Genomic DNA, 40,437 nt, shown 5'->3' with positions numbered 1-40,437 from the left:
TGCCGAGAGCCGCAACCAGTCGATGAGCCGGTGCGACCACACCCAGGCCAGCGGCGCCTGCCCTACGGCAATCTTGGCCACACCTTCGAGGCCGGGGCGGATGCGGCTGGCGTCGGTCTGGATGTCGGTTTCCACATCAAAGACATTGCGGCTTTCCACCGCCCGCGCCACCGGCGTGATGCGGGTAACCCGGATAGGCAGTGCGTCCCATGGCAGGGCCGAAAGCGCCAGCGTGCCCTGCTGGCCGGTCTGCACGCTGGCAATGTCGCGCTCATCGACCTGTACCACCACGCGGTAACGCTCCAATGGTGCCATCACGATCAGCGGCTTGCCGCGCTCCACCGGGGCACCGAGCAACTGGCTCAGGTCGCCGTCCACCACAATGCCGTCGAACGGTGCCAGGATGCGCGAGCGCGACAACTCGGCTTCGACCAACTCGAGATGGGCCCGAGCCTCGTCCGCACGCGCCAGGGCAATCACCATGGCGGCGCGGTCGGCACGGGCCAGGGCGCTGGCGTAGGCGTTTTCCTGCAGGCTCAGGTCGCTGGCCCATTTGCGCCGCTGCAGCGACAGGTCCTGGTCGGCCATCTCGATCAACAACTGCCCGGCCTTGACGTGGTCACCGGGTCGGACATGGCTGGCCTTGAGGAAACCATCGGCCGGAGCCACCAGCGAGCGCTGCTGCTCGCCCTGGACCTGGGCGTGGCCCCCCACGCGGTACTCCACGGGCAGGGCCAGCGCCACAACCACGGCCACCACCGCGGCCGCCACGGCGATGCGCGCGCGCGCACCTTCGCTGGAACGCAGCTTGCGGCCAGTGCGCCGCAGCGCTTCGGCCAGGCGCCGGCGTAGCGGAGCTTCCCGCTGCTGCATCAGATACAACACCGGACCCGCCAGGCTGACCAGGTTCTCCAGCTCGCTGACAAGCAAGGGCATGGCGGGCGGGCGTGTCGCCCATTCACAGGTCACCGCGCCTACCGTTTCACCCATGTAGACAATGGGCACGCTGGCGACGGCTCCGACAAGACCTGTGGCCAGGCGGCTGTGCGCCAAGCGCACGGCGGGCGCGCCCTCGGCTGGAAACTGCACGCTGGTGCCCTGGGCCACGGCTTCGTCCATGGCCGCAGCGAGCCCGGCGAAAGCCTTGCCGCCCAGGCCTTCGTCGCCGCCATGCGAGACCGCGACCAGGGTGATGAAGTGGTTGACTACAAAACCGACACTGACGCGCACACAACCCCGGGCGCTGGCGATTTCGCTAGCAAAGGCCATGGCGGCCTCACGCATACGTGCATGGGAGAGCACCGTCGCCTGAAGCGACAGCGCGAGCATCGGGTGGTCTTCCGGCCTTATGCTCATGTCGCCGTCAGCTTGACCGTCGTTTTTGCATAACAAAGAAGTGTTTGCTGCCCATGCAATGACTTCCGGTTAAGGAGAAAGTTGTGGTTCGACGAACTACATCTTCAGACCACGCTGCTGCCCATTTATACGGTATTTGACAATTGGCAACAATGCTGCGCGGCCGCTGTGGTATCCAAAGCATTTCTGTTTGAATCACCAAGCAAGGGGCTTTTCAAGCTACGCAACAATAGCTGCGTAGGACGGCCTTCAGACGCGCAAAACATGGCCGAAACGCGCGCCACGCGTTGGCCCGCGATGCCATGCAGACACCGTTGCGCACCAGCAACATTGCGGCGCCATGGCGCATACGGCCAGTAGCCAGGTGTGTGTTGTCCGCGTCGGTGTGCTCGCGGATGAATGGCTTCAGCGGCAGGCCAGCCGGCACGCGGGCCGCGTTCGGCGACTTGTGCGCGCCCGGCGCGCAAGCCTGCGGATCAAGCCAAGGCGAGGATTGGCAACGCCGCAGGCCGGCCATGCCAGGGATGCGGACGCCAAGTGAGAATTGTTCAGCCTTGCCCTATGCGGAACCCCGGCATCGCCATGGCGATGCCGGGCAGGCTTATGAGAGCTTGAGCCTGAGCTGGCGCCAACCCGCATGCACGGCCTCGTGTGCCAGGCTGGCACCGCTGAAGTTCAGCGTGCGCTGGTCCGCGGCCGGCAGGCGCAAGACCAGAGAGTCTTGCGTGGGCGCACGCGCCCCTTCGCGGAACACGCTGATGTGCAAACTCTGCGGCGTGCACTGCACCGCCAGGCGCCATTGGCCATGCTGCCCTTCTCGGCAAGCTTGGGTATGGCCGTCGTCTTCAAAACAGCTCGCCTCGAACTTGCCCTCGCCGAGGAACGGAAACACCTGAAAGCCGCGCAAGTCTTCCACCTTGCCGAAGTGGATGTCGCCGTAGTTCATGGCAATGGCACTGCCTTCGCGCGCCAGCAAGGGCGGCGGCCCATCCAGCTTGGCGGCCAGCGTCACATGCTGGCCGGCCTTGTGGTGTTGCGCTGAAGCCCACTCGTACCAGCCACCCGTGCCGGGCAGCCACACCTGACGCTCGGTCTGACCGGGCTCGACCACCGCGGCCGACAGCAGGTTGGCGCCGATCAGCATGTCGTCGTTTTCCTCCAGGCAACGCAAGTCATCCGGGAAGTCGTGGTAGGTCGGCCGGATGATGGGCTCCAACGCGCTGTGGTAGCGCCACACCAGGTCGTACAGATAGGGCATGAGGCGGTAACGCAGCACGATCAGGTCGCGGATCTGCGGCGTGACTTCGGGGTACATCCACGGCTCGTTCACCGTCTGGTCGTCGTTCCACGAATGGATGCTGAAGCGTGGCAGGAAGATGCCGTGCTGCACCCAGCGCACCAGCAACTCGGGGCCAGGCGCAGGGCCAGAGAAACCACCGATGTCGTGGCCGGTATTCGACACACCCGACATCGCCAGGCCCAGGCCCATACGAATGTTGTACTTGAGCGTTTCCCAGGCGGTGTAGTTGTCGCCCGACCAGGTTTGCACATAACGCTGCATGCCGGCCGCGCCCGAGCGCGACACGAGATACGGGCGCTCTGCCGGAGCAAACTCGGTCTGCGCCGCATGCGAGGCCTGGATCATCAGCAGCGTTTGCAGCGGGCGCGCCTCGCGTGCTGCGCGTGGTGTGCCAAAGCCGTGGGCCAAGGCCTTGTCGCTCCACACTTCAAACTCGTTGTTGTCGTTCCAGGTGCAGGGGATGCCGTACTGCAGAAGCTGCTCGGTCACCTGTTTCTTCCACCACGCAATGGTGGCGGGGTTGGTGAAGTCGAGATAGCCGCCGGTACCGTCCCAGAACTGCACGGCCGTGGGCTGGCCATCGGGGTCTTGCACCAGCAGGCCGGCCTGGCGCGCTTCTGCAAAGCGCGGGTGGTCGCGCAAGAGCGCGGGCTTGATGTTGGGCACCAGGCGCACACCACGGTCCAGGTAGCTCTGCACAAAGGCAGCTGGGTCGGGAAACTTCTCGCGGTTCCAGTTGAAGACGTAGCGGCCCGGGCCTATGGAGGTGTAGCCGGACGACAAGTGGAACGAGTCGCACGGAATATCGTGCTCTTCACAGCGCTCCAGGAACTCGCCCATGCGCTCTTGCGCGTTGGGCGCATCGGTATAGCTCATGGTCGAGCCCGAGTAACCCAGGGCGTAACGCGGCGGGAAGATAGGCACACCCGTCAGCCAGGTGTAGCGGCGTGTGATGGCAGCGGGGTCGGCACCGGCGATGTAGTACAGGTCGAGGTCACCATGGTCGGCCACAAAGTAGCGGTAGTGGCCGTGGTAGTTGTCCATCTCGCGGCCCATGTCGAAGCTGCAATCAGACAAGGTGTCGTAGAACAGACCGAAGCACAGGCCGGCATCTTTCTCCCCCCCCTTGCGGGTGATGTAGAAAGGAATGTGTTTGTACAGCGGGTCGGTGCTGCGCGCGCTGTAACCCATGGGGTCGAGGTTGCACATGCGGTAGCGTTGGCCCGCGCGGTTGGCGTCGCCCGCGCGCTCGCCCAGGCCGAAGTAGGCCTCGCCGCGTTCACGCTGCAGGTAGTGGTAGACCTTTTCGTCCCACCAGCCGAAGTTGTAGCTCTGCGTCGGGCGGTCGGCCGCCGTGGCTTGCCATTGGCCCTTGTATTGGCTTTCCCAGCGGCAGAAGAAGCCTTGCAACGCAATGGTCAGGCGCACGGCGCCAGTGGTGATCTGCAATTGCTGTGCGTCATGTGTCAGCTTAAACGCGGGCAGCGAAAAGCCGCTCACGTCAAAACGGTCGCGGCCTTGCACGGGCAGGTTTTCCAGCCCCGGCGCCACCGTCCAGCTGCGCGGCATCTGCAGCTGGCCTTGGGGCAAAACGAGCACACGAACGATGTCTTCTTCGAGCACCCAGATGTGGGCGACGGCACCACTGGTGCTGCTCAAAACGACGTGGTTGCCGGTCTGCGATTGCAGGGCAAAGGTGGGGGCTTGGTCGAGGCGCATGGCTACTACTTGTCGATGTTGTTTTTAGAGGCTTAGGCTTAGATGCGCAGGCCGTTCTGGTCGAAGTAATGCAGGTGTTCGGCAGGTGCGGTGACCTGCACGGTGTCGCCACGCTGAATGGTGGTCTGGCCCGGCAAGATGACTTCAAACGGCGCATCGGCCACCACGTTGCCGTGCAGGATGCTGGTGCTGCCGAGTTGCTCGACCTGCGATACCTTCATCTGCAGCGGGCCGTCATTCGCCAACTGGGCGTGCTCGGGGCGAATGCCCACGGTGGCGGTGCCGGCCTTGGCGCCGGGCATGGTGGCCACGGGTACGAAGTTCATGCGCGGGCTGCCAATGAAGCCGGCAACAAACTGGTTGCACGGCCGGTTGTACAGCTCCAGCGGCGAGCCCACCTGCTCAATGCGGCCGGCACGCAGCACCACAATCTTGTCGGCCATGGTCATGGCTTCCACCTGGTCGTGGGTCACATAAATCATGGTGGCACCCAGGCGCGCATGTAAGTCGCGGATCTCGGCACGCATGGACACGCGCAGCTCGGCGTCCAGGTTGGACAAGGGCTCGTCGAACAGGAACAGCTTGGGTTCGCGCACGATGGAGCGGCCAATGGCCACACGCTGGCGCTGGCCGCCCGACAGTTGCGTAGGCTTGCGTTGCAGCAGCGGTGCCAGTTGCAGCATGGTAGCCGCGGCGTTGACCTTGCTCTCGATCACCGACTTGGCAACACCCAGGTTCTCCAGGCCAAAAGCCATGTTGTCGTACACACTCATGTGCGGGTACAGCGCATACGACTGGAACACCATGGAGCAGCCACGGTGTGCGGCGGTCACGTCGTTGACACGTTGGCCATCGATGCGGATGTCGCCGCTGCTGGCGGGCTCCAGGCCCGAGATGATGCGCAGCAGCGTGGATTTGCCGCAGCCCGAAGGGCCGACGAAGACGACGAATTCACCGTCGGCCACTTGCAGGTCGACGCCATGGATGATGGTGCTTTTGTCGAAGGTTTTGACGACGTTGGCGAGTTCAAGAGTAGCCACGAGAGAGTCCTATTCGGTTACTTCACACCGGCACTGGCGATGCCAGTGGTGATGTATTTCTGGAGGAAGGCAAACACCAGCGTGATCGGGATCAGCGTGATCACCGTCATGGCCAGCAGGTAGTGCCACTGCGTATTGAGTTCGCCCTGGAAGGCGTTAAGCGCGAGTTGCAGCGTGAAGTGTTCCGACTTGGACAACACAATCAACGGCCACAGGAAGTCGTTCCAGCGCCACATGAACGAGAAGATGGCCAACACCGCCATCGCTGGCGCGGCCAGCGGCAGGATGATCTTCCAGTAGATGCGCCATTCGCTGGCGTTGTCCATGCGCGCGGCTTCCAGCAATTCGTCGGGAATGGTCAACATGTATTGGCGCAGCAGGAACACGCCGGTGGGTGTGGCCACCGCCGGTAGGATCACGCCCCACAGGTTGTTCAGCAGGTTCAGCTCGGAAATCACCAGGAAGGCCGGCACCAGGATGATGGTCGGCGGAATCATCAGCGTGGCGATGATCAACACAAACACCGTCTTCTGCCCGGTGAACTGGTACTTGGACAAGGCAAACGCCGCCATCGAGTTGAACAACAACGTGAGGATGGTGGCCACAACGGTGATGAACACACTGTTCCACAGGTAGCTGCCGAAGGCGAACTTGCCGAAGATCTCGGTGTAGTTGCCGCTGGCGAACTTCAGCTCGTTGACCGGCTGGCGGTCGTTGATGTTGACGCGGATCTCGGTCTGCGGCGCGGCCGGGTCGACCATGGTTGCCATCAGGCCGATGCGGCGCACCTGTGCCAGTTCACGTGTCTGGCCTTGTTCGTCCTTGGCCAGGAACAAGGGCAGCGGCTTGTCAAAGCCGGCCACCACCACTTCCTTCTGGCTGTAGGGCAAGAAGGTGGGCGGGAACTGGCTCAAGGCGCTTTCGGTCTTGAACGACGACATCACCAGCCACAGCACCGGGCCGAACATGACGATCAAGCCGGCCAGCAGGTAGGCGTAGGACAGCCAGTCGGTCCAATGCAGGCGTGTGCTGCCATGCTGGCGGCCACGGGTACGGGTCAGAAAATTTGCCATGGATGCTGTCCTTACTTCTTCACTTTGCCGGCTTCGCCAGCCTTGGACAGCCGCAGCTGCGCCAGTGTCAACGCCATCAGCCCCACCGCCAGAATGAGCGACGCCGCAGCGGCCAGGCCATACAGGTGGATCTGCTCGGCAAAGCCGGTCTGGTAGATGTATTGCACGATGAAGGTGGTGGCCGAGCCCGGTCCGCCGCCGGTGAGCACAAACACTTCGTCAAAGCTTTGCACCGCACGAATCATCACCAGCACCAGCACCACGATCAGGTTGGGCATGAGCAGTGGCAAGGTGATGCGCGTGAGCACGCGCCACGGAGGCGCGGCGTCCATCTCGGCGGCCTCGTAGACATCGCGCGGAATGGCTTGCAGGCCGGCCAGCAAGATCAGCGTGTAGAAACCCATGTGGGCCCAGATCGACACCACCACCACCCAGAAGAAGGCCCAGTGGCGGTCGAGCAGCCAGTCCATGGGCTGCGAGCCCATGGCCACCAGCCCGGCGTTGAACACGCCCTGGCTTTGCAGCAGCCACTTCCAGATCAGCGCCACCACCACCGGCGACAACAGCACCGGGTAGAAAAACACACCACGCCAGAAGCCCCGGCCAATGATCTTGCGGTTGAGCACCAGGGCGGTGATCAGCGAGAACAACAACATCAGCGCCACCTGGATCAGGCTGAACTTGACGGTGTTGAAGATCGAACGCCAGAAGATGTCGGTGCGGCAGGTCTGCAGGTCGGTGTAGTCACGGCATTCGAGCAGGATGGAGAAGTTCTCCAGCCCCGTGAACGGCCGCTGCGTCGGCAGCAGGTTCACCCCGCCCGTGACGGCATACACCAAGTTGATGAGGATGGGCAGGAACGTGAAGATGCTGATGATCAGCAAGTTCGGCCCGACAAACAACCACCCAATCCGCTTGGACCCCAGCAGCTTCTGCCCAAGCCGAAACACAGGCTCAAAGAGGTTGAACAAGAAGCCCAGAAGGCTAGCAAACACCGACATACAAACTCCTACCTCTTTCGAACCGACTCAGACGCGCACAGGCAAACCGGTATCCGCATCACCATGGGATGCCGCGGATCTGGCTCTGCCAGTCCGCAGGCATCGCCCCCTGCAAGGGGGTTGGCGCAGCGACACACAGTGCGCGAAGACTGGGGGTGTGCTTACTTCTCGGCTTGCTTCACGGCCTCGGCCATGTCGGTGCCAATCTTGTTGACGGCCTCGTCCACACTGATCTCACCCACGATGGCCTGGGTCACACGTGTCACCGTTGGCAGCATCAAAGCGCGGTTGTACTTGTAGCCTTGCAGCGCGTAGGCCGCAGGCGCCAGCGTAGCAGTGCCGCTGGTGAACACACCCAGCGCAGCCTGGGCAGCAGGGCCAGCCGTGGGGTAGGTCACGCCCTTTTTGGCCACACCGGCGTGTGCCGGAATGTTGTTGGTGCGCGAGGCGAACTCAGCCACGTTGGCTTCTTGTGCCATGAAGTCGAGGAACTGGCCCACCTCCTTGGGCGACTTGGTGGTCTTCAACGCCACCCAGGCCGCGCCGCCGGGCATGCCGGAGCAAGCCGCCGGGCCGCATGGGTTGGGCACGGCCACCCAGTCGAACGCGTTGCCGATTTCCTTTTGCATGCGGTTGATCTGCCACGAGCCCGACAAGATCATCACCACGCGGCCGTTCTTGAATTCGCCCACGGTGTCGGCGTAGCTGGAGCCGCCCGAGCCGCCCCACACGTCCTTCAGCATGGTGCCGTCTTTGTGCCAGCCGACAAACTTGCTCACCGCGGCCTTGTAGCCATCGTCCACCACCAGGTTGCCCTTGGCGTCAAAAATCTTCGCACCGTAACTCACGGCAGGGCCGCCAAAACGGTGGCCCGAACGGTCCCAGGCCATGGCCGATGGGGTTTGTGTGGCCTTGGCCACTTTGCGTGCGGCGTCTGCCCACTCGTCCCACGTCGCCTTGGGGCCTGGCAGCGGGATCTTGGCTTGTTCAAACAGCGTCTTGTTGACGAACGGACCGGTCATGGTGAGTTGCGACATCACGCCGTAAATGCCCTTGTCGCCGGCCTTGTTGCGCATCCATGGCAGGGTGCTGCCGAAGTTGTCTTCCCAGTATTTTTTGTCTTTGACGTAGCCGCTGATGTCGATGTAGTTCTTCGACAGACCACCGATTTCGGCCACACGTGCAATGTCCGGGCCCTGGCCCGCAGCCAGTTGAATCGGCAACTGCTCCACCACCGTTTTGTAGGGCACGGTGTCGAGGATGACCTTGTTGCCAGGGTGCTGCGCCTCGTAGCGCTTGATCAGGTCAGCGGTCACGTCGCACTCGTTGCCGTCCTGGTAACACATCACGCGGATGTCGGCCATGGCGGCCGTGGCCAGGCACAGCAAACCAGCGCCAACAGCGCTGTTCACGAGGGTGGATTGGATCTTCATTTGTCTTCCTTCTTTCTTAGGGATGCGTGGTCGGCAGACCATGCGTACAGGCGGGTGATCAGGACGGAGAAGCAGCCCGCGGGCCAATACCACCGCAGGGGTGGGGCCTGGACGTGCGCGGAATCAGTTTGATCTCAAAACATCGCTGCGGCAACATAAAAGCTGCGCGTGCCATGCCGAGAAGGCCTTGTGCCTGTGATGTGTATGGACCATGTGCTCCTCCGTTTGCCAGCTTCGCGGATCGTCATGCCTGGCAGACGGTTCGAAGCCAATCCGGTTTGATGTTGAAGAACGTGTCGACGCTCTCGCTGTCTCCTGCGCGGCGCGCGGCAAAGCCGCACACCACTCGGGAACGACGCGTGTTTTCACCGCGTTATCGTTACCGTGCAAATATTATGGCAAACGTTTGCCAAAACTGTCAAAGATTTTCTAAACTGTACTTTTGTAAGGCCAATCGCGTCGCTTGCCGCGCCCGGGCTAGACCCATGCACTGCGACAATCCAGCGTACAAACAATCAAAAAAATGGACCAGACACCGCCCGCGGTACTGGCCTGCAACCGCACCCGGGGAGACAAGCGCAACATGACGGACGCACATCGCAAGGGCAACGGCATAGGACCGGTCTCACTCGCCACGGTGGCCGCTGAGGCGGGCGTCTCCATCGCCACGGTCTCGCGCATCGTCAACGGTGAAACCAAGCGCGCCTCGCCCGAAACGCTGGAGCGTGTGCGCGCCGCCATCACCAAGGTTGGCTACCACCCCAACCAACTCGGCCGCGCCCTGCGCAACCGCGAAAGCCGCCTGGTCGCCATGCTGGCCGCCAACCTCGACAACCCGGTGATGGCCACCATTGCAGCGTCCACCGAGGCCGCATTGCGCGAAGCCGGCTACGTGATGATCCTGTGCGACACCCACGACCGCCCCGACCTGCAGGACGACTACCTCAACGCCATGCGTTCACAGGTGGTGCAAGGCTATGTGGTGGTCGCCGGGCAAGCCAGCCCCGGCTTACGCGACTTTGTGGCGCGCGGCGCACCGATTGTGTTTGTCAGCCGCCGCAGCCCGTTTGGCGACTGCGCCTTTGTCGGGCCGAACAACCTCGCCGCCGGAGCGGACGCGGCCGACTACCTGCTCGCCCGCGGCATAGAACAACCCGCCGTGGTGTTCCCTTCACGCGAATCGTCGACCACGCGTGAACGCGTCAAGGGCTTTTGTGACCGCATGCTGGCGCGCGGCATTCCCGCCGAGCGCATCATCAAAGCCGCTGGCCCCGGCATCTCGCACCTGGAAATCGGCTACGCGGCGGCGGCGCATTTTGCGGGCACACAGAACTGGCCACGCGGCGCCATGTGTATCAGCGACCAGGTGGCCTACGGCGTGCACCGCCTGGCGCGCGAGTGTGGCGTGGCCGTGCCGCAAGACTGCGAACTGGTGGGCATTGACGGCAACCCCATCAATGCCTGGCTGGCGCCCTGGCTCACGTCGGTGCAAATTCCACACCGCGATTTCGGGCCAAAAATCGTCGACTTGCTGCAACGCCTCTGGGGCGGCGAGGCGCCGCGTGAGCACCTGATGCCACACCGCATGGCAACAGCGGCCGAGAGCTGAGCCGGCGCTAATTTCTGGCCAGGGTCTGCACCATCTGTTCGTAGATGGCGTCCACCGCGGGTGAACGCAACGAAGCCTTGCTGCGCATCACCGTCACCTCCATGGCGCCTAGTGTTGGCAAGTCGTATTCGGTCGGCAGGTTCTGCAAAATCTGCAAGCCCGCCGGCACACTGCAGCGTGTCAGCACCGCAATCGCCAAGCCACTTTCCACGGCCGCCAACTGCCCCGCCAGACTGGAGCTGTGATAGACGATGCGGTAGGCGCGCCCCTTGGCGCTCAGCGCCGACAGCGTGGCGCTGCGCGCCATGCTGCCGGCCTCGTACACGGCAATTGGCAAGGGGTCGCGCCGCCAGGCTTCGTACTGTGCGGCCGCCACCCACACCAGCGGCTCCTGAAACAACAAACGCCCGCGTTGCGCCTTGTCGCGCGAGACCAGCGCCACATCCAGCTCACCCTTGAGCACACGCGGAATCAACGCGGTCGACTGCTCACACGTGAGGTCAATCTCCACACCCATGTGGCGGCTGGCAAAGCTGCGCAGCACCGGCGTGAGGTAGGTGGCGGCGTAGTCGTCGGGCACCCCCAGGCGCACCCGCCCTTCCAGGCGCGGGCCAAACAGCGCCGTCTGCGTTTCGGCCTGCAGCGCCAGCATGCGCCGCGCATAGGCCAACAGCTCGGCACCAGCCGGTGTCAGCTCCATCTGCCGCGGGCCGCGCAGCAACACGGTGCGGCCCAGCGCCGCTTCCAGCTTTTTGATCTGCATACTCACCGCCGACTGCGAGCGGTGCACCAGCGGCGCCGCGCCCGACAGCGAGCCCGCGTCCACGGTCGCCACAAAGGCGCGCAACCAATCGATTTGAAAGTCGGGGTAGTTCACAGCTGGAGGGCTCTTTGAATTCGTTAATCGAATAATAGTGCTTTGAATTATCCGTTTTACACAAATCGGCGCAGCGTGGAGCATCGCAGCATGCACATCGAAACCAAGCTCCCGCTGCTAGCACACAACGCTGCAATCAATACCCGTGAACGCCAAGGCCAATGGCTGCTGATCGCCGGCGGCATCCTGCTCGGCACGCTGGGTGTGTTTGTCGAAGAGGCCGGACAACACCCCTTGGTCACGGTGTGGTTTCGCTGCTTGTTTGGCGGCTTGGCGCTGCTGGCCTGGGGCGCCGCCACCGGGCGCTTAAAAGAGCTGCGCCTGCAAGGCCGGGTGTTGTGTATCGCCATGACCAGCGGTGCGCTGATGATTTTTAACTGGGCGCTGTTTTTCGCCGCCATCACACGCACGTCCATAGGCGTGGCCACCGTGGTGTTCCACATCCAGCCCATTTGGGTGATGCTGCTGGGCGCGTGGTTGCTGCGTGAAAAGGTGGCGCCACACCAATGGGTCGCCACGCTGGTGGCGCTGTGTGGGCTGACCTTGACCACCGGCTTGCTGAGCAACACCGACTGGCTGCACAGTGCCGGCAATGGCTACCTCATAGGCTTGGTGATGTGCCTTGGCGGCTCGCTCAGCTACGCGGCCGTGACCTTGATCGCCAAGTCGGCCAAGTCCTCAAACGGCACCAGTTCGTTCGCCCTGGCGTGGTGGCAGTGCCTGGTGGGTGTGGTGGTGCTGGCCTGGGTGCCGTTTGTTTTTGGCTGGCCGCAGCAGCCACAGGCCTGGGCCTGGCTCGCGGGCCTGGGTGTGATCCACACCGGCCTGGCCTATGCCATCCTGTTTGCCGGCATGGCACGGCTGGCCATAGGCAAGATTGCGGTGCTGCAGTTTGTCTACCCGCTCACGGCCGTGGTGGTGGATGGCCTGGTGTATGGCCGCACACTCTCGGCCCTGCAAATCGCGGGCGTGTTGTTGATGGCCGCCGCGTTGTGGGCCATCGCCCGGCCGCAAAATCAAGCGGCAAGATAAAAATACTACTAATTAGATAGCTATCCACGCTTGCCAAACATACATCAAAGCCATTTTTCATATCAGAAACTGCGGTTTATACGCAGACCGCGGCATGCACCAAAGCGGCACAATAATGGTTCGCCCTTATTTGCCGCCATCCCCTTCCCGCCCGGCCAGCCAGCGCCGCCCTGCGGTTGGACTTGTCGGCCACGCCATGTCCGATTCAGCCTCGTTGCCCACAGCCCCTTCCCCACAGACCAGTGCCGACCAGCAGCGACGTCAAGCCAACCGGCGCAGCATCCTGGCCATCCTGACGGCCATGGCCGCGTTTGTGACCAACGATGCCATGGTGAAGTACACCAGCCAGTCGTTACCCGCGGCGCAGTTGATCTTCATGCGCGGCACCACGGCTTGTTTGATCGTGTTGTGCGCGGCCTACGCCATGGGCGAACTGGGCCGCATCCGCGAGATCGCCCACCGCTGGGTGGTGATTCGCACGACCTCCGAGACCACGGGCACCATGCTGTACCTGACCTCGCTGTTCCACCTGCCGATAGGCAACGCCACCGCCATCAACATGGCCGCACCCTTGTTCATCACCATTTTTGCGGCGTGGTTCATGCGTGAGAAAGTCAACGCGCTGCGCTGGTTCGCCATTGGTGCGGGCTTTACCGGCGTGTTGCTGGTGATACAGCCGCGCGCCAACGGCTTCAACAGTTTTGCGATTCTGTGCCTGGTGGCCACCGTATTCCATGCCGCCCGCGACTTGCTGACGCGGCGCATCCCGTCCACGGTGCCGGGCATCCTGATCACGCTGGCCAGCGCACTCGGCGTCACCTTGGTCTCGGGGCTGTTGTCTATCGTTCAGGGCTGGGCGCCCTTTACCTGGCAACAGCTGGGCACGCTGGGCCTGGCCTCGCTGTTCCTGGTGATTGGCAACTTTCTGATCATCTACGGCATGCGCCATGGCGAGGTGTCGCTGGTGGCGCCGTTTCGCTACAGCTCGCTGCTGTTTGCCGTGCTGCTGGGTTTTGGCGTATGGGGCGATGTGCCCAATTTGCTGGCCTGGGTCGGCATTGCGCTGCTCGTAGGATCCGGCCTGACCATGCTGCGCAGCGAACGCACACGCGGCGCCACAGACTGAGGGTTGACGCGCGGACCAGCCGCGCCAGGCCTGCGGCACACTGGCCACCATGCACAACGCCGCCAATCCCGCCTATACCGCCAACTCCGCCGCATCGGCCCTGCGCTACATCGATGCCAACAGCGTAGCACGCCATCTGCCCTGGCCGGCCCTGCTGCAGGCTTTGCAACAGGCATTTGCCGCAACCGACCTGACCACCCCGGTGCGCAGCCACCACCACATGCACGGCCTGGGGCCAACACAGACCCCTGTGCTGCTGAGCATGCCGGCATGGAGCCCCGCACTGGGCGTGGGCGTGAAGCTGGTCAGCGTCTATCCGGACAACCATACGCGGCAGTTGCCGTCGATCCACGGCCTGTACGTGCTGATGGATGCGCTCAGCGGCCGGCCGCAGGCGGTGCTCGATGCCGGCGAACTCACCGCCCGCCGCACGGCGGCCGCATCGGCCCTGGCCAGCCGTTATCTCTCGCGGACGGACAGCCGCACCCTGTTGATGGTGGGCAGCGGCCGCCTCGCGCAAGTCCTGCCTTTGGCGCATGCCCAGGTGCGCCCCATAGAGCGGGTACTGGTATGGGGCCGCGCACCGGAAAAGGCCCAAGCCAGCGCACAGGCGCTGTGTGCGCAAGGCCTGCATGCCGAGGCGGTGCCTGATCTGCGCCAAGCCTGCGCGCAGGCCGACATCGTCAGTTGCGCCACCCTTTCACCCACGGCCTTGCTGTACGGCGATTGGCTGAGGCCCGGCACCCATGTGGACCTGGTCGGTGCCTTCACCCCCCAGATGCGCGAAGCCGATGACACGCTGATGGCCCGTGCCAGCGCCGTGTGGTGCGATACCTTGGCTGGCGCCCTGTCCGAGGCGGGCGACATCGTGCAGGCACTGGACTCGGGCGCGCTGCGGCGCGAGCAGATCGTCGGTGAGCTGGCCGAGCTATGCCGCGCCAACCAGGCAGCAGCACGCGCCCCCGGCGCCATCACGGTTTTCAAGTCAGTAGGCGCGGCACTCGAAGATCTGGCCGCCGCACGCCTGTGCCTCGATGGCCTGAGCAAACAAGCTGATGTGACATAAAGATTCTTGATGCAGGCCTACGCGGCCGCCAGCGCTACGGCGCGCCGTATCATTGGCGGCTAAGCCTTTTTCAACCCCTTCCCTTTGTTCAGGAGTCTTCATGTCCATTCAACGCATACAGCCCGGCCCGCGCATGTCCCAAGCCGTGATCCACGGTGACACGGTGTACCTGGCCGGTCAATGCGCCGAACCCGGCACCACCGCCGATACCTTTGGCCAAACCCAACAGGTGCTGGCCAAGATCGACGCATTGCTGGCCGCCGCCGGCACCGACAAGTCCAAGCTGCTGAGCGCCACCATCTGGCTGACCGACATGGCCAGCTTTGCCGACATGAACCGCGCCTGGGAAGCCTGGGTTGTGCCCGGCGCCACGCCCGCACGCGCCACGGTGATGAGCCCCAAGCTGGCCCTGGCCGAATTCACGGTCGAAATCGGCATCATCGCCGCCAAGTAAGGCTTCAGGCCGGGGCGACCGAGAGCCTGTTCACCCTCTATTGAGAGACCCCAATAGATTCTGAACTGGCTCTTACATCGCCCTGAAGAGGTGCGCGTACAGGCGGCTCACCGCCAGCCGCTCGGTACGCCCATGCAACAAAGCCTGCAGCTTGCCCGACTCGTCGCGCAGCACACTCGCCACCGCCTGCGCGCGGACCACCGTACCGCGGTGTATCTGCCAGAAGCTTTGTGTGTCGAGCTGGGGCAGCAAGTCCTTTAACGGTGTACGGATGGTGTACTCGCGCATTTCGGTCACCACACGCACATACTTGTCCGCGGCCTCGAAATAAACCACCTCGGCCACCGGAACCATGTGCACCTGGTTGCCCAGGCTGGCGGCAATGAACTGCAATCTGGGCAGCGCGCCGCGAGTATGTGCACCCACCACATGCGCCAGCAGGTCGTGTAAACCACCCAACTGCGCCCAGCGCATTTCGTCCGTGGCCATACCCTGTGCGCCACTTTGGCCCAACCCCAGGGACTGCAGCCTGGCCACCGTCTTGCGCAGGCGCTCGGGCTGCACCGGCTTGAGCAGATAGTCCACGGCCTGGGTCTCGAAGGCCTGCACCGCATATTGGTCGTAGGCCGTGACAAACACCAACGCGGGAAACGGCTTGCTCGCCGGCCATACATCCACCAAGGCCGCAGCCGCTTCCAAGCCGTCCATGCCGGGCATGCGAATGTCCAGGAACAACACATCGGGCGTACTCTGCAGCGCGCAGGCCAGCGCACTGGCGCCGTCACCCACGGTTGCCAGCACCTGCAAATCCGGCCAGGCCTCGGTCAGCAAGGCATGCAGGGCCTGGGCCAGCAGGGGTTCGTCGTCCGCGATAAGGGCCGTGATGGGCATGGTTCAGGTCTGTGCAACGATAGACGTCGGATACGGAATGGTCATGTTCACGCTGACACCGCCGCTGACCGGTGTCACGATCTGCAGCATGGCCTGCTCACCAAAAGCGGCCGCCAGTTGGGCGCGCACCTGCGCCAGGCCAAAGCCACTCCCCCCACCCTCGGCGCCAGGCTGCCCGGCCGGCCAACCCACGCCCGTGTCGGCCACGGTCAACACCACCTGGCCGGCCGCGCGCTGCGCACGCACCGTGATGTGCCCGCCCTCCAGCTTGCGTTCCAGTCCGTGGCGAATGCTGTTTTCCACCAGGGGCTGCAACAGCAGGCTGGGCACAGGCACGTGGGCCAACGCATCGGGCAATTCCAAGGTGATGCCCAGGCGCGGCCCCATACGCACAGCCATCAGTGCCAGATAGTCTTGCAGGCGCGCAAACTCTGCGCTCAAGGGGTGCATGGTCTGGCGCGACGCGCTGAGGGTGGCGCGCAAAAAGTCCACCAGACGGTCGAGCATGGCCGTGGCGCGCGCCGGATCAAGCGTGATCAACACACGCAGGTTGGCCAGGGTGTTGAACAACATGTGTGGTTCCAACTGCGCCTGCAACAACTGCAGTTGCGCCTGGGCCAGATGCAACTGCGCCGCCGTGTGGCGCTCGCGCGTTTGCTGCAGCAGCGTGCGGCTGACAAAAAAGTAGGTGCAGCCGGCGGCGGCCAACAAGCTCAGCAGCAGGTAATGCCAATGGCGCTCCAGCCCGCTCCAGCCCGCATTCCACGGCAGGCCCAGGCACCATGCGGCCAGCAGGCCGCCCACCACATAGCCACACAACGCGCCCAGCGGCACGACCAGCAGCAGGCGCGGCCATTGGGTTTCAAGTGCACGCACCCACAGACGGCACAGCGGTTCGGTCAGTGCCCAGATGCTGAGGCCTATACATTGCGCAAACACCCAGTTCACACCAAACCCCTGCGCCCCGACGAGGGTGATGCCCACGGCCACCAAGGTGTTCAGGCCCAGCATGGCGGCCAACTTGGGCCCATGTCGGCGCAGCGTCGCGGCAAGAGTGTGGAGGTTGAAGGTGTGCATAGGCTGAACAGACATGGATTTTGCAACGTGTTGGCCGCCCATGGATCACCACCAGCCCAGTGCGTCGTGCCAAAGCCATTGGCCCAACAGCCGACTGGGCCACAGCGTGAACATGCCAGTGACCACACACGCACTGAAATACAAACGTTGCATGGTCTGGCGGTGCTGCTGCACCTGGCCGCGCACCAGCGCACGCAGCGCCAGGAACAAAGCCCCCAGCGTCAGCGGGATGAGCAGGTGGATCGGCGTGAAACCCGCCACATTCGGCAAACGATGGTCGCGGATGAGCAGGGCCGACAAAGCCGTGAGCAACATAAACGCCACCCAGGCATAACCAAACGCGCGGTGCAGCCGTGTGCGCTGTGTACGCCCTTTGCGCGCCCACAAGGCGACGGGACCGGTGACCAGCGCCAGCAGCGCAGCCGTCATGTGGACGGCGATCAGGGGTGTAAGTTGCATGATAGAAGTGCTCCGTGTGGGCATCGCTGAAAGGCGACGAAGGCCGTGACTGGCTGGCACTTTGCCCAGCCGCGCGCCGCAGCACCAGCGGATTGCGACGAAACAAAACTTGAGTGGGATGAAACGCAGCTCAGGCGGTGTCAAACCACACCGCTCGCTGCGTGTGTTGCCTGGGCGCGGTGCTTCAAGCCGATGCGATGCACGCTTGGCGGGCACAACAACACCACATGAAACTCATCTATCAAAAATGGCTTTCAGGCACATTAAAAAAGCGCATTTAGCTCCATTTTGAGGAGCAAAGGCATTGCCACATCGGCAGCGACCCATGGGTCGGCGGCGCGGCCGGCCACGGGTTTCCACTCAGCCACAAGAAAGGCATTCACAGCACAATTCCTTCGCCATAGCAACTGACATGTTAGTCATAAATCACATGCATTCCCTGTAGTTCTGCCGGACGCCGGTCCGGTCATTTTGGAAAAGGTGGAGACAATGAAAAACGAAAACAGAAGACGTTTCCTCACCACTGGTTCGGCCATCGCGGCCGGCCTGGCCAGCCCCACGCTGCTGCGCGCGCAGCCGTTGGCTGTGCGCTGGGGTGAGTCGCTCGCGGCATCACACCCGCAGGTGCAAATGGCCGAACGCGTGGCCAAAGAGGTGAAAGAAAAATCGGGCGGCCGCATCGACGTGCAACTGTTCCCGAACAGCCAGCTCGGCTCGGGCAAGGACATGATAGAGGCCGTGTCGGCGGGTGCGCTGCAGCTCACCACCGACGGCGCGGGCGCACTCGGCGCGTTCTTGCCGCAGCTGTCGGTGGTCGAGGCGCCCTACCTCTGGCGCGACGCCGCCCACATGGCCAAGGCCCCGAGCACACCGCTGTTTGCCAAGCTCAACACCGACCTGGTGGCCAAGCGTGGCATGCGCATGCTCAACATGACCTACTACGGCAAACGCCACCTCACCACCGGCACCAAGGCCGTGCGCACGCCGGCCGACATGGCGGGATTCAAGCTGCGTGTGCCGCCGGTCGACACCTTCCGCGCCATGGCCGAGGCCTGGGGTGCACGTGCCACCCCGATTGCGTTTGGCGAGCTGTACCTGGCGTTGAGCCAAGGGGCGATTGATGGTCAGGAGAACCCTCTGCCCACCATACAGAGCGGCAAGTTTTTTGAAGTGCAGAAGTACCTGGTGCTGACCGAACACATCATCACGCCGCGCATGGTGATCGTGAACGAAGCCTTCTGGAAAGGCCTGCCCGCCGCCGACCGCGACCTCATGCAAGCCGCCTTTGCCAGCGGCGCCGCCTGGCAGGACAAAGAGCTGCTGAGCCAGGAGGCCGGCCTGGTGGGCACCTTCAAGGCCGGTGGCATGACCATCATCGAGCCCGACCTCGCGGCCTGGCGCAAGCCGGTGCTGGACACTGTACCCAAGCTGTTTGCCGACAAATGGGGCAAGGGCACGTTTGAATCGCTGCAAGCCTTGTAGGACCGTGATGAAGGCTTTGAAGTTATTCGACAGCTTTTTGGCCGTGTTCGCCAGCGCGCTGGTGGTGGCGATGCTCTGCACCGTTACCGCCGGTGTGGTGACACGCGCCATAGGCCACCCGCTGAGCTGGACCGATGAAGGCAGTTGCTTCCTGATGATCTGGCTGTCTTGCCTGGGCTGGATGCTGGCCACACGCAAACGCGCACACATCCGCATCCGCTTCTTCCAGGACAAACTGCCCGACCAGGCCTGGCGCTGGACCGAAGCCGCCATCCAAATCGCATTGGCGATTTTTGGCGGCGTGATCGCCTGGTACAGCGTGCACCTGGTGCACACCAATGCCGACATTGAAGCCCTGGCCCTGCCGTTGTCCAACGCCTGGATGTACGCACCCTTGGTGCCGGCTGGCCTGCTGACCTTGTGCCAGGCCGTGGCTGAACTGTGGCAGCAGTGGCAACGCGTGCAACGGCCCGCGCCCATCGTGCCCGCGCCCGAGCCCGGCGCACAAGGAGCCACGCCATGATAGGCCTGATGCTGAAGATCTCCGGCGGCTGGCTCGCCAGCATTCTGATGGGCTTGCCGCTGTTTGTCTCGATGGGCTTGGCCGCGCTGGTGTTTTTATGGCTGGGCGGCATGCCCGTCACCGTGTTGCCGCAGAAGATGGCCGGCTCGGTGAATTCGTTCCCCATCATTGCCGCGCCCTTGTTCATCCTGATGGGCAACATCCTGGGCGCCGCGCGTTTGACCGACCGCATTGTCGAATTCGCCAGCGCCGTGATCGGCTGGGTGCGCGGCGGTTATGCCCACGCCAGTGTGCTCACCAGCATGATCTTCGCCGGCATGGTGGGCTCGGCCGTGGCCGATGCCGCGGGCTCGGGTGCGATTGAGATCCGCGCCATGAAAAAGGCCGGCTACAAGCCCGAAACCGCTGCCGCCATCACCGCCGCTGCGGCCACCATAGGCCCCATCATTCCACCGTCGCTGCCCATGGTGATCTACGGCGTGACGGCTGACGTGTCGATTGGCAAGCTGTTCATCGCGGGGGTGATTCCCGGCATCTTGATGGGCTTGTCGCTGATGCTGATGGTGGCCTACTTTGCGCGCAAACAAGGCATGGCACGCAAACCGTTTGGCGGCTTCCGCAACATCGGCCGCACCTTCCTCAACGGCTTCTTCGCACTGATGACGCCCGTGGTGATTTTGGGCGGCATGTTCAGCGGCCTGGTCACGCCCACCGAAGCCGCAGCCGTGGCCTGCCTGTACGCATTGTTCCTGGGCTTTGTGGTGTACCGCACACTGGAGGTCAAGCAGCTAGGCCCCATCCTCATCGAGACCGCCGAAACCACGGGCCTGGTGTTGGTGCTGGTGATGGCCGCCAGCGCGCTGGGCTGGTGCATGTCGATCTCGCGCATGCCACAAACGCTGAGCCCGCTGATCGTCGCCACCATCTCCAGCCCTATCGCTTTCCTGCTGATGGCCAATGTGCTGATGCTGATCGTTGGCTGTTTCATGGAAGCGCTGGCCGCGATGCTGATCCTGATCCCGATTCTGGTGCCGGCCGCCGTGGCCTACGGCATAGACCCGGCACAGTTCGGCGTGATCATGGTGTTGAACCTGATCCTGGGCACCATACACCCGCCGATTGGCGTGGTGCTGTTTGTGGTGACACGTATCGCCAACATCAGCTTCGAGACCATGTCGCGCGCGATTCTGCCGTGGCTTATTCCGCTGCTGGTGGTGTTGCTCGCCATCTCGTTGTGGCCGCCGCTCACGCTGTGGTTGCCGCAGGTTCTCAGCGCTTCAAAGTAGATCAACCATGCCAAACCATCCACTCGCCGGCGTCTTCTCGGCGCTGATCACGCCGCTGCATGCCGACGGCACGCTGAACCTGGACCTGCTACCCGCCCTGGCCGATGCACAGATCGCCCAAGGCCTCCACGGCTTCTATGTGGGCGGCAGCACCGGCGAGGCGTTTTTGCAGTCACCTGCGGAACGCCAGGCCGTGCTCGCCGCTTTTGCGCGCGCCAACAAGGGACGCGCCAAACTCATCGCCCATGTGGGCGCCATCGCCACACACGAGGCCATAGGTCTGGCGCATGCGGCGGCCGATGCGGGTTATGACGCGATCTCGGCCATCCCGCCGTTTTATTACGACTTCTCCGCCGCCGAAGTGCTGGCCCACTACCGCGCCCTGGCCGATGCCACGCCGCTGCCACTCATCGTCTACAACTTCCCGGCCAAGTCGGCCCGGCCGCTGTCCACCAAGGATTTGCTGACGCTGCTGGAGCATCCCAAGATCATCGGCGTCAAACACACCTCGCAAAACCTCTACCAACTGGAGCGCCTCAAGACCGCTGCGCCGCATGCCGTGGTCTACAACGGTTTTGACGAGATGTTTGTCGGCGGTGTGGCCATGGGCGCCGACGGCGGCATAGGCACGACCTACAACTTCATGGGCAAGTTATTTGTGCAAATGTGGAACGCCGTGCGCGCCGGTCAACTCGACCAGGCGCGGGCGCTGCAGACGCGGGCCAATGCGGTGATAGATGTGTTGATTGATGTCGGGGTGTTCCCCGGCACCAAGGCCATACTGCAGCTGCAAGGCCTGGACTGCGGCCCCTGCCGGGCGCCGTTTGCCGCCCTCACCGAGGCGCAGCGCGCCAAGCTGGCACAGGTGTTCCAAAGCCATCTGGCCTAGGAACCTGCAAGCTGGCGAAGGCCCAGCCCTCGGTGCCGGGCCAGCTTAGGGCATGGCCGCCAACAAGGCCGCATTGCCGCCCGCCGCCGTGGTGTTCACCGTCACCGTCTTCTCCGCGCAGAAGCGGAACAGGTAGTGCGGGCCGCCGGCCTTGGGCCCGGTGCCGCTCAGGCCTTCGCCACCAAACGGCTGCACCCCCACCACCGCGCCAATGATGTTGCGGTTGACATAGATGTTGCCGGTGTGGGCATGGGATGCCAGGGCCTGGGCGCGCGAGTCTATGCGGGTCTGGATGCCCAGCGTGAGGCCGTAACCCAGCGTATTGACCTGCTCTATGACCTGCTGCGCATCACCACTCCAGCGCACGATGTGCAGCACCGGGCCAAAGATTTCCTGGCGCACTTGCTCAACGCCTTGCAGCTCGAACGCGTGCGGCGCGATCAGGTGCTTCATCACTTGCGGCTGCTCGTTCGGCGCCACCACCACCTTGGCGCTGGTCTTCAGGCGCTGGATGTGGTTCTGGATGTTGTCGAACGCCTCTTTGTCGATCACCGGGCCCACATCGGTGGCCAACTCTGCCGGGTTGCCCACCACCAAGGCTTGGGCGGCGCCCTGGATCATCTCGATCACGCCATCGGCAATCTCTTCGTGCAGGCACAACAGGCGCAGCGCCGAGCAGCGTTGGCCGGCGCTGCGGAAGGCGGACTGCACCACGGCGTCGACCACTTGCTCGGGCAGCGCGGTCGAGTCGACCAGCATGGCGTTGATGCCACCGGTTTCGGCGATCAGCGGCACGATGGGGCCATCCTTGGCGGCGAGTGCACGGTTGATGTGGCGCGCCACCGGCGTGGAGCCGGTGAACACCACACCGGCGATGCCGGGCAGCGCAACCAAGGCCGCGCCCACGGTTTCACCGGGGCCGTGCAGCAGTTGCACCGCCGCTTCTGGCACACCGGCGGCATGCAGCAATTGCACAGCGGCGGCAGCGACTGCTGGCGTTTGTTCGGCAGGCTTGGCCAACACGGTGTTGCCGGTGGCCAGGGCTGCGGCCACCTGGCCCATGAAGATGGCCAGCGGGAAGTTCCACGGGCTGATACACACCCACACGCCACGCGCGGTCAGGCGCAACTCGTTGGTTTCACCCGTGGGGCCAGGCAACGCCACGGGCGCCATGATGCGTGTGGCTTCGTCGGCGTAATAACGCATGAAGTCCACCGCCTCGCGCACCTCAGACACCGCGTCGCCCCAGGTCTTGAAGGCTTCCTTGACCAGCAACGCGCAGAACTGGGGCAGTTGCGCTTCGAGTGCGTCGGCGGCTTGGCGCAGGCTGGCGGCGCGTTCCTCTACCGGCTTGGCACTCCAAACTTTGTAGCTGGCGGCGCTCGCTGCATAAGCCGCAGAGGCGTTTTTGACATCAAACTCTGGAATAAAAGGCACGGCTACCGCATCGGCCGCGGCACGCAGCGGGGCGAACATGGGCTCCACCGTCAAATCCAAACCACTGCTGTTGCGGCGCGGCGCACACAGGCCGCTGGCCGATGCGGCGATGAACAGGTCTTTAGGCAAGGGCAGAGAGGATTGCGGCTCCAGGCGCAGCGGCGACACCAGGATCTCGTCCATGCCCACCGATTCGTCGGCCAACTGGTGCACAAACGACGAGTTGGCGCCGTTCTCCAGCAGGCGGCGCACCAGGTAGGCCAGCAGGTCGCGGTGCGCGCCCACGGGGGCGTAGACGCGGCAGTGGATCAGCGGGTTCTTCAGCACTTCGCGGTAAACACCTTCGCCCATGCCGTGCAGGCGCTGCAGTTCAAACTTGGCGCCGCTGCGTGCGGCCATGTGCAGGATGGCGGCGATGGTGGCGGCGTTGTGTGTGGCGAACTGCGAGTAGATGGTGTCGGCCGCATCCAGCATGGCTTGCGCACAAGCCAGGTAGGACACATCGGTGTGGTGCTTGTGGGTGTAGACCGGGTAGTAGGGCAGGCCCTGCTCCTGCGCACGCTTGATTTCGGAATCCCAATACGCGCCCTTCACCAGCCGGCACATCAGGCGCAGCTTGTATTTGCGGCCAATGGCGGCCACTTCCTGTATGAGTTCCAGCGCACGTGTTTGGTAGGCCTGCATGGCCAGGCCAAAGCCGCCCCACTGCGGGTGGTGCTGCGCAATCTTGGCGGCCAGCGCTTCGAAGATGTCCAGCGACAGCTCCAGCCGGTCCACCTCTTCGGCATCAATCGTCAGGTTGATGTTGGCGCGGGCCGCCTGTTCACACAAACCCCACACCTGGGGCACCAACTCGGCCATCACACGCGCTTTTTGCGCGTCTTCATAACGCGGGTGCAAGGCACTGAGCTTGATGGAAATGCCGTCGTTCTGCTCGGTGGCCACGCCGAGGACGGCACGTTTGGCAATGGCTTCAATCGCTTGTTGGTAGCTGCGCAGGTAACGCGCGGCGTCGGCGGTGGTGCGCGCGCCCTCGCCCAGCATGTCGTAGCTGAAGCGTAATTGCTTGATCTTCTTGCGCGCCGAATCGGCTTCGTCCATGGCCGCACCAATGGTCTGGCCCAGCACAAATTGGTGGCCTAACAACTGCACGGCGCGCACGGTGGCGGCCACCACGGTCTTGGCGCCCAGGCGGGTCATCAGGCCTTGTTCACCATCGGTGCCGGGCAGGAACTTCTTCGACAGGGCGATGGCCGAGCCGGAGAGTTTGGCCATGGTGGAACGGCCCAACACATGCCCATCGGCACCGTCGCTGCCGTCAAACTCGGCGCGGCCCAGTTGGTCGGCCGTCAGGGCGATGGCGGTTTCGGTATCGGGCACACGCAGCAAGGCTTCGGCCAGGCGCATCAAGGCCAGGCCTTCGGCGCTGGAGATCGGGTACTCGCGCAGCAGGCTTTCCATGGCCCAGAACGGCGGCGGGTTGTCGCGCACGGCTTGCACCCAGGGGCGGGCCACGGCCGTGGCCTCGGGCCAGTTCAGGCTATTGGCCAACTGGCTCAGGCGGTGGGCCACAACGTCGGCTTCGGGGCGGTAGGGAATGGGGAGGCGCATGGTTTTTTCCGGCTTTCGCAATTCAAGGAGTAACTTTTACAATTACGCAATGTTGCCCATATCACTGGTGAATATTTATCCATAATTGCCGATCAAACAGAATAATTCACTACTAATGTCGGAAAATTCAACAACCCTCGATCGCCTGGACCGGCGCATCCTCGATGTTTTACAGCGCGATGGCCGCATCTCCAACCTCAAGCTGGCCGAAGCCGTGGCGCTGTCGCCCACCGCCGTGCTGGCACGCACCCAGCGCCTCACGCGCGACGGCTACATCCTGGGCTACGAGGCGCGGCTCAACCCCTTGTTGCTGGACGCCGCCATGTTGGTGTTTGTCGAGGTTTTGCTGGACCGCACCACGCCGAATGTGTTCGATGCCTTCAAGGCTGCCGTGCAGGTACACCCCGAAATCATGGAGTGCCACATGGTCGCGGGTGGCTTCGACTACCTGCTGAAGACGCGCATGGCCGATATGACGGCCTACCGCGAATTCGCCGGCACGGTGTTGTGGCAGTTGCCCGGCATCCGCGAAACACGCACTTATGCCGTGATGGAAGAGGTGAAGAACTCCACGCGGCTGTCTTTGTTGTAGCGCCGCATGCGCGCGCTGCGAGTTGGCGCAGCCAGAGGCTTGGTGGTGATTTATGCGGCATTTCGCCAAATACTTGGCTGTTAGAGTTCACAGGTCAGCCGAATAATCGCTTCGCCCGTTTTGTATCTCAAGGATGCAGGATCACGGCCCCAGCCATTCGCGGCTGCCCTCTCTACATGCACGCTTTTATCTTGCCCCTGTCCGCCCATCCTCTCACTGTGATTGTCCTCCCGCGCCGCACACTGCTGCGTTGGCTGACGGCCATGGCTTTGTGCCTGGCTGCTTTGTGCGGCGCCGCCCAGGCGCAACAGAACGACGAAACCGGCATGCAGTTGGCCGCACAGGAGCGGCCCGGCATTCTGGAGACGGTGCGCGGCATCCTGGGCTATGTGCGCTGGCCCGGCGACCCCAACCCGATTCGGCTCTGTGTGCTGGGCAGCAATGCGCCAGCCGCCAAGTTATTGGCCGCCAGCATGGCGGATCTTGGGGAACGCAAAGTGCAGATGCTGCAGCCGACAAGCGAAATCGGCATCGGCCAGCGCTGCGACGCCGTGTTTGTGGCTGCCAACAGTGCTTTGTCCTGGCGCAAAGTTCTGGAGCAAATCTCCGGTCAGCCGGTGCTGAGCTTGTGTGAACGCTCACCTGCCTGCACCACCGGCAGCATGTTCTACCTGGACATCTCACCACAGGACCACGTGCAGTTTGAAGTCGACATTGACGCCGTGGCCCGCAGCAGCGTGCGCGTCAACCCGCAGGTGCTGCGGCTGGGCCGGCGCCCCGGCGGGAGGACGTCGTGAGTTTCGGCCGGGCCTCCAAAGCCAGCAGCGACACACGCGTCAGCCTGCGCACGGTGCTGCGCCGGGCACACTTTCGCGTGGCCTTGGTGACGATGGCAGGTGTCGCGCTGTGCCTGACCCTGGCCGCCACCCTGGCACTGCGCAGCTACGCCAAACACAACGAAGACCTGCTGGCACGCTCGATTGCCTACACCGCAGAAGCGGCGGTGGTGTTCCGCGACGAAGATGCCATCCGGGAAGTGCTCCAGATGATAGGTGTGCAGGAGTCCCTGGGTAACGCCACCATCTTGAGCACCAGCGGCGAAATACTGGGGCGCTACAGCCCCGCCGCCGCCAGCCTGCAGACCCGCCTGGCGGCCAGCTTGCAAGCGTGGCTGCTGCCAGAGCCCGGTGCCGCGCCCATCGTCTACCAAGGCCGCACCATCGCCCAGGTCTCTCTGCGGGATGGCGGCGCGGGCTTGCTGCAGTTTGTCGCCGCAGGTCTGCTCAGCCTGCTGGTGTGTATGGCGCTGTGTTTTGTGGCGGTGCGCCATTTGTCCGACCGGCTGCGCCGCGAAATCATGCAGCCCGTGAAAGCCTTGATGAACGTCACGCATTCGGCCCGCAAGGCCCTGGGCCAACCACATCGTGCACCCGCTTCGCCGATTCTGGAGCTGCACGAGCTCGGCGAGGACTTCAATGCGCTGCTGAGTGAAATCGAGGCCCACCAAACGCAGTTGCGGCAGGAAAACAAATCGCTTTCGCACCAGGCCAACCACGACAGCCTGACCGGCTTGCCCAACCGCGCCCACTTCCGCCGCCGCCTCCACCGCCTGTTGCAGGACGCCGAATCGAATGGCACCCGCGTCGGCGTGCTGTACCTGGACAACGACCACTTCAAATCCATCAACGACCGCTTTGGCCACGCCGCAGGCGACGCCCTGCTGGTGGAAGTGGCGCAGCGTGTGACGGCCCAGCTGCGCGAAACCGATCTCGTGGCGCGGCTGGGTGGTGATGAATTCGCGGTGCTGCTCAGCCCGCTGCAAAACGACGAGGACGCCGAACGTATCGCCGACAAGATCCTGCACAGCATGCACACGCCGCTGAGCCTGCGCCCGGGTGAGCACATCGTGCCGTCCCTGAGCATTGGCATCGCCGTCTACCCCAGCCATGGGGCAACCATAGAAACCTTGTTGCGCGCGGCCGACCTGGCCATGTACCGGGTGAAGTCGCAACAGCGCGGCAGCCGCCACCTCTACAACGCCACTACCGACACCACTGATTTCGAGGACCTGAGTTGAACGCCGCCATCCCCTTGCCCCATCTGCCCACACTTCGCCGACGTGCGCTGCTGAGCACGGTATGTGTTTGCGTCGGTGCACTGACCCTGCCCGGCTGCCAGACCGCACCGGTGGCTGTGCCCCAGGATGTCAGAGCCAGCCGTGAAGCGGAATTCAAGCGCCTGGGTTTTGTGCAAACCGCCGATGGCTGGGAATATGCCTTTACCGGCAAGATCCTGTTCGACACCGCCTCGGATGTGCTCGACCCCGAAAGCCAGGCCACGGCAGAACGCATAGGCCAAGCCCTGCGCAAGCTGGACGTGACGCTGCTGCGCGTGGAAGGCCACACCGACAACACCGGCACACCGGCGTTCAACCAGACGCTGTCCTTGCGGCGCGCCGAAGCGGTGGCATTGGCCCTGGTGCAACAAGGCCTGCCCAAATCAGAGATGCAGATCAAGGGATGGGGGGCGGAGCGCCCCATCACCGACAACAATACCGCCGGCAGCCGCATGCAAAACCGCCGCGTGGCGGTGATCGTGCCGGCGCAGTAAGCGCGCCCTAGCGCGTTCGACGACGTGCGAGCCGGTTCCCGCTAGCGCTGCGGCGCGCGGCCGCCAAAAATCGCCGATCCCACCCGCACCATGGTGCTCCCGGCCTGGATGGCCGCCCCCATATCGGCCGTCATGCCCATGGACAGCGTGTCGAAGCGTTCCCAGCCAGGCGAGCCACGTTCGGCCCGGCCCAGCGCGTCAAACAAGGCTTTGCTGCGCTGGTGCACCGCGAGTTGCGCGGCGGGATCGTCATGCGGCTCAGGAATCGTCATCAGACCGCGCAGTTGCAGACGCGGCAAGCCTGCGATCTGCTGGCACAAGGCCAAGGTATCTTCCGCTGCCACACCGGCCTTGGTGGCGCCACCGTCAATGTTGACCTGTACACACACCTGCAACGGCGCCAGCGCCGCCGGCCGCTGGTCACTCAGGCGCTGCGCCAGGCGCTGGCTGCCCACGGTGTGCAGCCAATCGAAGTGTTCGGCCACAAGCCGGCTTTTGTTGCTCTGCACCGGGCCAATGCAGTGCCACACCAAGCGCAAGTCGCGCAAGGCGGCGATTTTCTCCAGGGCTTCCTGGATGTAGTTTTCGCCAAAGTCGGTCTGGCCGGCAGCGTGGGCTTCACGGATGTCATCCGGGCCAAAGGTTTTGGAGACGGCCAGCAGACGTACCGAGTCTGCGGGGCGCCCGGCGGCGGCGCAGGCTGTCGTGATCCCGTCACGCACGCCTTGGAGTTTGTTACCAATGGTAGTCATAATGAGCCAAGCCTACCAAAATCACCGAGGGATACGTGGATATAACCCAACTGCTCGCTTTCAGCGTCAAGAACAAAGCGTCAGATTTACACCTGTCTGCGGGCTTGCCGCCGATGATCCGTGTGCACGGTGATGTGCGCCGCATCAATGTCGAGCCGCTGGACCATAAAACTGTCTACGCCATGGTCTACGACATCATGAGCGACAGCCAGCGCAAGCACTACGAAGAGTTTTTGGAAGTCGACTTCTCCTTCGAGATTGAAGGCCTGGCGCGTTTTCGCGTGAACGCGTTCAACCACAACCGTGGCGCGGGTGCGGTGCTGCGGACCATTCCCTCGAAGATCCTGACGCTGGAGCAGCTCAACGCGCCGAAGATTTTTGGCGAATTGGCGCTCAAGCCGCGCGGCCTGGTGCTGGTGACCGGCCCCACCGGCTCGGGCAAGTCGACCACGCTGGCGGCGATGGTCAACTACCTGAACGAAACCGAATACGCCCACGTGCTGACGGTCGAAGATCCAATTGAGTTTGTGCACGAGTCGAAGAAATGCCTGATCAACCAGCGCGAAGTCGGCCCGCACACGCTAAGCTTCGCCGCCGCGCTGAAGTCCGCCCTGCGCGAAGATCCGGACGCCATTCTGGTGGGCGAAATGCGCGACCTGGAAACCATTCGTCTGGCCATGACGGCGGCCGAAACCGGCCACCTGGTGTTTGGTACGCTGCACACCTCCAGCGCGGCCAAAACCATAGACCGTATCATTGACGTGTTCCCGGCCGACGAAAAGGAAATGGTGCGGGCGATGTTGTCCGAATCATTGCAGGCGGTGATTTCGCAAACGCTTTGCAAGACCAAGGACGGCCAGGGCCGCGTGGCGGCGCACGAGATCATGCTCGGCACCCCGGCCATTCGCAACCTGATCCGCGAAGCCAAGGTGGCGCAGATGTATTCGACGATTCAGACCAGCAACGCCGTAGGCATGCAGACGCTGGACCAGAATCTGACAGACCTGGTGCGGCGCAACATCATCAGCCCGCAAGAAGCGCGCGGCAAGGCCAAGATTCCAGAGAACTTCCCAGGCTAAATAAAAGAACAACGGAGATCCGTCCCATGAAGGGCATCCTCGACTTCCTCAAGCCCAAGGGCGACGCACCATCCGAACGCAGTGGCGTCGACTCGGTGCTGTTTACCACGGCCTTCGCTGGCTCGGGGCTAGACCCGTCCATGCTGATTCCTTGGGAGGCCCGTGCGGTTGAGGTCGGCGCCAAGCGGCTGTCGTCCAGCCAAGGCGTACGTCAATTGCAAACACTCTGGTCCAAAGACAAAAACATGGCGGCGCTGCCCGCCACGTCCATAGAACGCATGGAGCGTTTTGTGCAGTTCGCCAGCGTGCCCGGCGGGCGCGATCTGATTCGCCAAGGCGAGTACGGCAACTTCATGATCGTGCTGCTCAAGGGCACCATCGCGGTGGACCGGCTGCAGCCCTGGGGTGAACATTTGCGCCTGGCCGAAACCAAGCCCGGCGACATCCTGGGTGAAATGTCGCTGCTCGACAGCGGCATGCGCTTCTCGGCCTGCACCACGCTGGACGACTGCGAAATCGCCGCGCTCAGCGCCGAAGCCATGGACGAGATGATGGCCGCCGACCCACATCTGGCCGCCAACCTGATCGCGCTGCTGGCGCGCAAACTCTCGTTGCGCCTGCGTGCCGTGAGTGCACGCTTCAGCGACCGGCCGAACTAGAGTGAACGCCACCATGCGCATCTCGGCACCGTTTCTCTTCGCATGCCGCCCTGGCTCCCTGGCGCGGCCGCTGCACCGTCATGTCCCACGCGCGCCTCGCGCCCGATAGGAACGCAAAATGGAAAGAGACCAGGCCAGTAAATTCATCAACGACCTGCTCAAGCTGATGATCAGTCGCAACGGCAGCGACCTGTTCCTCACCGCAGACTTCCCGCCCGGCATCAAGATGGACGGCAAGATTGCCAAAGTCTCGCCCCAGCCGCTCACCCCGGCCCACACCCTGGCGCTGGCGCGCGCCATCATGAACGACAAGCAGGCGGCCGAGTTCGAGCGTACCAAGGAGTGCAACTTCGCCATTGCGCCCGGCGGCGTGGGCCGCTTCCGCGTCAATGCCTTCATTCAGCAGGGCCGTGTGGGCATGGTGCTGCGTGTGATTCCGATGACACTGCCCACCATAGACGGGCTGGGTGTGCCGCAGGTGCTCAAAGAGATTGCCATGACCAAACGCGGCCTGTGCATTCTGGTCGGCGCCACCGGCTCGGGCAAATCGACCACGCTCGCGTCCATGGTCGACTGGCGCAATGAAAACTCGTTTGGCCACATCATCACGGTCGAAGACCCGATTGAGTTTGTGCACCCACACAAGAACTGCGTGGTCACCCAGCGCGAAGTGGGCCTGGACACCGACAGTTGGGCATCGGCCCTGAAAAACTCGCTGCGCCAGGCACCCGACGTGATCCTGATGGGTGAAATCCGCGACCGCGAAGCCATGGAACACGCCGTGGAGTTTGCCGAGACCGGCCACCTCTGCCTGGCCACGCTGCACTCCAACAACGCCAACCAGGCGCTCGACCGCATCATCAACTTCTTCCCCGAAGAACGCCGTGCGCAATTGTTGATGGACTTGTCGCTGAATCTCAAGTCCATTGTCTCGCAGCGGCTGATCCCACGCCAGGACGGCAAGGGCCGCGTGGCCACGGTAGAGGTGCTGCTGAACACCCCCCTGGTCTCCGACCTGATCTTCAAGGGCGAGGTCACCGAGATCAAAGAGATCATGAAGAAAAGCCGCAACCTGGGCATGCAGACTTTCGACCAGGCGTTGTTCGACGCTTACGAGAGCCACCAGATCACCTACGAAGACGCCTTGCGCAACGCCGATTCGCTGAACGACCTGCGCCTGCAGATCAAGCTCAACAGCCAACGCGCCAAGTCGCAAGACCTGGCCGCGGGCACCGAGAACTTCGCCATCGTTTAAACACGCAAACCCCAAGAGCCTGTTTACGCTCTCGCTCTATGAGGGGCCGCGCCAGCAGCGCGGGCTTGAGTTTGCGAAAATCTTTCTGCCGCGCCCACCGGGCGCACCACATCCACTTTCTTTTCAGCCATCTCCAGGAGACCGCATGAGCAGCACCAACCCCAAGACCTACGAATCCACGCCCGCGCGCAAAGTCGCGTTCCTGGGCCTGGGCGTCATGGGCTACCCCATGGCCGGGCACTTGGCGCTGGCCGGCCACGAAGTCACGGTGTACAACCGTACCGCTACAAAATCAGAAGCATGGTGCGCAGAATACGCAAGCACCAAAGCCCCAAAACATGCCACAACGCCGCGCCAGGCGGCCATGGGTGCAGACATCGTGTTCTGCTGCGTGGGCAACGACGACGACCTGCGCTCCGTCACCCTGGGGGCCGATGGCGCGTTTGCCGGCATGCAGCCCGGCGCCATCTTTGTCGACCACACCACGGCCTCGGCCGATGTCGCCCGCGAACTGGCGGCGGCCGCCGCCAATCTGGGCCTGCGCTTTGTGGATGCGCCGGTGTCGGGCGGCCAGGCAGGCGCACAAAACGGTGCGCTGACGGTGATGTGCGGCGGTGAACAAGCCGCGTTTGATGCCGTCGCCCCCACCGCCCAAGCCTTCTCGCGTGCGTTTGCGCGTATGGGCGACAGCGGCGCCGGCCAACTGGCCAAGATGGTCAACCAGATCTGTATCGCCGGCCTGGTGCAAGGCCTGAGCGAAGCCGTGGCCTTTGGCCAGAAGGCCGGCCTGGACATGCCCCAGGTGCTGGACGTGATTGGCAAAGGCGCCGCACAAAGCTGGCAGATGGACAACCGTGGCAAAACCATGGTGGCCGACAAGTTCGACTTCGGTTTTGCCGTTGACTGGATGCGCAAAGACCTGGGCCTGGTGCTGGACGAAGCCAAACGCAATGGCGCCCGCCTGCCGGTGACCGCCCTGGTCGACCAGTTTTACGCTGACGTGCAGCAAATGGGTGGCCAGCGCTGGGACACCTCCAGCCTGATCAAACGCTTGCGTTAAGCCAGTTTCACCAAAAACAAGGGCCCGCATCTGCGGGCCCTTGTTTTTGGCATAGACGTGACGAACCTACTTCGCCGTCTTGTTCGTGGTTTGCAAAGTGTTCAGCTCTTGTTCGGTGATGATTTCAAACAAACGCACCACCTTGCTCACACCACTGATGGTGCGCACGAGTTGGGTTGCACGGTCGGCTTCGCGTTGCGTCACTCGGCCCATGAGGTACACCGTGCCACGCTCGGTCACCACCTTGAAGCTGTTGGCTTGCAGGTCCTTGGCGTCCACCAGCGTGGCCTTGACCTTGCCGGTCACCAGGGTGTCGGAGGAGCGCGTCGACAGCGAGCTGGACGCCATGACCGCAGTTTCGTCGACCACAGAGCGCACGTTCTCCACCTTGTTGACGATTTGCAGCACGCGCTCCTTTTGCTCGGCCGTGGGCACTTCGCCGGTCAGCAACACCTGGCGGTTGAAGCTGGTGACGTTGACGTGGACCTTGTCGCCAAAGTAGTCGCCAATGCGGTTCACGGCTTTGAGTTCAATGCCTTCGTCGTCGAGTTGCGCACCCGAGGTGCGGCGATCTGCGGCCACCATCACACCACCGACGGCTGCACCGCCGACCACCAAGGGCACGCAGGCCGAAAGGCTGGCGGCCAACGCGGACACCGCCAACAGGCCAAAAGACAAACGCTTCAAATCAAATTTCTTCGTCATGTAGGGATTTCCTGCTCTCCGAGCAATTGTGAGTCCACGCCGTCGCACAGGCAGTGCAATGCCAGCAAATGGACTTCCTGGATACGGGCCGTGCGGTCGTGTGGCACACAGATGTGCACATCGGTCTCGCGCAGGGCAGCGCCCATCTTGCCGCCGCCCTTGCCGGTCATGGCCACCACCGTCATCTCACGCTGGTGCGCCGCCTCCACCGCCGCCAGGATGTTGGCCGAATTGCCACTGGTGGAGATGGCCAACAACACGTCGCCGGGCTGGCCCAGAGCGCGCACCTGCTTGGAGAAGATGGAGTTGAAGTCGTAGTCGTTGCCAATGGCCGTCAGGATGGAACTGTCGGTGGTCAGCGCAATCGCGCCCAGTTCGGGGCGCTCACGCTCAAAGCGGCCGACAAATTCGGCCGCAAAGTGTTGTGCGTCGGCAGCCGAGCCGCCATTGCCACAGGCCAGCACCTTGCCGCCACTGGTGACGCAGGCCAGCATGGCCTGCACACCGGCTGCAATGGGCTTGCTCAAAGGCTGCGCGGCCTGGTATTTAAGGTCGGCGCTGTCGATGAAATGTTGTTGAATGCGTTGCTCAATCATGGTGTTGATGATACCCGCGCGCCACGCGCCGGATAAATATGAGTGATTTCAAGCTGTGACAGATGATTTCCACTGCTATACAAATCAAGAGCTTAGAGCGCAATTTAAATTGAAAAGTTCATAAAGTTCAAAAATAGGCTGTGCCCGGCGCCAGACCACGCTACGCCCGGTGATGGTGTTGATGTTCTGCCCGAATGATTTGTTGCAACACCGCCGAGGGGTCGGTATTGCTGGCAAAGCCCATCACCTCGGCTCGGTGTTCATCCGCTATGTCCATCTTGTCCGCCATTTGCGACAGCAGGCGCAGGATGGCCGTGGTTTCGCGCTCGGTGAGCAGGTTCATCTGCAGATCCAGGTGATGCCGGCGTTCGCTTTCAACCGCCGAGAAATTCTGGCTGATGAGGATCAGCGTCGAAAGAAATATCGCCTCCAGCGAAACCACCAGCATGAGGAACTGGAACGGATAGGGATCAAAGCTCTTGAACATCAGGTTGTCGCCTATCCATACGGCAAACCACACCACATGCAGCCAGAGAAAGCTCGGGCTGCCGCAGAAATCTGCGATCTTTTGCACGGCCCGGTAGAAAGCCGGCTTGTGTCTACGCCGCTCGTCCTCGTGGCAAAGAATGGCCTCGATGTTCTTCTCGGTGAACTCGCTGATGACTTTGTTGACCTTGCCCCGCAGAGGGTGGTCACTGCGCCCATTCGTCAGGATTTCGTTGGCACGGTGCATGGTGTTCTCCGGTAGACACACTAGCCTACAGTGCCGAAACACCATTTGCCACAGCGCGCCGCGCCAGGCGCGCAGTTCGGCTTATCGGCCTACAAGGGCTAGGCGTGTGGCCTGACGCGAACGGCCACCCCATCTCGGCACCCTATTGGGAATGGCACGGCCACAAACAGCCGGCCGGTCAAAAAGCGAGGTGTGTGATGGCTACAGCAGCAAACGTCAATCCGGGCAACGATTGGCAGGACGCCACCAACAAATGCATAGTGACCGAAGAGACTCTTCTGCGCATCATCAATACTGAGTTGAGCTGCCTGACACGAGGCTCTAAAGTCGAAGCACTGATGCCGCAGGAAAGTGAGGAGCGCAACTGGCGCGTTGCCTTGTTTGAACTCGGGCCTTGCGAGGCGGCCGACGACGAACTCCTGCGCCTCGAAGCCCTGGGGTTTGCGTTGGAAGGCTTGAGCCGGGTGTTTGTCGTGGCCTGGCCCTCGTCAGAACTGCAATGAAGTAAGCCCTCAAAGCCCCAGCCTATGAGCCGCATGGCAGCTGCACCCACACAGGGCCACTCCTTTTCACCATGAACCACGCAAGCCCTCCGTTCAGCTCCGGCCCGCGCCTGCGCTGGGTCTCCGACGTGATGCCTGGCATTCGGCGCCACGGCAGCAAAAACGGTTTTACCTATGTAGACCCAATGGGCCGGAAGGTGCAAGACCCGGCGGAGCTGGAACGCATCCGTCTGCTCGCGGTGCCGCCGGCCTACAAAGATGTCTGGATATGCCCGTTATCCAATGGGCATCTGCAGGCCACCGGCCGCGATGCGCGGGATCGCAAACAATACCGCTATCACCCCCGCTGGCAGGTCCAGCGTAGCCAGACCAAGTTCGCCTCTCTGACACACTTCGCCCAAGGCTTGGTAAGGATACGCGCGCGCATCAAGCGTGAGCTGGCCAGCGGCAACAGCCCGACCCAGTCGCGTGTGTTGGCGGCGCTTGTGCATTTGCTGGACACTACCTGGGCGCGTATTGGAAACGATGCCTACGAGCAGCAGAATGGCTCCTACGGTTTGACCACTTTGCACAATCGGCACAGCCGCATCAAAGGCTCCGAGCTGCAGCTCAGCTTCATAGGCAAGAGCGGCATCCAGCAAAAGCTGTCCATGCAAAACGACCGCGTGGTGCGCCTGGTGCGGCGCTGCCGCGAACTGCCGGGCCAACGCCTGTTCCAGTATCTGGATGACAGCGGTGATGTACACGCCGTCAACTCTTCTGACGTGAATGCCTGGCTGCTCGAAACATCGGGTGAGGCGATCACGGCCAAGGACTTTCGCACCTGGCATGCAAGCGTTCTGGCGCTGCAGCTCTTGACCACGGCGCGCAGCGGCACGGCCGAGGGGGGCTATCCGCTGTCTCTGACCGCCGTCGTGGCCGCCGTGGCCGCGCGCCTGGGCAACACACCCAGCGTATGCAGAAAGTCCTACATCCATCCAGCGGTGCTTGCACTGGGTGAGTCCATGACAGGCGAGGACTCGGCCGAAGCACCGCAACCCCAAGCCTGGCTGAAGGCGCCGGTGCGCAAGCACGGCCTGAGGCCAGCCGAGCGGCAACTGCTGAGCTTTCTCACAGCGCGCGACGGCAAGCCCAAGCTGGCGGAAACACGTCGCCACCGCAACCGGCGGTCGCCATGAAAGAAATCCGCATCTGCTGGCAGCCCAACGTCGTGCATGACCACGACTACGACGACCGCCTGCGGCACTGCGGCGGCTGGAAAACACTGGACCGTGAGTTGTTGCGCAATATGCAAGTCCTACGCGACGCCGCCAACCAAGTCTACGGTGCTGGCTCCCATTGGCTGGAGACCAGGAGCATGACGCGCGGTGCCGATCGCAGCGCAGACGGCCCATCGCAGGCGCCCACCGCAACAACACCCGGCGACGCTTCCGAGAAGCCCAGGGACGAAACTGCGAGCTGAAGAGCGACGACATGGGCACGACCTTGCTGACGGCGCTGGGGCTGAGGCTTCAGTCGGCTCGCCTGGCCGTGTGTTTGCAGTCAACGGCTCCTTCGGCAAGTTCTACAAGCCCCCGGCTCCATCAGATTGCTGCGATTTCAGACACCGGCGTGTGCTGCCGACCTACAGGCGCCCCTACAGGGCCTGCGTTAAAACCCAAGCTTCAACGGTCGAGGTACGCATGGAAACCAAAATCAGCAGTGAACGCCGCCAAGCCAGCAGTGGCAAACGTGTGCCCTTCAAAGTGACAATCAACCGCGACGGAAGCACGGCCATGTGGGACGGCGAGATCCTGCTGCGCCCAGGCCTGTGGCACCGTTTACGCGGCGGCGTGGTGTTCAAGGTCGAGGCCGACACCGTGAGCGACAGCGTCATTGAAGCGTTTGACCGCGAGCTGGAAACGCTGGATCTGCAGGCGCTGAACGAGAGCTACGCCAAATAGCGGGCGGCGCTGGGCAGTGGGCCCACACCCTCTTCACAGGTGGGCCGGCCGCGCCAAGCGCGAAAAGCTGGCCATGGCGTCCAACAGTCCCTCTTCTGGGCCGGGACGCGCAAAATAATAGCCCTGAAAGCCATCACAGCCCATCTCGGCCAAGGCCTGGTGATGCGCGGCGGTTTCCACCCCTTCGGCGATGACCTGCAGCCCCAGGCTTTGCCCCAGTGCCACCACGGTGCGCGCGATCACGGCATCGCTGGGGTCGGTGAGGATGTCGCGCACGAAGGATTGGTCAATCTTCAACTGATCCAATGGCAGGCGTTTGAGGTAAGACAAAGACGAATAACCGGTGCCGAAATCGTCCAGTGAAAAGCCCACCCCCAGCGCCTTGATCTGGTTCATTTTGACGATGGCGTCTTCCACATCTTCAACCAGCATGCTTTCGGTCAGCTCGAGCTTCAGCAGGCTTGGCGCGGCACCCACCTGGTTTAATGCCTGCGCCACCTCCTGCACAAAGTCCGATTGGGCAAATTGCGAGGCGCTGACGTTGACGGCCATGGTCCAGTGGCCCGTGCGCGGATCGGCGGCCCAGGCCACGAGTTGGGCGCAGGCGCTCTGCAACACCCAGCGGCCCAGCGGCAGGATCAGCCCGGTCGCTTCGGCCAGCGGTATGAACTGCGCGGGCGTCACCAGGCCACGCGCCGGATCTTGCCAGCGCACCAGGGCTTCGACACCGGTGCAGCGGCCCGCGCGATCGATCTGCATTTGGTAGTGCAGCACAAACTCCTGCTGCGCTATGCCCCGGCGCAAGGCGCGTTCACTGGCTTCGTGCGCGGCCACCGCGGCTTGCATGGCGGGGTCGAAAAAGCGCGCGGTGTTGCGCCCCGCTGCCTTGGCCTGGTACATCGCCAGATCGGCCTTTTTCATCAGGTCGTCCAGGCTTTCACCGTCGCCATCAAACAGCACGATACCAATGCTGGTGGTGCTCTCATGGTTTTGCTCGCGCAAGCGGAAAGGCGCCTTGAAGGCCAGCAGGATCTTCTCGGCAATATGTTCGGCCTGGGCGCCAGCGTCCGCTGCGCGCGCATGCAGCCCTTCCAGCAACACCACAAACTCATCCCCACCGATGCGCGCCACGCTATCGCATTCGCGCACGCAATGTTGCAGCCTGCTGGCCACCTGCTGCAGCAAGATGTCACCCACGTCGTGCCCGGCGGTGTCGTTCAGCAGCTTGAAGTTGTCCAGGTCCAGCAGCATCAAGGCCGCGTGCTGGCCGTTGCGCGTCGACGTGGCCACGGCCAGGCGCAGGCGGTCCATCAACAGCCGCCGGTTGGGCAGCCCGGTCAACAGGTCAGAGAACGCCAAGCGGCGGATCTCCTCCATATCGGCACGCTGCTGCGTGATGTCGCGCACCACGCCAATGAAGGCCACCACATCGTCCTGCTCGCTGCGCGAGAGCGAAAGGCTCATGGGGAAGTGTGTGCCGTCCTGGCGCCGGCCTTCGAGTTCGCGTGGCGCACTGCCCGCCTCGAGCAGTGCGCCACGGCTGCTGTCTTGATGGAATGCCATGGTGTCGGCCATCAAGACGCCTACGTCGCGGCCGACCACGTCCTCTTGCGCGCAAGCAAAGATGGCACAGGCCGCGCGGTTGAGAGAGCCTATGCGGCCTTCGGCGTCGAGTGTGATCACACCGTCGCTCATATTGTCCAGAATCATCTGTGTGCGTGCCGACGCGGTGCGCAGTTCGTCCACCGCCAGACGGCGCTCGGTGATGTCGTGCAGCGCACCGCGGATGTGGCTGACGCTGCCGTTGCGCACCACCGGGAAGCCTTGCGAACGCACCCAGATGTGGCGGCCGCGTGCGGTGGTCACGGGCAGCTCCATGTCCCATGGCCTGGCATGCTGCACCGCCGCCTGCACGGCGGCACGCACGGTGTCGCGTACCGGCGGGTCGAAAAAGGCCAACACATCCTCCAGCGCGTGGGTTGGTTGCGCCTCTGTCTCGTAGATGCGTGCGGTGGCCTGTGTCCAGGAAGAGCGCCGGGCCGCCACGTCCAGCTCCCAGCCGCCCACCTTGGCCATTTCACCGGTGCGCTCCAGCAGTTCCACCGATGTGGCCAAAGCCTGGCGCACGCGGTACGCCTCGGTGGCATCGCTGAACACCAGCACCACGCCGACAATGCGACCTGAGCCGTCGCGGATGGGCGCAGCATTTTTTGAGATTTGGTACTGCGCACCGTCGCGCGCCAACAAGGTGGTGTGGTTGGACAAGCCCACCACCTCGCCATCCGCCAGCACACGCTGCACCGGATTGGGCACGGGCTTGCCGGTTTCGGCGTGCACCACCCAAAACACCTCGCTCAATGGACGGCCCACCGCCTCTGGAAAGCGCCAGCCGGTCAGCCTCTCGGCCGTGGCATTCATGCGGGTGATGTGCCCGGCCGTGTCGGTGGCGATGACGGCGTCGCCAATCGATTGCAAGGTAATGGAAAGGCTCTCCTCACTCAAGCGCAAACGCTCAGCCGTGCGCTCACGCTCCGTGACGTCGTGGGCCAGGACCAAACGCGCCGGGCGCCCCATGTACAGCAAGGAATGGCCGTTGATTTCCACCAGAATCAGCCGCCCGTCCTTGCAACGGTGGCGCCAAAGCTCCATGTCGCGCTGTCGCTGCTCAGGCGCTCGTTTCACGCTCTCAAGCAGTTGCGGCAGGTCAGCCGACGGCCGTATGTCGCGTATCGTCATGGCCTCAAATTCCGCGCGGCTGTAGCCATAGTGCGCCACGGCGGCATCGTTGACCGCCAGGAACCTGAGTGTCTCCAATTCATACACCCACATCGGGTGCGGGTTGGCTTCAAACAGCTCGCGGTAGCGCGCTTCACTCTCGGCCAGGGATTCGGCGGCCAGCCGCCGCTGCGTCACGTCATGGAAGTAAACCGTCAAGCCTTCGGCAGACGGGTACACACGCAATTCGAACCAGGCACCAAACGATGGGAAGTGCGCCTCCATTTGCACGGGTCGCAAATCCACCAACGCTTGCTGCAGCAACAGCTGCACGGGGTGGCCCACCAGCTCGGGAAACTCGCTCCACACGTGTTTGCCAATCAATGCCTCGGCCGAGCGCCCCATCATCTGCGCCGCCTGCGGATTCACATGGGTGTAGCAAAGATTGCGGTCGGTGGCCACGTAGGCATCGGTGATGCGCTCGAACACCTGCA

At 63.2% G+C, this 40,437-nt stretch carries 37 protein-coding genes; 21 read left to right on the top strand and 16 right to left on the bottom strand.

Annotation, left to right across the window (positions count from 1 at the left end):
- The 6 genes from ACFQ95_RS23975 to ACFQ95_RS23950 form a co-directional block, all read right to left on the bottom strand.
- Window positions 1–1,356: efflux RND transporter periplasmic adaptor subunit (locus ACFQ95_RS23975; RefSeq protein ID WP_422835172.1), on the bottom strand; the 1,356-nt coding region annotated here is incomplete at its 3' end.
- A 601-nt stretch (window positions 1,357–1,957) separates the two neighbouring features.
- Window positions 1,958–4,375 carry a TIM-barrel domain-containing protein gene (locus ACFQ95_RS23970; protein WP_422835171.1) on the bottom strand — a complete coding sequence of 806 codons (2,418 nt, stop codon included), beginning with the start codon at window positions 4,373–4,375 and terminating at the stop codon, window positions 1,958–1,960.
- Window positions 4,376–4,413: 38 nt separating this feature from the next.
- On the bottom strand, window positions 4,414–5,415 hold the full coding sequence (locus ACFQ95_RS23965) for an ABC transporter ATP-binding protein (protein ID WP_422835169.1): 1,002 nt from the start codon (window positions 5,413–5,415) through the stop codon (window positions 4,414–4,416).
- 17 nt (window positions 5,416–5,432) lie between these two features.
- Window positions 5,433–6,488 carry a carbohydrate ABC transporter permease gene (locus ACFQ95_RS23960; protein ID WP_422835167.1) on the bottom strand — a complete coding sequence of 352 codons (1,056 nt, stop codon included), beginning with the start codon at window positions 6,486–6,488 and terminating at the stop codon, window positions 5,433–5,435.
- Window positions 6,489–6,499: 11 nt separating this feature from the next.
- Window positions 6,500–7,489: a carbohydrate ABC transporter permease gene (locus ACFQ95_RS23955; protein WP_422835165.1), complete on the bottom strand. Its 990-nt coding sequence runs from the start codon at window positions 7,487–7,489 to the stop codon at window positions 6,500–6,502.
- A gap of 161 nt (window positions 7,490–7,650) precedes the next feature.
- Window positions 7,651–8,922 (bottom strand): ABC transporter substrate-binding protein, encoded by a 1,272-nt coding sequence (locus ACFQ95_RS23950; RefSeq protein ID WP_422835163.1) that lies wholly within the window; start codon window positions 8,920–8,922, stop codon window positions 7,651–7,653.
- Between the two features lie 523 nt (window positions 8,923–9,445).
- On the opposite strand from ACFQ95_RS23950, the gene ACFQ95_RS23945 reads away from it, so the two are divergent.
- Window positions 9,446–10,531 carry a LacI family DNA-binding transcriptional regulator gene (locus tag ACFQ95_RS23945; protein WP_422835161.1) on the top strand — a complete coding sequence of 362 codons (1,086 nt, stop codon included), beginning with the start codon at window positions 9,446–9,448 and terminating at the stop codon, window positions 10,529–10,531.
- Between the two features lie 7 nt (window positions 10,532–10,538).
- Here the strand turns inward: ACFQ95_RS23945 and ACFQ95_RS23940 are convergent, their stop codons facing one another.
- Window positions 10,539–11,408 (bottom strand): LysR family transcriptional regulator, encoded by an 870-nt coding sequence (locus tag ACFQ95_RS23940; protein ID WP_422835159.1) that lies wholly within the window; start codon window positions 11,406–11,408, stop codon window positions 10,539–10,541.
- Between the two features lie 90 nt (window positions 11,409–11,498).
- Between ACFQ95_RS23940 and ACFQ95_RS23935 the strand changes: the two genes are divergently transcribed.
- The 4 genes from ACFQ95_RS23935 (at window position 11,499) to ACFQ95_RS23920 (ending at window position 15,086) form a co-directional block, all read left to right on the top strand.
- Window positions 11,499–12,440: a DMT family transporter gene (locus ACFQ95_RS23935; RefSeq protein ID WP_422835157.1), complete on the top strand. Its 942-nt coding sequence runs from the start codon at window positions 11,499–11,501 to the stop codon at window positions 12,438–12,440.
- A gap of 196 nt (window positions 12,441–12,636) precedes the next feature.
- Entirely contained in the window at window positions 12,637–13,566 is a 930-nt protein-coding gene (locus ACFQ95_RS23930) for a DMT family transporter (protein WP_422835156.1), read from the top strand.
- 49 nt (window positions 13,567–13,615) lie between these two features.
- A complete protein-coding gene (locus ACFQ95_RS23925; protein WP_422835154.1) occupies window positions 13,616–14,632 on the top strand; it encodes an ornithine cyclodeaminase family protein in 1,017 nt (338 codons plus the stop codon).
- Window positions 14,633–14,732: 100 nt separating this feature from the next.
- Entirely contained in the window at window positions 14,733–15,086 is a 354-nt protein-coding gene (locus ACFQ95_RS23920; RefSeq protein ID WP_422835152.1) for a RidA family protein, read from the top strand.
- Between the two features lie 72 nt (window positions 15,087–15,158).
- On the opposite strand, the gene ACFQ95_RS23915 is transcribed toward ACFQ95_RS23920, so the two are convergent.
- The 3 genes from ACFQ95_RS23915 to ACFQ95_RS23905 are packed head-to-tail and all read right to left on the bottom strand — an operon-like array spanning window position 15,159 to window position 17,513.
- The gene (locus ACFQ95_RS23915; protein ID WP_422835150.1) at window positions 15,159–15,977 is read right to left on the bottom strand and encodes a LytR/AlgR family response regulator transcription factor; all 819 of its coding nucleotides are present in this window, start codon (window positions 15,975–15,977) and stop codon (window positions 15,159–15,161) included.
- Window positions 15,978–15,980: 3 nt separating this feature from the next.
- On the bottom strand, window positions 15,981–17,069 hold the full coding sequence (locus tag ACFQ95_RS23910; protein WP_422835148.1) for a sensor histidine kinase: 1,089 nt from the start codon (window positions 17,067–17,069) through the stop codon (window positions 15,981–15,983).
- A 30-nt stretch (window positions 17,070–17,099) separates the two neighbouring features.
- On the bottom strand, window positions 17,100–17,513 hold the full coding sequence (locus tag ACFQ95_RS23905; RefSeq protein ID WP_422835146.1) for a DUF2306 domain-containing protein: 414 nt from the start codon (window positions 17,511–17,513) through the stop codon (window positions 17,100–17,102).
- Window positions 17,514–18,002: 489 nt separating this feature from the next.
- On the opposite strand from ACFQ95_RS23905, the gene ACFQ95_RS23900 reads away from it, so the two are divergent.
- The 4 genes from ACFQ95_RS23900 to ACFQ95_RS23885 are packed head-to-tail and all read left to right on the top strand — an operon-like array spanning window position 18,003 to window position 21,693.
- Window positions 18,003–18,995 carry a sialic acid TRAP transporter substrate-binding protein SiaP gene (locus ACFQ95_RS23900; protein ID WP_422835145.1) on the top strand — a complete coding sequence of 331 codons (993 nt, stop codon included), beginning with the start codon at window positions 18,003–18,005 and terminating at the stop codon, window positions 18,993–18,995.
- Between the two features lie 7 nt (window positions 18,996–19,002).
- Window positions 19,003–19,518 (top strand): TRAP transporter small permease, encoded by a 516-nt coding sequence (locus ACFQ95_RS23895; RefSeq protein WP_422835144.1) that lies wholly within the window; start codon window positions 19,003–19,005, stop codon window positions 19,516–19,518.
- The gene (locus ACFQ95_RS23890) at window positions 19,515–20,804 is read left to right on the top strand and encodes a TRAP transporter large permease (protein WP_422835142.1); all 1,290 of its coding nucleotides are present in this window, start codon (window positions 19,515–19,517) and stop codon (window positions 20,802–20,804) included. The genes ACFQ95_RS23895 and ACFQ95_RS23890 overlap by 4 nt, the downstream gene beginning before the upstream one ends.
- A gap of 7 nt (window positions 20,805–20,811) precedes the next feature.
- Window positions 20,812–21,693 (top strand): N-acetylneuraminate lyase, encoded by an 882-nt coding sequence (locus tag ACFQ95_RS23885; protein ID WP_422835140.1) that lies wholly within the window; start codon window positions 20,812–20,814, stop codon window positions 21,691–21,693.
- Between the two features lie 45 nt (window positions 21,694–21,738).
- On the opposite strand, the gene ACFQ95_RS23880 is transcribed toward ACFQ95_RS23885, so the two are convergent.
- The gene (locus tag ACFQ95_RS23880) at window positions 21,739–24,741 is read right to left on the bottom strand and encodes an L-glutamate gamma-semialdehyde dehydrogenase (protein WP_422835138.1); all 3,003 of its coding nucleotides are present in this window, start codon (window positions 24,739–24,741) and stop codon (window positions 21,739–21,741) included.
- A gap of 115 nt (window positions 24,742–24,856) precedes the next feature.
- Here ACFQ95_RS23880 and ACFQ95_RS23875 point away from each other — a divergent pair, with 115 nt between their 5' ends.
- From ACFQ95_RS23875 to ACFQ95_RS23860, 4 genes are all read left to right on the top strand, one after another.
- On the top strand, window positions 24,857–25,333 hold the full coding sequence (locus ACFQ95_RS23875) for an Lrp/AsnC ligand binding domain-containing protein (protein ID WP_422835136.1): 477 nt from the start codon (window positions 24,857–24,859) through the stop codon (window positions 25,331–25,333).
- A 218-nt stretch (window positions 25,334–25,551) separates the two neighbouring features.
- Complete coding sequence (locus ACFQ95_RS23870; RefSeq protein ID WP_422835135.1) at window positions 25,552–26,130, top strand: YfiR family protein; 579 nt, start codon at window positions 25,552–25,554, stop codon at window positions 26,128–26,130.
- Entirely contained in the window at window positions 26,127–27,410 is a 1,284-nt protein-coding gene (locus ACFQ95_RS23865) for a diguanylate cyclase domain-containing protein (protein ID WP_422835133.1), read from the top strand. Before ACFQ95_RS23870 ends, ACFQ95_RS23865 begins: the two co-directional genes overlap by 4 nt.
- The gene (locus ACFQ95_RS23860) at window positions 27,407–27,943 is read left to right on the top strand and encodes an OmpA family protein (RefSeq protein WP_422835132.1); all 537 of its coding nucleotides are present in this window, start codon (window positions 27,407–27,409) and stop codon (window positions 27,941–27,943) included. Before ACFQ95_RS23865 ends, ACFQ95_RS23860 begins: the two co-directional genes overlap by 4 nt.
- Before the next feature lie 41 nt (window positions 27,944–27,984).
- Here ACFQ95_RS23860 and ACFQ95_RS23855 read toward each other — a convergent pair whose 3' ends face one another.
- On the bottom strand, window positions 27,985–28,695 hold the full coding sequence (locus tag ACFQ95_RS23855; RefSeq protein ID WP_422835131.1) for a YggS family pyridoxal phosphate-dependent enzyme: 711 nt from the start codon (window positions 28,693–28,695) through the stop codon (window positions 27,985–27,987).
- Between the two features lie 35 nt (window positions 28,696–28,730).
- Between ACFQ95_RS23855 and ACFQ95_RS23850 the strand changes: the two genes are divergently transcribed.
- From ACFQ95_RS23850 to ACFQ95_RS23835, 4 genes are all read left to right on the top strand, one after another.
- Complete coding sequence (locus ACFQ95_RS23850) at window positions 28,731–29,774, top strand: type IV pilus twitching motility protein PilT (RefSeq protein ID WP_422835130.1); 1,044 nt, start codon at window positions 28,731–28,733, stop codon at window positions 29,772–29,774.
- A 26-nt stretch (window positions 29,775–29,800) separates the two neighbouring features.
- On the top strand, window positions 29,801–30,433 hold the full coding sequence (locus tag ACFQ95_RS23845; protein WP_422835128.1) for a cyclic nucleotide-binding domain-containing protein: 633 nt from the start codon (window positions 29,801–29,803) through the stop codon (window positions 30,431–30,433).
- A 118-nt stretch (window positions 30,434–30,551) separates the two neighbouring features.
- Window positions 30,552–31,688 (top strand): PilT/PilU family type 4a pilus ATPase, encoded by a 1,137-nt coding sequence (locus ACFQ95_RS23840; protein WP_422835126.1) that lies wholly within the window; start codon window positions 30,552–30,554, stop codon window positions 31,686–31,688.
- A 145-nt stretch (window positions 31,689–31,833) separates the two neighbouring features.
- On the top strand, window positions 31,834–32,748 hold the full coding sequence (locus ACFQ95_RS23835; RefSeq protein WP_422835125.1) for an NAD(P)-dependent oxidoreductase: 915 nt from the start codon (window positions 31,834–31,836) through the stop codon (window positions 32,746–32,748).
- Between the two features lie 66 nt (window positions 32,749–32,814).
- Here ACFQ95_RS23835 and ACFQ95_RS23830 read toward each other — a convergent pair whose 3' ends face one another.
- The 3 genes from ACFQ95_RS23830 to ACFQ95_RS23820 all read right to left on the bottom strand — a co-directional run bounded on the left by ACFQ95_RS23830 (window position 32,815) and on the right by ACFQ95_RS23820 (window position 34,782).
- Window positions 32,815–33,453 carry a BON domain-containing protein gene (locus tag ACFQ95_RS23830; protein WP_422835123.1) on the bottom strand — a complete coding sequence of 213 codons (639 nt, stop codon included), beginning with the start codon at window positions 33,451–33,453 and terminating at the stop codon, window positions 32,815–32,817.
- Window positions 33,450–34,049 carry a phosphoheptose isomerase gene (locus ACFQ95_RS23825; RefSeq protein ID WP_422835121.1) on the bottom strand — a complete coding sequence of 200 codons (600 nt, stop codon included), beginning with the start codon at window positions 34,047–34,049 and terminating at the stop codon, window positions 33,450–33,452. The genes ACFQ95_RS23830 and ACFQ95_RS23825 overlap by 4 nt, the downstream gene beginning before the upstream one ends.
- 160 nt (window positions 34,050–34,209) lie before the next feature.
- The gene (locus tag ACFQ95_RS23820) at window positions 34,210–34,782 is read right to left on the bottom strand and encodes a DUF1003 domain-containing protein (protein ID WP_422835120.1); all 573 of its coding nucleotides are present in this window, start codon (window positions 34,780–34,782) and stop codon (window positions 34,210–34,212) included.
- A gap of 197 nt (window positions 34,783–34,979) precedes the next feature.
- Here ACFQ95_RS23820 and ACFQ95_RS23815 point away from each other — a divergent pair, with 197 nt between their 5' ends.
- From ACFQ95_RS23815 to ACFQ95_RS23800, 4 genes are all read left to right on the top strand, one after another.
- Entirely contained in the window at window positions 34,980–35,285 is a 306-nt protein-coding gene (locus ACFQ95_RS23815) for a hypothetical protein (protein ID WP_422835118.1), read from the top strand.
- A gap of 71 nt (window positions 35,286–35,356) precedes the next feature.
- Window positions 35,357–36,463 (top strand): DNA topoisomerase IB, encoded by a 1,107-nt coding sequence (locus ACFQ95_RS23810; RefSeq protein WP_422835116.1) that lies wholly within the window; start codon window positions 35,357–35,359, stop codon window positions 36,461–36,463.
- On the top strand, window positions 36,460–36,747 hold the full coding sequence (locus ACFQ95_RS23805; RefSeq protein ID WP_422835114.1) for a hypothetical protein: 288 nt from the start codon (window positions 36,460–36,462) through the stop codon (window positions 36,745–36,747). The genes ACFQ95_RS23810 and ACFQ95_RS23805 overlap by 4 nt, the downstream gene beginning before the upstream one ends.
- A gap of 220 nt (window positions 36,748–36,967) precedes the next feature.
- Complete coding sequence (locus ACFQ95_RS23800; RefSeq protein ID WP_422835112.1) at window positions 36,968–37,228, top strand: hypothetical protein; 261 nt, start codon at window positions 36,968–36,970, stop codon at window positions 37,226–37,228.
- A 33-nt stretch (window positions 37,229–37,261) separates the two neighbouring features.
- On the opposite strand, the gene ACFQ95_RS23795 is transcribed toward ACFQ95_RS23800, so the two are convergent.
- The coding region (locus ACFQ95_RS23795) for an EAL domain-containing protein (protein ID WP_422835110.1) at window positions 37,262–40,437 on the bottom strand (3,176 nt) is incomplete at its 5' end.

It is taken from the genome of Variovorax sp. HJSM1_2, assembly GCF_049316285.1.
GTDB lineage: Bacteria > Pseudomonadota > Gammaproteobacteria > Burkholderiales > Burkholderiaceae_C > Rhodoferax_B.
This window is presented reverse-complemented; position numbering and strand designations above follow the sequence as displayed.

Excerpts from the sequence above, each read along its gene's own strand:
- ACFQ95_RS23970 (WP_422835171.1), bottom strand. The coding sequence starts at position 4,375 with ATGCGCCTCGACCAAGCCCCCACCTTTGCCCTGCAATCGCAGACCGGC.
- ACFQ95_RS23960 (WP_422835167.1), bottom strand. The coding sequence starts at position 6,488 with ATGGCAAATTTTCTGACCCGTACCCGTGGCCGCCAGCATGGCAGCACA.
- ACFQ95_RS23955 (WP_422835165.1), bottom strand. The coding sequence starts at position 7,489 with ATGTCGGTGTTTGCTAGCCTTCTGGGCTTCTTGTTCAACCTCTTTGAG.
- ACFQ95_RS23950 (WP_422835163.1), bottom strand. The coding sequence starts at position 8,922 with ATGAAGATCCAATCCACCCTCGTGAACAGCGCTGTTGGCGCTGGTTTG.
- ACFQ95_RS23945 (WP_422835161.1), top strand. The coding sequence starts at position 9,446 with ATGGACCAGACACCGCCCGCGGTACTGGCCTGCAACCGCACCCGGGGA.
- ACFQ95_RS23935 (WP_422835157.1), top strand. The coding sequence starts at position 11,499 with ATGCACATCGAAACCAAGCTCCCGCTGCTAGCACACAACGCTGCAATC.
- ACFQ95_RS23930 (WP_422835156.1), top strand. The coding sequence starts at position 12,637 with ATGTCCGATTCAGCCTCGTTGCCCACAGCCCCTTCCCCACAGACCAGT.
- ACFQ95_RS23925 (WP_422835154.1), top strand. The coding sequence starts at position 13,616 with ATGCACAACGCCGCCAATCCCGCCTATACCGCCAACTCCGCCGCATCG.
- ACFQ95_RS23920 (WP_422835152.1), top strand. The coding sequence starts at position 14,733 with ATGTCCATTCAACGCATACAGCCCGGCCCGCGCATGTCCCAAGCCGTG.
- ACFQ95_RS23915 (WP_422835150.1), bottom strand. The coding sequence starts at position 15,977 with ATGCCCATCACGGCCCTTATCGCGGACGACGAACCCCTGCTGGCCCAG.
- ACFQ95_RS23910 (WP_422835148.1), bottom strand. The coding sequence starts at position 17,069 with ATGTCTGTTCAGCCTATGCACACCTTCAACCTCCACACTCTTGCCGCG.
- ACFQ95_RS23905 (WP_422835146.1), bottom strand. The coding sequence starts at position 17,513 with ATGCAACTTACACCCCTGATCGCCGTCCACATGACGGCTGCGCTGCTG.
- ACFQ95_RS23900 (WP_422835145.1), top strand. The coding sequence starts at position 18,003 with ATGAAAAACGAAAACAGAAGACGTTTCCTCACCACTGGTTCGGCCATC.
- ACFQ95_RS23895 (WP_422835144.1), top strand. The coding sequence starts at position 19,003 with ATGAAGGCTTTGAAGTTATTCGACAGCTTTTTGGCCGTGTTCGCCAGC.
- ACFQ95_RS23890 (WP_422835142.1), top strand. The coding sequence starts at position 19,515 with ATGATAGGCCTGATGCTGAAGATCTCCGGCGGCTGGCTCGCCAGCATT.
- ACFQ95_RS23885 (WP_422835140.1), top strand. The coding sequence starts at position 20,812 with ATGCCAAACCATCCACTCGCCGGCGTCTTCTCGGCGCTGATCACGCCG.
- ACFQ95_RS23880 (WP_422835138.1), bottom strand. The coding sequence starts at position 24,741 with ATGCGCCTCCCCATTCCCTACCGCCCCGAAGCCGACGTTGTGGCCCAC.
- ACFQ95_RS23875 (WP_422835136.1), top strand. The coding sequence starts at position 24,857 with ATGTCGGAAAATTCAACAACCCTCGATCGCCTGGACCGGCGCATCCTC.
- ACFQ95_RS23855 (WP_422835131.1), bottom strand. The coding sequence starts at position 28,695 with ATGACTACCATTGGTAACAAACTCCAAGGCGTGCGTGACGGGATCACG.
- ACFQ95_RS23845 (WP_422835128.1), top strand. The coding sequence starts at position 29,801 with ATGAAGGGCATCCTCGACTTCCTCAAGCCCAAGGGCGACGCACCATCC.
- ACFQ95_RS23840 (WP_422835126.1), top strand. The coding sequence starts at position 30,552 with ATGGAAAGAGACCAGGCCAGTAAATTCATCAACGACCTGCTCAAGCTG.
- ACFQ95_RS23835 (WP_422835125.1), top strand. The coding sequence starts at position 31,834 with ATGAGCAGCACCAACCCCAAGACCTACGAATCCACGCCCGCGCGCAAA.
- ACFQ95_RS23830 (WP_422835123.1), bottom strand. The coding sequence starts at position 33,453 with ATGACGAAGAAATTTGATTTGAAGCGTTTGTCTTTTGGCCTGTTGGCG.
- ACFQ95_RS23825 (WP_422835121.1), bottom strand. The coding sequence starts at position 34,049 with ATGATTGAGCAACGCATTCAACAACATTTCATCGACAGCGCCGACCTT.
- ACFQ95_RS23820 (WP_422835120.1), bottom strand. The coding sequence starts at position 34,782 with ATGCACCGTGCCAACGAAATCCTGACGAATGGGCGCAGTGACCACCCT.
- ACFQ95_RS23815 (WP_422835118.1), top strand. The coding sequence starts at position 34,980 with ATGGCTACAGCAGCAAACGTCAATCCGGGCAACGATTGGCAGGACGCC.
- ACFQ95_RS23810 (WP_422835116.1), top strand. The coding sequence starts at position 35,357 with ATGAACCACGCAAGCCCTCCGTTCAGCTCCGGCCCGCGCCTGCGCTGG.
- ACFQ95_RS23805 (WP_422835114.1), top strand. The coding sequence starts at position 36,460 with ATGAAAGAAATCCGCATCTGCTGGCAGCCCAACGTCGTGCATGACCAC.
- ACFQ95_RS23800 (WP_422835112.1), top strand. The coding sequence starts at position 36,968 with ATGGAAACCAAAATCAGCAGTGAACGCCGCCAAGCCAGCAGTGGCAAA.